Source organism: Paenibacillus sp. FSL F4-0236, from assembly GCF_038000135.1.
Classification (GTDB): Bacteria; Bacillota; Bacilli; order Paenibacillales; family Paenibacillaceae; genus Paenibacillus_AQ.
Genome location: NZ_JBBOBK010000002.1, coordinates 57,672 through 115,342, shown reverse-complemented (window position 1 = coordinate 115,342; position 57,671 = coordinate 57,672). Strand labels below are relative to the sequence as shown.

General features: G+C 45.2%; 48 protein-coding genes and 1 other annotated feature (2 of these 49 cut by a window edge). Of the genes, 41 read left to right on the top strand and 7 right to left on the bottom strand.

All coding sequences use genetic code 11. The annotated features are described in order from the left end of the window. From NSQ29_RS30935 to NSQ29_RS30900, 8 genes are all read left to right on the top strand, one after another. Positions 1-1,473: the 3' portion of a tetratricopeptide repeat protein gene (locus tag NSQ29_RS30935; protein WP_341126869.1), read on the top strand. It extends 84 nt beyond the left edge of the window; the window shows 1,473 of its 1,557 coding nt (coding positions 85-1,557); its start codon lies off the left edge, out of view; it ends in the stop codon at positions 1,471-1,473. Positions 1,474-1,541: 68 nt separating this feature from the next. Beyond that, positions 1,542-1,802: a binding site (T-box leader), on the top strand. A 180-nt stretch (positions 1,803-1,982) separates the two neighbouring features. Continuing rightward, positions 1,983-3,662, top strand: a complete 1,680-nt coding sequence (locus tag NSQ29_RS30930) for a glutamine--tRNA ligase/YqeY domain fusion protein (RefSeq protein ID WP_042191961.1) — start codon at positions 1,983-1,985, stop codon at positions 3,660-3,662. 74 nt (positions 3,663-3,736) lie between these two features. Continuing rightward, entirely contained in the window at positions 3,737-3,943 is a 207-nt protein-coding gene (locus tag NSQ29_RS30925) for a DUF2933 domain-containing protein (protein ID WP_042191958.1), read from the top strand. A 267-nt stretch (positions 3,944-4,210) separates the two neighbouring features. Beyond that, positions 4,211-5,470 carry an Nramp family divalent metal transporter gene (locus NSQ29_RS30920; protein ID WP_042194556.1) on the top strand — a complete coding sequence of 420 codons (1,260 nt, stop codon included), beginning with the start codon at positions 4,211-4,213 and terminating at the stop codon, positions 5,468-5,470. Between the two features lie 81 nt (positions 5,471-5,551). Beyond that, on the top strand, positions 5,552-6,187 hold the full coding sequence (locus NSQ29_RS30915; RefSeq protein WP_341126868.1) for a TrkA C-terminal domain-containing protein: 636 nt from the start codon (positions 5,552-5,554) through the stop codon (positions 6,185-6,187). A 194-nt stretch (positions 6,188-6,381) separates the two neighbouring features. After that, positions 6,382-7,521 (top strand): ABC transporter ATP-binding protein, encoded by a 1,140-nt coding sequence (locus NSQ29_RS30910; protein WP_042191955.1) that lies wholly within the window; start codon positions 6,382-6,384, stop codon positions 7,519-7,521. After that, complete coding sequence (locus NSQ29_RS30905) at positions 7,518-8,174, top strand: ABC transporter permease (RefSeq protein ID WP_042191953.1); 657 nt, start codon at positions 7,518-7,520, stop codon at positions 8,172-8,174. The genes NSQ29_RS30910 and NSQ29_RS30905 overlap by 4 nt, the downstream gene beginning before the upstream one ends. A gap of 43 nt (positions 8,175-8,217) precedes the next feature. Then, positions 8,218-9,132 carry a glycine betaine ABC transporter substrate-binding protein gene (locus tag NSQ29_RS30900; protein WP_339267273.1) on the top strand — a complete coding sequence of 305 codons (915 nt, stop codon included), beginning with the start codon at positions 8,218-8,220 and terminating at the stop codon, positions 9,130-9,132. 72 nt (positions 9,133-9,204) lie between these two features. On the opposite strand, the gene NSQ29_RS30895 is transcribed toward NSQ29_RS30900, so the two are convergent. Further along, positions 9,205-10,356: an N-acetylmuramoyl-L-alanine amidase gene (locus NSQ29_RS30895; protein ID WP_341126867.1), complete on the bottom strand. Its 1,152-nt coding sequence runs from the start codon at positions 10,354-10,356 to the stop codon at positions 9,205-9,207. A 157-nt stretch (positions 10,357-10,513) separates the two neighbouring features. On the opposite strand from NSQ29_RS30895, the gene NSQ29_RS30890 reads away from it, so the two are divergent. Together NSQ29_RS30890 and NSQ29_RS30885 are read left to right on the top strand one after the other, a co-directional pair. After that, positions 10,514-11,521: a TIR domain-containing protein gene (locus NSQ29_RS30890; RefSeq protein WP_042191948.1), complete on the top strand. Its 1,008-nt coding sequence runs from the start codon at positions 10,514-10,516 to the stop codon at positions 11,519-11,521. Beyond that, positions 11,518-11,754 carry a hypothetical protein gene (locus NSQ29_RS30885; RefSeq protein WP_076285512.1) on the top strand — a complete coding sequence of 79 codons (237 nt, stop codon included), beginning with the start codon at positions 11,518-11,520 and terminating at the stop codon, positions 11,752-11,754. Before NSQ29_RS30890 ends, NSQ29_RS30885 begins: the two co-directional genes overlap by 4 nt. A 370-nt stretch (positions 11,755-12,124) precedes the next feature. Here NSQ29_RS30885 and NSQ29_RS30880 read toward each other — a convergent pair whose 3' ends face one another. Then, the gene (locus NSQ29_RS30880) at positions 12,125-13,210 is read right to left on the bottom strand and encodes an LLM class flavin-dependent oxidoreductase (RefSeq protein ID WP_042191944.1); all 1,086 of its coding nucleotides are present in this window, start codon (positions 13,208-13,210) and stop codon (positions 12,125-12,127) included. A 242-nt stretch (positions 13,211-13,452) separates the two neighbouring features. On the opposite strand from NSQ29_RS30880, the gene NSQ29_RS30875 reads away from it, so the two are divergent. From NSQ29_RS30875 to NSQ29_RS30830, 10 genes are all read left to right on the top strand, one after another. Then, entirely contained in the window at positions 13,453-14,790 is a 1,338-nt protein-coding gene (locus tag NSQ29_RS30875) for a PQQ-binding-like beta-propeller repeat protein (RefSeq protein ID WP_339243522.1), read from the top strand. Positions 14,791-14,958: 168 nt separating this feature from the next. After that, the gene (locus NSQ29_RS30870; RefSeq protein WP_341126866.1) at positions 14,959-16,242 is read left to right on the top strand and encodes an ArsB/NhaD family transporter; all 1,284 of its coding nucleotides are present in this window, start codon (positions 14,959-14,961) and stop codon (positions 16,240-16,242) included. Positions 16,243-16,423: 181 nt separating this feature from the next. Then, positions 16,424-17,200: an ABC transporter ATP-binding protein gene (locus NSQ29_RS30865; RefSeq protein ID WP_042191938.1), complete on the top strand. Its 777-nt coding sequence runs from the start codon at positions 16,424-16,426 to the stop codon at positions 17,198-17,200. Between the two features lie 104 nt (positions 17,201-17,304). After that, the gene (locus NSQ29_RS30860) at positions 17,305-18,108 is read left to right on the top strand and encodes an ABC transporter permease (protein WP_339267262.1); all 804 of its coding nucleotides are present in this window, start codon (positions 17,305-17,307) and stop codon (positions 18,106-18,108) included. 36 nt (positions 18,109-18,144) lie between these two features. Further along, positions 18,145-19,032, top strand: coding sequence for an ABC transporter permease (locus NSQ29_RS30855; RefSeq protein ID WP_052404425.1), 888 nt, complete (start codon positions 18,145-18,147; stop codon positions 19,030-19,032). A gap of 23 nt (positions 19,033-19,055) precedes the next feature. Further along, positions 19,056-20,663: an FAD-binding protein gene (locus NSQ29_RS30850; RefSeq protein ID WP_341126865.1), complete on the top strand. Its 1,608-nt coding sequence runs from the start codon at positions 19,056-19,058 to the stop codon at positions 20,661-20,663. Next, positions 20,660-20,992: a 4Fe-4S dicluster domain-containing protein gene (locus NSQ29_RS30845; RefSeq protein ID WP_076120303.1), complete on the top strand. Its 333-nt coding sequence runs from the start codon at positions 20,660-20,662 to the stop codon at positions 20,990-20,992. The genes NSQ29_RS30850 and NSQ29_RS30845 overlap by 4 nt, the downstream gene beginning before the upstream one ends. Before the next feature lie 48 nt (positions 20,993-21,040). Next, complete coding sequence (locus NSQ29_RS30840) at positions 21,041-22,099, top strand: ABC transporter substrate-binding protein (RefSeq protein ID WP_339243516.1); 1,059 nt, start codon at positions 21,041-21,043, stop codon at positions 22,097-22,099. A 39-nt stretch (positions 22,100-22,138) separates the two neighbouring features. Further along, a complete protein-coding gene (locus NSQ29_RS30835) occupies positions 22,139-23,749 on the top strand; it encodes an FAD-binding protein (RefSeq protein ID WP_340972890.1) in 1,611 nt (536 codons plus the stop codon). Beyond that, positions 23,746-24,087 carry a 4Fe-4S binding protein gene (locus NSQ29_RS30830; protein WP_076285502.1) on the top strand — a complete coding sequence of 114 codons (342 nt, stop codon included), beginning with the start codon at positions 23,746-23,748 and terminating at the stop codon, positions 24,085-24,087. The genes NSQ29_RS30835 and NSQ29_RS30830 overlap by 4 nt, the downstream gene beginning before the upstream one ends. A gap of 205 nt (positions 24,088-24,292) precedes the next feature. On the opposite strand, the gene NSQ29_RS30825 is transcribed toward NSQ29_RS30830, so the two are convergent. Beyond that, positions 24,293-24,838 carry a glutathione peroxidase gene (locus tag NSQ29_RS30825; RefSeq protein ID WP_042191922.1) on the bottom strand — a complete coding sequence of 182 codons (546 nt, stop codon included), beginning with the start codon at positions 24,836-24,838 and terminating at the stop codon, positions 24,293-24,295. Between the two features lie 680 nt (positions 24,839-25,518). Between NSQ29_RS30825 and NSQ29_RS30820 the strand changes: the two genes are divergently transcribed. The 6 genes from NSQ29_RS30820 to NSQ29_RS30795 all read left to right on the top strand — a co-directional run bounded on the left by NSQ29_RS30820 (position 25,519) and on the right by NSQ29_RS30795 (position 31,822). After that, positions 25,519-26,595, top strand: a complete 1,077-nt coding sequence (locus NSQ29_RS30820; protein ID WP_076285501.1) for a bifunctional 3-deoxy-7-phosphoheptulonate synthase/chorismate mutase — start codon at positions 25,519-25,521, stop codon at positions 26,593-26,595. A gap of 192 nt (positions 26,596-26,787) precedes the next feature. Beyond that, on the top strand, positions 26,788-28,230 hold the full coding sequence (locus NSQ29_RS30815) for a SulP family inorganic anion transporter (protein ID WP_445739203.1): 1,443 nt from the start codon (positions 26,788-26,790) through the stop codon (positions 28,228-28,230). Between the two features lie 188 nt (positions 28,231-28,418). Continuing rightward, positions 28,419-28,901 (top strand): Rrf2 family transcriptional regulator, encoded by a 483-nt coding sequence (locus NSQ29_RS30810; RefSeq protein WP_341126864.1) that lies wholly within the window; start codon positions 28,419-28,421, stop codon positions 28,899-28,901. 21 nt (positions 28,902-28,922) lie between these two features. Then, positions 28,923-29,921, top strand: a complete 999-nt coding sequence (locus NSQ29_RS30805; protein WP_341126863.1) for an LLM class flavin-dependent oxidoreductase — start codon at positions 28,923-28,925, stop codon at positions 29,919-29,921. Between the two features lie 188 nt (positions 29,922-30,109). Further along, on the top strand, positions 30,110-30,883 hold the full coding sequence (locus NSQ29_RS30800; RefSeq protein WP_341126862.1) for a hypothetical protein: 774 nt from the start codon (positions 30,110-30,112) through the stop codon (positions 30,881-30,883). 105 nt (positions 30,884-30,988) lie between these two features. Continuing rightward, on the top strand, positions 30,989-31,822 hold the full coding sequence (locus NSQ29_RS30795; protein ID WP_042191910.1) for a prohibitin family protein: 834 nt from the start codon (positions 30,989-30,991) through the stop codon (positions 31,820-31,822). A 96-nt stretch (positions 31,823-31,918) separates the two neighbouring features. On the opposite strand, the gene NSQ29_RS30790 is transcribed toward NSQ29_RS30795, so the two are convergent. Both NSQ29_RS30790 and NSQ29_RS30785 read right to left on the bottom strand, forming a co-directional pair. Next, the gene (locus NSQ29_RS30790; RefSeq protein WP_341126861.1) at positions 31,919-32,911 is read right to left on the bottom strand and encodes a ketoacyl-ACP synthase III; all 993 of its coding nucleotides are present in this window, start codon (positions 32,909-32,911) and stop codon (positions 31,919-31,921) included. A gap of 10 nt (positions 32,912-32,921) precedes the next feature. Continuing rightward, on the bottom strand, positions 32,922-33,263 hold the full coding sequence (locus NSQ29_RS30785; RefSeq protein WP_042191906.1) for a hypothetical protein: 342 nt from the start codon (positions 33,261-33,263) through the stop codon (positions 32,922-32,924). A gap of 322 nt (positions 33,264-33,585) precedes the next feature. Here NSQ29_RS30785 and deoC point away from each other — a divergent pair, with 322 nt between their 5' ends. The 7 genes from deoC (at position 33,586) to NSQ29_RS30750 (ending at position 42,764) form a co-directional block, all read left to right on the top strand. Further along, positions 33,586-34,263, top strand: a complete 678-nt coding sequence (gene deoC / locus NSQ29_RS30780) for a deoxyribose-phosphate aldolase (RefSeq protein WP_143759565.1) — start codon at positions 33,586-33,588, stop codon at positions 34,261-34,263. A gap of 312 nt (positions 34,264-34,575) precedes the next feature. After that, positions 34,576-35,868 carry a homocysteine synthase gene (locus tag NSQ29_RS30775; protein WP_042131076.1) on the top strand — a complete coding sequence of 431 codons (1,293 nt, stop codon included), beginning with the start codon at positions 34,576-34,578 and terminating at the stop codon, positions 35,866-35,868. 209 nt (positions 35,869-36,077) lie between these two features. After that, the gene (locus NSQ29_RS30770) at positions 36,078-37,154 is read left to right on the top strand and encodes a hypothetical protein (protein ID WP_341126860.1); all 1,077 of its coding nucleotides are present in this window, start codon (positions 36,078-36,080) and stop codon (positions 37,152-37,154) included. Positions 37,155-37,848: 694 nt separating this feature from the next. Then, positions 37,849-38,988 (top strand): 3-dehydroquinate synthase, encoded by a 1,140-nt coding sequence (gene aroB / locus NSQ29_RS30765; protein ID WP_341126859.1) that lies wholly within the window; start codon positions 37,849-37,851, stop codon positions 38,986-38,988. 410 nt (positions 38,989-39,398) lie between these two features. Then, the gene (locus NSQ29_RS30760; protein ID WP_341126858.1) at positions 39,399-41,363 is read left to right on the top strand and encodes a heavy metal translocating P-type ATPase; all 1,965 of its coding nucleotides are present in this window, start codon (positions 39,399-39,401) and stop codon (positions 41,361-41,363) included. Between the two features lie 156 nt (positions 41,364-41,519). Next, positions 41,520-42,461, top strand: a complete 942-nt coding sequence (gene trxB, locus NSQ29_RS30755; RefSeq protein ID WP_042191901.1) for a thioredoxin-disulfide reductase — start codon at positions 41,520-41,522, stop codon at positions 42,459-42,461. A gap of 69 nt (positions 42,462-42,530) precedes the next feature. After that, entirely contained in the window at positions 42,531-42,764 is a 234-nt protein-coding gene (locus NSQ29_RS30750; protein ID WP_042191899.1) for a glutaredoxin family protein, read from the top strand. Positions 42,765-43,029: 265 nt separating this feature from the next. On the opposite strand, the gene NSQ29_RS30745 is transcribed toward NSQ29_RS30750, so the two are convergent. Then, complete coding sequence (locus tag NSQ29_RS30745; protein ID WP_042191897.1) at positions 43,030-43,230, bottom strand: hypothetical protein; 201 nt, start codon at positions 43,228-43,230, stop codon at positions 43,030-43,032. A gap of 215 nt (positions 43,231-43,445) precedes the next feature. Further along, complete coding sequence (locus NSQ29_RS30740) at positions 43,446-44,606, bottom strand: ROK family transcriptional regulator (protein ID WP_341126857.1); 1,161 nt, start codon at positions 44,604-44,606, stop codon at positions 43,446-43,448. Positions 44,607-44,982: 376 nt separating this feature from the next. Between NSQ29_RS30740 and xylA the strand changes: the two genes are divergently transcribed. From xylA to NSQ29_RS30700, 8 genes are all read left to right on the top strand, one after another. Further along, complete coding sequence (xylA, locus tag NSQ29_RS30735) at positions 44,983-46,299, top strand: xylose isomerase (protein ID WP_042131068.1); 1,317 nt, start codon at positions 44,983-44,985, stop codon at positions 46,297-46,299. 251 nt (positions 46,300-46,550) lie between these two features. Continuing rightward, entirely contained in the window at positions 46,551-48,047 is a 1,497-nt protein-coding gene (gene xylB / locus NSQ29_RS30730; protein WP_076285492.1) for a xylulokinase, read from the top strand. A 217-nt stretch (positions 48,048-48,264) separates the two neighbouring features. Further along, entirely contained in the window at positions 48,265-50,052 is a 1,788-nt protein-coding gene (locus NSQ29_RS30725; RefSeq protein ID WP_076285491.1) for a sensor histidine kinase, read from the top strand. After that, positions 50,049-51,593: a response regulator transcription factor gene (locus NSQ29_RS30720; protein WP_341126856.1), complete on the top strand. Its 1,545-nt coding sequence runs from the start codon at positions 50,049-50,051 to the stop codon at positions 51,591-51,593. The genes NSQ29_RS30725 and NSQ29_RS30720 overlap by 4 nt, the downstream gene beginning before the upstream one ends. A 739-nt stretch (positions 51,594-52,332) precedes the next feature. Next, on the top strand, positions 52,333-53,268 hold the full coding sequence (locus NSQ29_RS30715; RefSeq protein ID WP_256716397.1) for an ABC transporter permease: 936 nt from the start codon (positions 52,333-52,335) through the stop codon (positions 53,266-53,268). A 65-nt stretch (positions 53,269-53,333) separates the two neighbouring features. Next, a complete protein-coding gene (locus NSQ29_RS30710; protein WP_042131063.1) occupies positions 53,334-54,239 on the top strand; it encodes a carbohydrate ABC transporter permease in 906 nt (301 codons plus the stop codon). A 146-nt stretch (positions 54,240-54,385) separates the two neighbouring features. Then, complete coding sequence (locus tag NSQ29_RS30705) at positions 54,386-56,143, top strand: ABC transporter substrate-binding protein (protein WP_076285489.1); 1,758 nt, start codon at positions 54,386-54,388, stop codon at positions 56,141-56,143. 118 nt (positions 56,144-56,261) lie between these two features. Then, positions 56,262-57,671 carry the 5' portion of a glycoside hydrolase family 95 protein gene (locus tag NSQ29_RS30700; protein WP_341126855.1) on the top strand. It continues 963 nt past the right edge of the window, so only the first 1,410 of its 2,373 coding nucleotides appear in the window; the start codon lies at positions 56,262-56,264; its stop codon lies off the right edge, out of view.

Here is a 57,671-nt window from a genome sequence, read left to right as displayed (position 1 = left end):
TTAAAGGCTTGGAATAATGATCAGGTTCCGCAGTATATTACGAGTAATCCTATGATTGCGACAGCATATGCGGAAATGATCTTCGGATTCCTGCAAGATCGGGCTGGACAAGGACATCTCTCTGAAACAGTCACTATACTGGAATTGGGAGCTGGGGCGGGTCGGTTAGCGTTCCATATCCTTAAGAAGCTATGCGAAATCATAGATTATGCGGGGACTCCACTTCCTCCTTTTCGTTATGTGATGAGTGATTTACCCGTTAAAAATATAACCAGCTGGCAGCAGCACCCAAGCTTACTTCCATTCGTAGAGCAAGGTATACTGGATTTCGCACGATTTGATGCTGTACAGGATACTGAACTGTATTTAATACGCGCTAAGCTCAGCATCAAACCTGGTGATTTACAGCAGCCGCTGCTGCTTGTGGCGAATTATTTTTTTGACAGTATCCCGCAGGAATTAATTTATGTGGATGAAGGTAAAATATTTGAATGTGAGGTGTCGATTCAGTATTCAGAGGCTGCAGGATCGGACAACCCCTCTGATGTACTCGGTACAATCATCCCACAATATCATTATGTTCGAGCGGCTAATTACGAAGTGGAAACCTACCCCTATCACGATGTTATAAAGCTCTACCAGCAGAAGCTGGAGGATTCCCATATTCTGTTTCCTGTTGTGGGGCTTACTTGTTTGGAGCGGCTAGCTAAGTTGTCTACGGAAGGGTTCGTACTCCTTACAGCGGATAAGGGAGATCACCGAATAGAGAATTGGGAATTTGCGGAACCCCCTTTGCTGATTCATCACGGTAGCTTCTCCTTAACGGCGAATTATCATGCAATTCAGTATATGTTGGAGCAAAAAGGAGCACACTCCTTATTTACCACTCATCATTACAAAAACTTGAATATCGGATGCATTCTTATGCTGGACGCGCCGATGAGCTATACGAACACTCGGTTAGGTTACAAGCGGTTTATAGAGCGTTTTGGCCCGGATGATTTCTTCAGTATGAAGGAATGGATGGATCAGCAATTAGATACAATGGGTCTCCAGCAGATTTTGGCTTTTTGGCGCTTAGGTGGGTATGATGCAGAATGGTTTATCCATAGTGCAGAACAGATTTCGGAGCTGCTGCCGGATGCCAGTGATGAAGAAATGCTGGATCTTCAGCAGGGAATACGATTAATGTGGACAGGTTACTATCCGATGGAACAGAGCTATGACCTATCACTGGATGCTGGGTTACTGCTGTATGAAATGGATAAGTTCGAGGAGGCGTTAGCCTACTTAGCACGGTCTATGCATGCCAATTCGGAAGAACCATTAGCCTCGGTGCTTTATAGTATGGCGATTTGTAATTATGAGCTTGGAGCTGAAGGGGCTGCACTGGATTACGCGCGTAGAGCTTTGGCTGTAGAGCCTGATAATGAAGTAGTGTTGGAACTGATAACGGCTCTGAGCGAGGATTAAATTGTAAGAAGACAGAAGTACAGCACCATTTACACAGGACCCTCAATTTGGTATCCTATACAAAATAATTAAACGCGATGACGAGAAGAGTAAATAAAATCATTCCTTCACAGAGAGCCCTGAATGATGAGAACAGGGTAAGGGAGATTTTATCGAAACAAGCCTCTGAGCGGCATATCGGAACCGATCGACGGGGATGGTATGACGGGAGCTCCTGTTATAGAGCTAGAGTATAACCAATGCGTAAGATGCATTGCCGTACTTGATGAGATTAATATGGCGACATATTAATGAACCTGGGGTGGTACCGCGAGAATTTCGTCCCCAAGACCATAAGTCTTGGAGGTGAGGTTCTTTTTTATTTAAATATAAGAAAGTATAAGTTTCACACTATACTTTATCCTTATATTTCTCGCTTAAACACTTACCGTCCTTATAGGACGCCGAAGGCGTTTATGCTTGTGCAGAATAATCAGGCGGATATCACTTATAAACAGGAGGTAATACCAATGAACAAGGAACCGGAAGTATTAGCAGAGAGTTACATCGACAGATTGATTCAAGAAGAGCTGGAAGCTGGGACTTACAGTAGAGATATTTGCACGAGATTCCCACCGGAGCCTAATGGGTATTTGCATATTGGCAGTGCGTATGCGATTCACACGAACTATACGACTGCGAAAAAGTATGGCGGGAAGTTCCATTTGCGGTTCGATGACACCAATCCTTTAAAAGAGGATCTGGAGTATGTAAATGCTATTTGCGAAGATATGTTATGGATGGGCTACCCGCCAGACCATACTTTCTACGGATCAGACTATTCGGAAAAAATATATAATAGCGCGGTAAAGTTAATCCAAAAAGGAAAAGCCTACGTCTGCGATTTATCACCTGAAGAGGTGTCAGCTTATAGAGGAACGCTTACGGAGCCGGGAAAGAACAGCCCTTATCGGGAGCGTTCTGTGGAAGAGAATTTGAAGTTATTCACGGAGATGAGGAATGGAGCCTATCCGACGGGAGCCAGAGTATTACGGGCCAAAATAGATATGAGCTCACCTAATATCAACTTGCGTGATCCAGTGATTTACAGAATCATTCATGCGGAGCATTATAGAACCGGCAACGATTGGTGCATCTATCCGATGTATGATTTTGCCCATCCTATACAAGATGCAATCGAAGGGATTACGCATTCCCTATGTTCCATTGAGTTTAAGGATCATCGACCACTGTATGAGTGGGTGCTGAATGAACTGGATACCCCTGAGGCTCCAAAGCAAAGGGAATTCGGACGCGTAAATATCACCGGCGTCGTTACTAGCAAACGGTATATTAGACAACTGGTTACAGGACATTATGTGGATGGCTGGGATGATCCAAGACTTCCAACGCTTCGCGGACTGCGGAGAAGAGGTTTTACGCCGGAGAGTATTCGGAATTTTGTGAAGGAAATTGGATTTGTTAGGAATAGCACCATTGTAGATATTGCCATGTTAGAGCATTCGCTTAGACAAGATTTGAAGGCGAAGGCAACTAGCGTGATGGCTGTTCTAAAGCCTCTAAAGGTGGTTATTACTAACTACCCTGAGAATCAAAGCGAATGGCTGAAGATTGAGAATAACAGTGAGGATAAGACGCTTGGGGAAAGGGAAGTTCCTTTTTCACGGACGCTTTATATTGAACAAGAGGATTTCATGGAGGAGCCACCCAAAGGTTATCACAGGCTGACTATAGGGAATGAGGTTAGGTTAAAGGGCGCCTACTTCATTAAGTGCAATGAGGTGCTCAAGGACGAAGCAACTGGAGAAGTTATAGAGCTTCGCTGCACCTATGATCCGAGAACGAAGAGTGGAAGTGGATTTAATGAACGGAAGGTTAAAGCGACCATCCACTGGGTATCGGCAGAGCACGCGATCAAGGCGGAAGTTCATCTATATGAGCGGTTGCTAAAAGATAACGACGGTCCTAAAGAAGAGGATGAGCGCTGGGACGCGTATCTTAATCCAGATTCCCTAACCATTCTGAAGGATTGTTTGTTGGAGCCTTCCATGGCGAGTGCACTTCCAGAAGATAAATTTCAATTCATCCGGCATGGATTCTTCTGTGTAGATAAGAAATATACCACAGCAGATAAGCTGGTACTGAACCGAATTGTGCCGCTTAAGGATACATGGAAGAAAAATTCGTAATTCACAGCACATCCTTTCTCCACAACTTTTCTTTATGATATAGAGGTCATAATGAAATTGTAGGAGGTAATGCTATGAATTGGTCTTGGTTAATCACATTGATCTGTCCTTTGATGATGTTATTTATGATGTTCGGACTGGGTGGGAAACATGGACACGGGCACGGGCATGGGTCGAGAAAGCAAGCGTCGCCTGATTATCAGGAGCTTCAGAAAGAATTGAATGAGCTGAAAATGCAGAATGAACAAATGAGAAGAGATATTCAAAGTCTCACACCATAAGCATTTCGGATTAATTGGCTTAAGCTGGGCGAAGATCGGGTAATTTCTGATCATCGTCCAGCTTTTTTTGTTCTTGGTCGTAGGTGGACAAGCATATGAAAATTTCTAATGAAACATATTTACATTTTTCAGAAATGAGCATATACTTTAAATATAAGTTGCACAAAGGAAACTTTCGTGTATATAGACAACTTTTTTTGGGCAAGAGGAGGAATGGACATGTTGGAACAAACTTTAATAGAAAAACCACATATAGAACAACCGCATATGAGACAACATAAAAACTCCATTTCGGCGCAAGCCGTACTTAATGGGGAGACCAAAGGAATTAAAAGATTACTTCCTTTCTTAGGTCCAGCGTTTATCGCTGCGGTTGCTTATCTGGATCCGGGTAATTTTGCCACCAACATTACGGCAGGTTCAAAATACGGCTATCTTTTATTATGGGTGATTGTAGCCTCGAATTTAATGGCCGTTCTTATTCAGGCGTTATCTGCCAAGCTTGGTATTGCTACAGGAAAGAATCTGCCGGAGATCGCTCATGATCGTTTTCCGAAGAGTGTATCGATCTTCTTATGGATTCAAAGTGAACTGGTGATTATAGCTACGGATCTGGCGGAGTTTATCGGGGCGGCATTGGGGCTTTATCTATTATTTGATATTCCCATGCTGCCGGCAGCACTCATTACTGCGGTCGGTTCATTTGCTATCCTAGAGCTTCAGCGCCGGGGTTACCGTTCCCTTGAGGCCGGAATTGCTGCAATGATTCTTATAGTTGTATTAGCTTTTGCTTTTCAAGTAATTGTAGCTAAACCGGATATGGGTGCTGTTGCTGTAGGCATGTTCACACCTAAGTTTGAAGGGGTGGATAGCATTCTTTTGGCTGCAGGAATTCTAGGCGCAACCGTGATGCCACATGCCATTTATCTACATTCATCACTTACACAGAACCGTATTGTCGGAGTAAACGAAGCGGAGAAGAAACAAATCTTTAAACTGGAATTCATAGATATTATTATTGCGATGATTATTGCAGGGGCAGTGAATCTGGCGATGGTTATTGTCTCAGCCGCATTATTTTTTAAAAATGGTATCGTGGTTGAGGATTTGGATGTTGCGTTTCAGCAATTTAGTCACTTAGCTGGACCCGTAACGGCCATCTCCTTTGGCTTAGGACTACTCATCGCAGGACTATCGAGCTCTTCTGTAGGAACTATGGCTGGCGATGTGGTAATGCAAGGCTTCATCAACAAAAGAATTAACCTGTACTTACGCCGTGCGATTACGATTATTCCACCTTTGGCTATCATTGGTTTTGGTGTAAATCCAACGAAAGCACTCGTTATCAGCCAGGTGATCTTGTCCTTTGGGATTGCCTTTGCTCTGGTACCACTGGTTATGTTTACAAGCAATCGTCAGATTATGGGCGGGTTAGTGAATCGTAAGATGACAGCGGCTCTCGGCTGGCTTATCTCTGGTCTTGTTGTATCGTTAAATTTATTTTTGGTATATCAAATATTTGGATAAGGCAGGACATCTTTATTTGGTGAGTGAAAAAAGGTATACTTGAGCATGTTTATAATTCACGCCAGAGTAAGGAGATCGACAATGTCCATGCAAGAAATATCCGGTTATAAGTCTATAGCCCTTGATATTGCACAAAGAATTGTAAGCGGGGAATTTCCCGTACAGAGTAAGCTATCCGGGCGTTCTCTATTGGCAGGGCAATATCATGTTTCTCCAGAAACGATTCGTAAGGCTATGGGATTATTGAAGGATGAGAATATAGTGTTTGTTTCGCAAGGAAAAGAGATTATTGTCATCTCTGATCAAAAGGCGTATGAGTATATTACCAGGAATAACTATCTGAAATCAGCTTATTCGTTGAAACAGGATCTAGAGCAATTGTTGCTTGAAAAGAAGAAGCTCGACGGCAAGTTCGAGAGGGTACTAACTGGAATTATCGAGGCATCAGACCGGATGAAGAATTTAAAGCCGTACCACCCGGAAGAAATTACAATCCATGAACAATCACATGTGGTTGGCAAAACCATTGGAGCATTACAATTTTGGCAGAATACAGGTGCTACGATTATAGCGCTTCGCCGGGGTGCGAACGTAACAATCTCCCCAGGTCCACATGTCATACTCAGAGAAAATGATGTACTTGTAGCAGTTGGTGATGAGAAAATGTACCAAAGAACAGAGCAATTTATTAATAAAAATGCAGAGAATCATTTATAATAATAGATCAAAAAAAGGCTATCCAGCGGGGTTTATCACTGGATAGCTTTTTTTATAATTACAATATTACATTTATTTACAAACAACTTATTATAATAATGTAGGTTGTCAGTTGGGGAGTTGTTTGTTATAGTTTAACTTACAGAGTCGCCCGGTGAGATGATCTGACGATAGAAATAAGAAGGAGAGACCCTATGCTGAAATTTGAAAAAGTAGGTAAGAAATACCCGAATGGTTATGAAGCAGTTAAGAATATTAGCTTTGAAATTGAAGCTGGAGAAATACTAGTATTGATCGGTCCGAGCGGTTGCGGAAAGACAACAACGATGAAAATGATAAATCGTCTTGTTCCGCATACTTCAGGCCATATTTATATCCACGGCAAAGATATCACCAAGGAGAACCCCGTAACCCTCCGCAAGAACATCGGTTATGTTATTCAACAAGCTGGTTTGTTCCCGCACTACACCATAGAAGATAATGTAGGCTTGATTCCCGACCTAAAGGGCTGGGATGTGAAGAAGAAAAAAGAACGGGTGCTCGAAATGCTCCGCCTAGTCGGACTTGATCCGGCCATATTTGCCAAGCGTTATCCGAAACAATTATCAGGTGGGCAGCAGCAGCGTGTAGGTGTAGCCCGTGCATTGGCTGCTGATCCCGAGATTATATTGATGGATGAACCGTTTGGTGCTTTGGACCCTATTACCCGTGAGCAACTGCAGGATGAACTGCTGCGCATGCAACAAGAAGTGAAGAAGACAATAGTATTTGTAACACATGATATGGATGAAGCACTGAAGCTTGGAGATAAAATCGCTATTCTAAAAGATGGTGAAATCGTTCAACTAGATACACCTTATGAGCTGCTCAGCCGGCCTGCTAATGATTTCGTAGAATCATTTATCGGCAAAAACCGTATTTACCAAAACCCTGAGTATATCCCCGTAACAGAAGTTATGCGTGACAATCCATCTACATCTCTTCCCGGGCGCACGCTGGGTAAAGCTCTTACCTTTATGCGTCAACGCAAAATGGATACATTACTGGTTGGAAACGAGAAAGGTAAGCTGCTTGGCATAGTCTCCGCTTATGATGTTACCGCCAAAATGGAACAAAGCCTTACTATCGAGGAAATTATGACACCACCTGGGGTGGTGCTGCAGGATACAGCAACAGCAAGAGACGCATTATCATTGATTACGGAAGCTCCATACGGCATTATTCCGATTGTAACCGCTGAGGGGAACATTGCCGGGATTGTTACAAGAGGTAGTCTTCTGACGGCGTTTGCAGCACAATGGGGAGGCACGAAAGAGGAGGAAGTGTCTGTATGAGAGATCAATCGTTATGGCAACAACTCATATATCAATTAGATTTACGTAGGGATGATTTGATTCATTCTATGGGAGTGCATATGCAACTTGTGCTCTTGTCCATGTTATTTGCAATTATTGTTGGCATTGCGCTTGGAATCATGATTACACGGGTTAAACCACTGAAAGGGATTACGCTTGGTGCTGCGGGGATTCTTCAGACAATACCTAGTCTGGCGATGCTCGGATTTATGATTCCTCTATTTGGCATAGGGATGAAGACGGCAGTTGTAGCTTTGTTTCTGTATTCACTGCTGCCAATCATCCGCAACACCTACACGGGAATTACTGATGTGGATCCGTCTATAGTGGAAGCGGCCCGGGGAATGGGAATGAAGAGCTGGCAAATTCTATTCAGGGTTCAACTCCCTTTAGCTTTAAGTGTAATTATGGCGGGGATCCGTACTGCTGCAGTTATTAATGTCGGGACAGCAACACTGGCAGCCTTTATCGGTGCTGGCGGATTGGGTGAATTTATTTTCTTAGGTATTCAACGGAACATCGAAGCTCTAACCTTACTTGGCGCTATTCCGGCCGCGATTCTTGCACTCGTGCTGGATTATCTACTCGGATTGCTTGAAAGATTAACGACTCCAAAGGGATTGAAAGTATAACTAAAACTCTAGTCTTGAAAGAATATAAAAGGGGAGATTATATATGAAAATTCCAAAATTGATGACAGGCGTTCTAACTACAGTATTAATGGGGACGTTACTTGCTGGGTGTGGTGGCGGGGATAATAACGCTGCTGCGGGTAACAGTGGAGAAATCACGATTGGCTCCAAAAACTTCACGGAGAATGTTCTACTCGCTCATATGATGGCAGATTTGATAGAAGATAAAACAGATATTAAAGTGAAGCGTCAGATGAACTTGGGAGGCTCTAATGTAGCTTGGAGTGCGCTTGAGAATAATAATATCCAGCTATATCCGGATTACACCGGAACCATTGTAGCCAATTACTATCAAGAGGAGACGGGAAACTCTGAGGAATCGTTGGCAAAAACCAGAGAACTGCTTGAAAAAGATGGACTGGCCTTTCTGGATCCATTCGGCATAAATAATACCTATACTTTAGCTGTTAGTCGTGAAACGGCTGAGAAGTACAATCTAAAGACTTTCAGCGATTTGGCCAAAGTATCTGGAAATATGGTTCTTGGCGTAGAGTTCGAGTTCTTGGATCGTGAGGACGGATACCCCGGTATCCAAAAACTCTACGGAATGGATTTCAAGCAGAGCAAAGGAATGGACCATGGTATCATGTACCGTTCGATTGACGATGGGGAAACAGATGTAACCAATGCATACGCGACGGATGCACAAATTAAAGTACATGATCTGGTGATTCTGCAGGATGATAAGGAATTCTTCCCACCTTATGATGCAGGACCGATTATTCGTCAGGAAACGTTAGATAAATACCCTGAATTGAAAGGCGTCTTAAATCAATTGAACGGACAAATCAGTGACGAAGAAATGCAGCAATTGAACGCAGAAGTTGATGTGGATGCGCTCAAGGAAGAGGATGTAGCTCGTAATTTCCTGATCAAAAAGGGATTAATAGAAGGCTAAATATGAAATATAAACTAAAGCAGGCTAGGGAATTTCCTAGCCTGCTTCTTTGCTGATTATTTATAGGTCTGTCTAGTTTCTGAAGTAGTCTGCCAATCCTTCGGCGATAGCCTTGGCTGCTTTTTTCTGATAGGAGGATTTACGGACAATTGACTCATCTGTAGGGTTGGTAAGAAATCCGAGTTCAACTAAGGTAGCTGGAATTCGATTCTCCCTTAGGATGTGATAATCACCAAAGGATAACCCATTGCTCTTTAGACCGATGCCTTGTCCCAGCCGGGTTTCAATCGCCCGTGCCAGCTTTAGATCATCGGACTCGGAGTAAAAGAAGGTTAGTGTCCCAGATACTTTTTTCGGAGAGGAATTATAATGAATGCTTACAAATGCATTTGCACGCAGGTCCTCACTCATCTGAACACGCCGTGCGAGCGTAGGCTTCTGATCCTCCCGGGTACGTGTCATCTCAACCCGTGCACCTTTAGCTAAAAGGGCATCGCGGAGATAAAGTGCGGTTTGCAGGTTCAAATCCTTCTCCATGGTGTTATATGTAGTGCCGAGCATTCCCGGATCACTGCCGCCATGACCGGGATCTACGACGATTAATTTTCCTCGTAAATTTCCTGTGTGCGAAATGCTGCTTGTAGTGCTTGTGCTTCTTGGCGTGGTTCCAGATCGGATGTATTGTGCTGCGACCCAACCGATGTCACCGCTAGCTGTTCGAATTCGTGCCCAATCGTTCTGACGAAGGAGGAGGATAGCTGTATCCTTAGCTTTTAAAGAACCGAGTACCTTATATTGTGTGCCTGGACCGCTTCGAACGCGTAGTGAATCTGCCGTAACTGTAACCTTTGTGGTACTACTCAAGGCGCTGGTTGAGGTGGAAGAAGTAGTGCTGGGTTTGGAAGCTACCGATGATCCAGAAGCGCCAGATTGCTTGGAGCTATTGTTCACCTTTTTAAGGTAATAGCCGGCTACCCAGCCAGAGGTGTTCCCCGTCTTAACCTTCAACCACCCGTGTTGTTCATCGGTCACAGTTACTTTTGCTCCGTTCTTAATAGATCCTACAACAGTTGCATTCTTTGCCGGCTCACTGCGTACATTTAAAGAGTTCGCGTATACCTGAGCGGTATAACTAACTGCTGCCGTTTTAGCTTCAGCAGGCTGTGACGCTGTTATACCCATAAGGCTTGCTGCAAGCAATGTGACACCTATCATTTTTTTCATAGTATCCTCGCTTTTTCAAAGTAGTCGTAATTTTTTACCCACTTTACGAGGTTTAGAATAATATTTTTTGAGAAATTTATGAGAACTTGGCCTCTTTTCCGGTGGTCTAAAGACTTGTATAATTATTACATATTGGGAAGGATGAAGGAGCACTGCCGTGACTAAACCAAAGCTATTCATTGGATCTTCCAGAGAATCCATACGTTATGCAAGAGCGATTCATGAGCAGCTGAAGAGGGATGCTGAAGTACATCCTTGGTATGCCAATGCCTTTCGAGCGAATGAATACACGATGGAGGCACTGGAGAGAAATTTGGATGAGAGCGATTTTGCCGTATTTGTGTTCTCGCCAGATGATGTCGCCAAAATACGCGGTAAATTTTATTATGTGACTCGTGATAATACGGGGTTTGAAATGGGATTGTTTTGGGCCAGATTACGGCGTAATCGCGTCTTTTGCTTAGTGCCGGATCAGGTGACTGCCCGCGACGATTTAATCCCTGGACAGAATGTTGAAGAATATCATCTGTTGTCCGATTTATCGGGAATTACAGCTTTAGAGTATGAGATGCACCATGATAATCCTACGGCTGCTGTGGATGTGAGCTGTGGTAAGATTATTGATAGTGTCCAGGGGTTTGGAAAATTCCGTGACCCGGTGAAAGATTTAGAGCAGCTAAAGATGGAATTAAGGCGCAAAGAAAGTATCCTTCATTTTTTTTGGCAATATAATAGTAATGTGACCATCTCTGAGGATGGAGAGAAGTATCACGCACTCAGTGAGGCGATCCGCAATTCTTTCTTACCTCCGAAGCATTGTCGTGTGATCGGTGCTGCGATTTGGCAGGCTCAAGAGAAAGAACAGCTTGTTCAGGTGGGAGGAAATGTCGGACGTGGGCACTCCTATTCCTTGACTGTTACGAAAGGGAATGAGAAGCAGCCTAGTGTGGTAGATGCATTTTTATCGAGCAAATGGACTTTTTTTCAACGCACGGAAGTTGCGGAGGTATATATCCTATGCTATCCTCTAGGTAAGAAGTATGTTCTTTCCGTACACTTTTCAGGGAGTGATGGATTATCTGCGGATGATCTTAAGGCGGTAGTTGCGAATAATCAGGATTTATTCCGTACCATCAATCATTTAGTAGGGGAGGATTCAGCATGAAGCGAATAAAGGGTATTAACAACTTATCGGGTGCTGTTCTCCGCTCTGCAAGTGGTGGAAGCAGGAGTGCAGAAGATAATAAGAATACCACAAGCAAAACAGGGTCGAGCCATTCCGCTCAGCAACCAGCTTCAGCTCAAATTTATACTGCGCCTTCTTTAGATGGTGGAGACGATGAATATAAGAAGCTTATTAGCGGGAAGGTAGACAACAATAAACCATCCTTTGCGTGATGAGCATAAGTGCTGTCTCAAAAGTAGTGAATCTACTTAGGGGGCAGCTTCTTTTTTTTGAGAGTAATTAGGGAAAAACTCCCTGAAAATAGCTGATAATTACTCTAAATGAGTGAAATCAGGGAATTCCTCCCTAAAAATCGGGGGAATATCTATATTTACCGCCGAATCAGGTTAATTATAGGGAGGTATTCCCTAATTGTTAGTCTATTGAGTAGAAATCTCCGATTTTCAGGGAGATATTCCCTAATTCTTGAGCAGAGCATCCGGTTCACTTCTTACAGCAAGACACAATGTTGCAACAGCACAAAAAGCACTTCTCCACGAGCGGGAGAAGTGCTTTTTTATTAACTGGTACAGCCCCTCAGTTCTATCGGCTATTCTTCTTGGCAATCTCACGTCGTACGACAGGGGCGACCTCAGTTGCCAATAGTTCAATAGCTTTGGCTACCTTGGCGTAAGGAAGGCCGCCGATGTCGAGCTGAGTCATAAAGCGGCTATGGCCGAACAGCTCATGCTGATAGAGGATTTTTTCAATAATTTGCTGCGGGCTACCTACAGCCATCGTGTTATCAGCAGATACATATTGCCCAAAGTCGTCACGAGATACATTGTATTCTTGACCAGGTTTTGGGCTGATGGAATTACGATAACTATAGTAGTATGGGTAATATTCATCGAGCGCTTGCTGTGAAGTTTCGGCAATGTAGCCGTGGCTAGTAATCGCAATCTTTAAAGATTCAGGGGCATGACCCGCCTGAATTCCAGCGCGTCGATAAGTTGCAGCAAGCTCTTGGAAAGGTTCTGGACTACCGCTAAGAATGGCGATGGCCATTCCAGTCCCGAGTACCCCAGCTTTTTCCGCGCTTTCAGGAGAACCACCTACACCTATCCATACAGGAAGGCTTTGCTGAAGAGGGCGTGGTGCAATCTCAGAATCCTTCAAGGATGAGCGGAAGGAACCCTCCCAGTTCATAATTTCATGCTTATTAAGCTCGAGAAGCAGATTAATATTCTCGGCGAATAGTCGATGATAGTCTTCAAGTTCGTACCCAAAGAGCGGAAAAGATTCCACAAAAGCACCACGTCCAGCAATAATCTCTGCACGGCCATCTGATAGTAAATCAAGTGTGGCGAAATCCTCGAATACGCGCACGGGATCAATGGTGCTTAATACAGTAGTGGCGCTCGTCAACTTGATTCTGCGGGTAACCTGGGAGATGGCTGCCAGCACGACTGGAACCGAAGAAATCGCAAAATCAAGACGATGATGCTCACCTACACCGAATACATCAAGCCCCGCCTCATCCGCCAGCTTGGCCGCAGCTACAACTTCGTCGAGTCGTTGTTTCGGGCTGATCTTATTCCCGGTATGACAATCAGCTACAATGTCTCCTAAGGTGTAGATACCGAATTCAAAATCGGATGCTGGTGCTGTGGTTACCTCGTTACTCATGATTACAAACCCCTTGTTATTCATATATTTGATAAAGCTTGTTCGTTTATAGAAGAATGTGATTATTATAACACAATAACTTACAAATTGTAAGTTTATGAGTAAATGTTTTGATTTCTGCTCTTTAGGATGTCAAAATGAGGAATAATAATCCATGTTCTTACATCCTGCTCGTCATTAGTATTATATTTTATTTTGAGAATCTATCCAATTGAAGCATTTATATGAGGAGGCGTGTGGTGGTGAGAGGAACATTATTGAAGTCATATCTTCGTACTGTGATTATTGGTTTAGGGGTATTGCTTATGGTAAACCCGGTACAAGCTGCTGCGGTTGATTCGCACACTTCCTTTATAGGCTCGAATTTAGATGATTATTATGTAAATTTGTCTGCTGCGAAGGTTGAGTGGTCCACTACGATGGATTTGCCAACGCTAGGAGATATAGCGACGGACTACATTATGGGCAAGGGCGTAGTTGCAGTCGGTGCGGGCAAAGCTTTTATCCTACAAAAGGGTCAGCTTTTAGCCATTAACGCTCAGACGGGAAAAGTAATGTGGAAATATGGCTCCAAATTAAAGACACCGTTACTTTACCAAGATGGAGTGGCCTATGTGACTTCAGAAGCAGGCACAATCTATGCAGTTAACGCGGCTACCGGAAAAAATAAATGGAGTTCATCGGCAAACAGCAAAGGCATCAGCCAATTAGTTATTGATAAAGATCAGCTTTTTGCTGCCAATGGTGATATTCAAGCCTACAATCTGAAGGATGGGAAACTGCAGTGGCGTGATAATTTCGGTGAAAAGCTGTATGAACCGTTCATGGTTGAGGGAAACCTGATATTAGCTCAAAACTCAGAATCCGGAGCGTATACGTATGACATTCTACATGCCTTTGATCGAACAACGGGTAAGGAGCTTTGGAATAACAAGGATCATTATTTTCCGATTACTGAGATTAATGGAACGCTTATAACACAACGTAAGGCTACCTTATTCGACGCTCTTCCTCTTACTACACTCGACAGTTTGGATGTTAAGACAGGTAAAGTAGTGAAGACGGTAGTTTATAACCCTGCTAATATTGACCCAAATGATCCCGAAGCACCAAAGGGGGGCATTGCTTGGAGTGACGGTGACAGAATTTTTATAACAGGACAAAAAGGTGTCTACAGCTATCCAGTCAATGCTGATCCTGCTACCGTAACACGCGATAATTATTCTTACGAATCCATCGGAGCTAAGTTATCCTACGCCGCTGGTCCTTATGATGGAAGAATTCTTTTTAGTAACGAACAGAGCATTTATGGTGTTAAAATGGCGAATAAATCAGCGGTTCAGTACAGTGGAATCAGCAATCCGATTGCCCGCTTCGATCTGCTCGGACATGGCATGTATGTAGCCCAGACTGACGGCAAATTAATCGCGATAGATTTGATTTCCGCAAAACCGGTTGTGCAGCTCAAAACATCAGGTAGAGTGTTCGGCCCAACCTTGCTGGAAAGCGGTATGATTATTGTGCAGAGCAAAGGTATTTTGACCGCTTTTAAGGAGCCTCAGGTTTTGAAAATGAAATAATCGACTCCATAAAAAAACGGCTCTCCGATAAATACTCGGCAGAGTCGTTTTTTATGGAGTAATCCACAATTCCAGTGCGAAAAATACAAATCTATTTTATGATAAATAGGTTATATAATGAGTAGGTTGTACCATTAATGAAATTAGATAGAAGGACCGGGGGATATCATGGAACAGCAAGCGATTTGGGCAATAGGTATTTTTCTACTGATTTATGGACTGATTATTTCTGAGAAAATTCACCGTACGATCTTAGCGATGTTAGGCGCTATTGTTATGGTAGCGATGGGCATTGTGGATCAGGAGACGGCACTACATCACATTGATTTTAATACCATCGGATTACTTGTAGGCATGATGATGATTGTAGGGATTACTGCTGAGACAGGACTCTTTAAATATGCGGCTGTGAAATCTGCTAAGTTAGCGAAAGGAAAGCCTAGACGGATACTGATTGCCTTGTTTGTTATTACTGCACTCGCTTCAGCTTTCTTGGACAATGTTACAACAGTGCTGCTAATGGTACCCGTTACCTTCAGTATTACAAGGCAACTGCGCATAAATCCGCTGCCTTTTTTGATGTCACAAATTATTGCATCAAATGTCGGCGGAACGGCAACATTGATCGGAGATCCGCCTAATATTATGATTGGCAGTGCAGTGAAAGAGCTAACGTTTATGTCTTTTATCAACAATCTGGCACCCGTGATTATCATCATTATGTTAGCGTATATCCCGCTTTTACTACTGATGTTTAGTAAGCAAATTAAATCTACACCGGAATTGCAGCAGAGCATCATGGACATGGATGAGAAAGCAATGATTACAGATCATAAGCTGCTGCGAAAATGTTTGATTGTACTTGGAATTACAATTACGGGTTTCTTTTTACATCAGGCGTTGCATTTGGAGTCAGCGACGGTTGCCTTAGCAGGGGCTTTTTTACTGCTCTTATTAACAGGAGGAGAGCACATGCTGGAAAAAGCTTTTCACAGCGTGGAATGGATTACGATCTTCTTTTTTATCGGACTGTTTGTTTTGGTATCAGGACTCGTCGAGACAGGTGTCATCGCGGAGCTGGCTGCCAAAGCGATTGATTTAACGGGTGGGGATGTTCTCATGAGCTCGATGATGATCTTATGGGTCAGTGCAATTGCTTCTGCGTTTCTTGATAATATTCCTTTTGTAGCAACGATGATTCCTTTGATACAGGAGATGGGGCAGATGGGGATTACCAATCTGGAGCCCCTCTGGTGGAGTCTAGCCTTGGGTGCCTGCTTGGGTGGCAATGGTACATTGATCGGTGCCAGTGCTAATCTGATTGTTGCTGGTCTAGCTGGAAAAGAGGGTTATCCGATTACATTCATGAAGTATTTGAAGGTGGGTTTCCCTTTAATGCTGCTGTCCATTGTGATCTCAAGCATATATTTATATTTAAGGTATCTGATGTAAACAAGTGTGTCTGAAAAAAGTTTTATTGTTGACAGCTTTTCAAATGGATGATATTTTAAATATTATAATTCCAATTGATTTACTTTGAATAAAAATTACCGACTGTTCCTACAGAGGTATTGCGAATGTAAAAGCGCAATACCTCTGTTTTTTTGTATACAGAATTTAAGGAGGGGTCACGATGGGAGAAGCGTTGCTGTCGATTTCAAATCTAAATAAACGTTTTGAGACTACCGGAGGGCATGTTCAGGCACTGTATAATGTTGATCTCCATGTGCAAGAGGGTGAATTCATTACGGTCATCGGGCCCAGTGGCTGTGGCAAAAGCACGCTGCTGCGCATCGTGGCCGGTTTGGACAGTGGATATACGGGGAGTGTTACCTTAGGAGGGACGGAGATTGGGGGTCCCGGAATCGATAAGGGATTTATTTTTCAAGAGCATCGTCTCTTTCCTTGGCTCACCGTAGAGAAGAATATTGCTTCTGATTTGCCGCTAGGCAACAAAGAAATTAGACGCAAGGTCGATGAGTTAATTGATCTCGTCAAGTTAAATGGGTTTGAGAAATCCTATCCCCGGGAGTTATCGGGAGGGATGGCCCAGAGGGTGGCGATAGCCCGTGCGCTACTGCGAAATCCCAAAATCCTGCTGCTGGATGAACCGTTTGGTGCACTGGATGCGTTCACTAGAGCGCATATGCAGACGGTGTTACTGGACATTTGGCGGGCCAACAAAACAACCATGATTTTTGTAACGCATGATATTGATGAGGCTGTATTTCTAGGTAATCGGGTAGTGATTTTAGAACCTCGTCCCGGGAAAATACGTAAGATTGTCCCGGTTGATTTGCCGTATCCACGTAAAAAAACAACGTCTTCCTTTCAAGAGCTACGCCTGAAGGTGCTGAATTATTTTGAAAAAGTCGATGAGCTTGAGCTTATTGACGGGGCAGGAATATAAATATGTCGACCATACCAATGGAGACCTCCGAAAGTGTTCAATATTCGAGGGTCTCTTTTTGTTATTTAAAGAGATTGTAAAGCTAAAAAAGGTGGGTGCAGAGCATGACAAACCGGGCTATAGCCGTAAGAACTTCCGGACGCCCCGGAAAGGTAACAACATTTGGACTGGGCCTTCTGCTGCCGGGCACTGTGCTGATTCTGTGGCAGACCCTTGGACACTATGGAATGATCTCAGAGATGCTGTTCCCGACGCCGTATACCATTGCAGAATCATTTGTAACTTTGGCTGCTTCAGGGGATTTATGGCCGAACTTTAGGATCAGCTTGGTCAGAGCTCTTTCCGGATTCCTGCTCGGTGGTGGACTTGGTCTGCTATTAGGCATTCTCGTAGGTCTGTTCCGCAGATCAGAGAAATTGCTAGATCCATCCCTGCAAATGATTCGCATGATACCAAGCTTGGCGGTAGTGCCGCTATTCATTTTATGGTTCGGGATCGGTGAGGAGTCTAAAGTGCTGTTGATTGCTAAAGGAGCATTTTTTCCGCTTTATATTAATACGTTCATGGGTATTCGCGGCGTGGATAACAAGCTGTTCGAAGTATCTCGAGTGCTTGGATTCAGCCGGTTAAAGCAGGTTGTAAGACTAGTACTTCCAGCCGCATTGCCGAATATTATTCTCGGAGTGCGCCTTTCCTTGGGGCTCTCTTGGTTAGGTCTGGTAGTCGCAGAGCTGATTGCTTCCACTTCAGGCATTGGGTATATGATGTCGGACGCGCGTCAATTCGCGGATACACCTGTGGTGTTCGTGGGAATTATTATTTTTGCCATTGCAGGACTGGTGAGTGATTCTATTGTTCGCTACATTGAACGTCGGCTGCTGAGATGGCAGGACAGCTATCGCGGATAAACAGAAAACGCGCAAGAAACGAAAGGGGGATGCGCCATGAGCGATGGAGCAGAAGCTATTTTGAATAACACTACAAGAGCAAGAGAATCGCTAGATAGCAGTGATATTGCCCCTTTATCGACTAAGACATTGGAGAAATCGGCGGTACCTATAGCATGGAAATCTCTACTGTCAGATTGGGGAACGGGCGCTATCATTCCGGTGGTGACAATAGTACTTTGGCAGCTGGCAGGAAGCACCGGACTGATCTCCGCGCAGTTTCTGCCGACTCCATTGTCGATCGCCAGAGCTTTTACAGGCCTATTGGTGACTGGAGAGTTAACTCATCATCTAGGTGTCAGTATGGGGAGGGCGGGAGTTGGATTTCTTATCGGAGGTGTTCTAGGCCTTTTATTCGGAGTACTGACTGGCTTGTTTCGCAGTGTGGAATATGTGCTCGATCCTAGTGTACAGGTCCTTAGGCTTGTTCCTCATCTAGCTATAGCACCGCTAATTATTTTGTGGTTCGGCTTTGGGGAGATGTCCAAAGTAGTGATCATTCTGACAGGGTCATTCTTTCCGCTCTATATTAATACGTTTATGGGCATCCGCAATGTGGACAATAAGCTGTTTGAGGTGTCCCGGGTGTTAGGATTTAGCCCTTATCAGAGGCTGCGCAGGCTGATATTACCGGCAGCATTACCCGGGATTTTGTTAGGATTGCGGCTGTCATTGGCTGTAGCATGGATCGGTCTTGTTGTAGCTGAACTCATTGGATCACAATCCGGCATTGGATTCCTGATCAATGAGGCGAAGCAGAACTCTAATACAGAGGTTGTGTTTGTAGGCATTATTATCTTTGCTATTGTCGGCAAGCTAATCGATTCTTTGTTCCGAATCATTGAACGCAAGTGCCTGTTCTGGCGCGATAGTTACGAAGGGTAAATCATTTGAGGAGGTCTTGAGCTATGAGTGGATCGATACAAAAAGGGTTGTTGAATTTGGTGGCGGATGTGCTTGTTATAGGCGGAGGCCCTGCAGGAACATGGGCAGCCCTTACGGCCTCAGCGAAGGGGGCGAAAGTTGTCCTTGCAGATAAAGGCTACTGCGGTTCGAGCGGTGCAACGGCCCCCTCAGGAACAGGAGTCTGGTATGTGAAGCCGGATGAGAAGCTCCGGGAGGAGGCCAAAGCAAGTCGTTATACATTGGGTGGTCAGTTGGCTGAATCCCGCTGGATGGACCGAGTGCTAGACCGTACCTATGCCAATATGAACAAACTTGGCGTTTCAGGATATCCATTCCCTGTAGATGAGCAGGGTAACCAGTATCGTAAGAGTCTTCAGGGACCGGAATATATGAAATTAATGCGTAAGCTTGTGAAAAAAGCGGGCGTTAAAATTCTAGATCATAGTCCAGCCATGGAGCTCCTAGCGGATGAGCATGGCGTAGCTGGAGCGGCTGGAGTCCATACGCAGAGTGGTGACACCTGGACTGTTCAGGCAGGAGCGGTTGTCATTGCAACTGGTGGGTGTGCTTTTCTAAGTAAGGCTCTCGGCTGTAACGTGTTGACCGGAGATGGCTATCTATTTGCAGCTGAAGCTGGGGCGAACTTGTCCGGCATGGAATTCTCCAATGCCTATGCTATCTGCCCTACGTTCTCCTCTGTAACCAAGACAGCATATTACAACTATGCCAGCTTTTATTATGAGGATGGAAGCATTGTGGAAGGGGCGGGTTCCAAGAAAGGGCGTTCAGTTATCGCTCGGAATCTGCTAGCAGGCAATCAGGTGTATGCCAAGCTGGATGGAGCGCCCGAGGATTTAAGACCGCTGCTGCGGGTGGCGCAGACCAATTTTTTCTTGCCCTTTGATCGACAAGGGATCGATCCTTTCAAGGATGCTTTTCCGGTTACGCTTCGTCTCGAAGGAACGGTTCGTGGGACGGGTGGTATTCATATCACGGACGAAAGCTGTGGCACAGGTGTTCCCGGACTTTATGCGGCAGGAGATGCAGCTACCCGTGAGCTAATTTGCGGGGGATTTACTGGTGGTGGCAGCCATAATGCGGCTTGGGCTATGTCATCCGGCAGTTTTGCAGGAGAAGGGGCAGCTGTCTATGCGCAGAGACTTGGCTCGAATGCAGCGTACCGTAATCCAGTCGGCTTATCATCTTCTCCACTAGTTCATCAAGAAGTGAAGCCTGGAGTATCAGCTCATACGTCAGAGGTTGTGTCTGCTGTGCAGGCTGAAGTGAAGCCGTATGACATTAATTTATTCCGTACGGATAAAGGGCTGACCTCTTCATTAGGTCGTCTGGATGAATTGTGGAAAGATCAGCGTAGCCGTGAGATTCAGCGAACACCTGAAGGGGTTAAAGCGCGTGAAGCTGAAGCCATGACTGCAACCGCCCGCTGGATGTACAATTCCGCGCTTGCCCGTACGGAGACGAGGGGCATGCATAAGCGTGAAGATTTTAAGGGAACGGATCAAGAACAGCATCATCGCTTAATTAGCGGTGGATTGGATCAGGTATGGGTGAAGACAGAAGCCGTGGCCAAGGAGGGTGTTCTATCATGATTGAGGTGATCAGCGCTGCCAGATGTGTAGAGTGCAACCAATGTGTATCGGTCTGCCCGACCAATGTCTTCGAACGGGTAGAGGATGGCATTCCTGTTATTGCCCGGCAGAGCGATTGCCAGACTTGCTTTATGTGTGAGCTGTATTGTCCTGTGGATGCTCTCTACGTTGCGCCAGATTCAGAGAAAGTGATTGGGGTGACAGAGGCAGGGCTTCAAGAGCAGGGATTACTTGGTGGTTATCGTGAAAAGGTAGGCTGGGGCAAAGGCAGACAACCGGTAGCAAGTCATGACTTTATGTACAAATTGGCGTCGAGGGCAGGGTTCTGACCTTGATTAAGATTAAGATAAATAACATAAATCTAGGGGGAGAAAGAAATGAAACCAGCGTACAGAGAGATTCAAGGGAAACGTTCTAAAAGGATACGATTTGCACTTTTAACTACGATTATGATGGTTATGCTGGTTCTTCAGGCTTGCGGAAATAACGCTGGAGGAAATGGAGCATCTGCATCCGGCGGCTCTAGTACAGAGAAATCTGGAGGCAAAGCCGAAAGTAACGTTCCAGCGGTACTGAACTTTGGTTTTATAGGCTCTAATAAGCTGAATGTGCCAGGTGGCGCGGAGGGCTGGGGCTTTTATAAAGGGATCATTCAAGAAGAGTTGAAGAAATATGGCATTACTGAAGTGAAGCTTACGGGCTTTCCAAACGGCCCTGATCAGACAGAATCCTTAATTAGTGGTCGATTAGATATCGGCAGCCTTGGGGATACACCTGCTATTATTGCTTATGCTTCTGGCGCCAAGACACGTCTGATTTCACAATCCTCAGCCAACACTATCGGTTATCTAATCGGTAAGAAGGATGGACCAAAGACGGTGAAGGATCTGCAAGGGAAGACTATTGCCATTCAAAAAGGCTCTTTCATGCACCGCTATGTGGTTGGGTTACTTCAGGAGGAAGGCGTAACTGACTATAAACTCGTGCATATGCTCATTCCGGATGCTACCGCAGCTTTGGCCCGTGGAGATGTAGATGCTACGACTAATTTGGGTGTACCTGCGCTGAAGTTAATTGACCAAGGTTACACTCACTTAGACGATGCTTCGAAGCATCCGAACTTGCTCGGCACTAGTGCAACTGTCGTGTCCGAGGACTATCTGGCGAAATTCCCTGACTTTCCGAAGGCGTGGAACGAAGCCCGTGAGAAAGCCTTGGCGGATTTGAAACAACACGAGGATGAATATTATCAATTTTTGGCTGAAATCGGAGATACAACGCCAGAGCTGGCGAAGCAAGTAAATCCAATTAGTGATATCAAAGATACCGCGTTCACTGACGAAGGAACCAAGCTACTGGAGGGTACCAAGAACTTCCTTGTCGAAGAAAAATTAGCGAAAAAAGACTTCAATATTAGCGATTGGCAGCTGAAGTAACAATTGCTTGGAAAGCGCAAATGCTTGGGAGGAAAAGATATGTCGCAGCTTAAGAAGGAAATGACAGTGGATGTGCTCGTGCTTGGCGGAGGACCCGCAGGAGCTTGGGCGGCATGGAGTGCAGCATCGCAAGGTGCAAAGGTAGTCTTGGCCGATAAGGGCTACTTGGGCACAAGCGGCGCCACTGCTCCGGGCGGTACAACGCTGCTCGTTATCCCTCCAATTGCCGAGCTGCGTGAGCAGGCGGTTCAATCCAGACTAAAATCTGGTGGATATCTGTCGGAGAATGCTTGGATTCACCGCGTGCTGGATCAGGTAGAGCAGAATCTGGCTCTAGTCGAGCAGTGGGGTTATCCTTTTCCGAAGGATGATGAAGGTAACTCACTGCGTACACATCTGCATGGACCAGAGTACATGCGGATTATGCGAAGAGTTGTCCGCAAAGCGGGGGTCACGATCCTCGATCAGTCGCCAGCGCTAGAGCTTCTTCATGATGAACATGGGGTTGGCGGGGCACGTGGGATTAACCGTCTGACAGGGGAGTCTTGGGAAGTGAAGGCCAATGCCGTTGTGATGGCAACCGGAGGCTGTGCTTTTCTCAGCAAAGGTCTTGGCTGCAACGTACTGACAGGAGAAGGGCTGTTGATGTCCGCTGAGGTGGGAGCCGATTTGTCAGGCATGGAATTCAGCCGCCAATACGCTCCGAGCTTTGCAGATGGAACTGTAACACGTGGCCGTATGCTAGCTTGGGCAACGCTTTATGATGCGGACGGTCATCCGCTGCATAAAGGGGATCGGACCTTTGGCAGCATCCCTGAAATGATGCTCAAGGGGCCGGTTTATGCTTCGCTCGATCTGGCAGATACAGCGGAGAAACAGGATTTTCTGCGAAAAGCGCATCCGATTTTCTTTATGCCGCTGGAGCGGGCGGGAATTGATGCGTTTAAGCAGAAATTCCCGCTCACCCTGCGTTATGAGGGCACGATGCGCGGCACTGGGGGTCTGCGCCTTACGGGCACGGACTGCCGGACGACCGTGCCCGGACTCTATGCGGCCGGAGATGCCGCATCTCGCGAGAAAGTGACCGGCGCCATCTCCGGCGGCGGGGCTTATAACGCTTCCTGGGCCATATGCAGCGGAAGCTGGGCAGGTCAGGGAGCCGCGCAACATGCGCGGTCCAGCCGAGGGCAGGCGAACAGCCGCAATCTGACCGCAGCGGGACGCTACGGTTTGGCGGCTGGCGCCGACACCTCGGAAACGCTGGAGGTGAAGCCGCTAGTCGCGGCGATCCAGCGTGAAATCTTACCGCTGCAGATTAATTATTTCCGCAGCGAACCGGGCATTTCTTCAGCCTTGAAGCGGCTGAATGCCTTGATGGCCTTGTTGAACGGGCGCGTTCCCGCCACCGTACAGGGCATCGTGCAAGCACGCGAAGCCGCGGCTATGCTCGCGGTCGGCAGATGGATGTACACTGCCGCGCTGGCCCGGAAGGAGACGCGCGGCCTGCAAAAGCTCGCGGAATATCCGGAGCTTGATCCGCGTCAAACCCACCGGCTGATTGTATCCGGTATAGAGCAAATAAGCATCGGTACCGAGGCTGTGCCCCATGCTCATGAACTGAATCTACTAAAGGAGGGGCAGGCGATATGATTGAACTAATCAGCGTGGAACGCTGCGTGGGTTGTAAACTGTGTACGAAAGTATGTCCGACAAACGTATTCGAAATGCAGGGGAAGATTCCGGTTATTGCGCGTCAGGAAGATTGCCAGACTTGTTTTATGTGTGAAGCTTATTGCCCTGTAGATGCACTTTATGTAGCACCACAGGCAGATCAGCTTATCGGTGTAAATGAGGAGGCGCTAATCCAGACAGGGTTGCTAGGGAGCTGGCGGGCTGAGATCGGCTGGGGACCGGGCGCTAATGGCTCAATGGCTGAAAGGGATACCACCCCTTATTTTGAAGTGTTTACCGAGCAGTACCGCACGTGAAAAAGCCGCCCAGAGTTGGAGTCTGGGCGGCTTATTGTTGTATAGAAATTCAATCTATGTAGGCCTTTGTCCCGGGATTTCCACCGCGAAGAGCGGTTTCAATCAAGAAATCTGGGGACAACAGCGGCCGGAAGTCCAATTATTCACCGCAGTGACTACTGTGCTTTAAGTTGATATCATTAGTTCGGTATATATCTAAAAAAAACTATAGCAGTGCTTCGATCGCTGGCTCAATATCCAGCGGATCCACAGTAGATTCGAATCTTGTAATTACATTGCCTTCGCGATCAATTAGAAATTTAGTAAAGTTCCATTTGATTTCGTCATTGTTCAGTGCTTCCGGATCTTTGCTCTCAAGCATGCTTTGAAGCAGCTTTCCTGAAGAATGGTTCATGTCGAAGCCTTCAAATCCAGCCTGCTCAGTAAGGTGAGTGAAGAGGGGATGTTTATTTTCGCCCTTTACTTCAACCTTCTCAAAGAGAGGGAACGTAACGCCGTAATTGATTTGGCAAAATACATTCACTTCTTCATTGCTGCCAGGTTCCTGTTCCCCAAACTGATTGGAAGGGAAACCGAGAATTTGGAAGCCGCGATCTTCGTATCGCTCATAGAGCTTTTGCAGGTCGGAGTATTGGTGGGTAAACCCACACTTACTTGCTGTATTCACAATCAAAAGTACTTTACCTTTGTATTCCTCTAGTTCGATCTCTTTTCCTCGAATACTGCGTGCTGTATATGGATAAATGCTCATGCTGCTACATCCCTTCAGTTATGTATTGTCAACGCTAAAGCTGCCAGTGAATAAGAATAGGAAATATTTTCAATGATTTAATTGTAAACAATCAAAATATCGCTGTCAACTTCATACATAGAAAGGGATTGGAACCTTTTAATCAGTGGCAGAATAGTATGGGTATGGGTTATTTCATACTTCAAAGCCTATTCTATCGAGTTGTTATAAGAATAATTGTATCTCATATGATTTTATTGCGTTAAAGCTACTCAGCGTTCCATTATTATCTTGCATCGGAAACATTTTTTGATTAAGATAGCAGAAACCAGCGCAAAAGACGCGCTGACATAAATAAGACTATGACGAAGAGAGTAAGCATTATAGCGGATCTTAACAGGGAAGGTGTGCCGGAGACTGAGAGCACCCTCATGAGACGATTAATGCCGAAGTTCACTTCCGAGTCGGCCCCTGAAGTAGTTTGTCACAGGTCGTGACAGGTATGAGTAGGGAGGCCCGCGCCCCGCGTTACCGGGTTTAAGATAGAGTTAATCTTTAGTCGAGGGAATCCGATTTTCTATTCCTTTGTGCTAGTTTAAGGGTTAATTCTAAATAAGGGTGGTACCACGGCTCCTCGTCCCTTGCGACGGGGGGCCTTTTTGCGTTTCAAATTATAAATAAGAAGAGGGAGTGGAAGGGTAATGAGTAACGTAGAATTGGATGTTCTTAGAGGTCGTCTGGATGAAATTAATGGGCAATTGCTGGAGCTGATCTCCGAGCGGGCTAAAATTGTGCAGGAGATTGGAGTAGTTAAAGAAAAGCAAGGTGTGCCTAAATTCGATCCAGAACGTGAAAAGAAAATGCTTGATCAGCTCGTAGCGAGCAACAAAGGACCTTTCACTAACGGAACCATCCGCAGCCTCTTCAAACAAATTTTTTCAGCATCTCTGGACTTACAATCCGATGAACATAAAAAAACTTTACTAGTAGCGCGTAAGAGTCACAAAGAAGACACTGTGATTGTTCTGCCGGGAGATGTTACTGTTGGCGGTCCTTCTTCACTGATGGTAGCTGGTCCTTGCTCTGTGGAAAGTGAACTACAGACCCGCACCGTAGCTGCAGCACTGCAAAAAGCTGGTGTACGTGTTATGCGTGGAGGTGCCTTCAAGCCGCGGACTTCTCCTTATGATTTCCAAGGTCTAGGTATGGACGGCCTAAGAATATTACGTGAAGCAGCAAATGATTATGGTCTGCTGACCATCAGTGAAATTGTAGATCCAAGACATATTGAAGAGTCCTTAGATTATGTAGATATTATCCAGATCGGTGCACGGAACATGCATAATTTTGAGCTGCTTAAAGCGGTCGGAGAAGTCAATAAGCCTGTGCTGCTGAAACGCGGATTGGCTGCTACGCTCGATGAATTCATACATGCAGCGGAATACATCATGTCTCGTGGTAATACACAAATCATGTTGATTGAACGCGGAATTCGTACGTATGAAAAAGCGACCCGCAACACGCTCGATATCTCAGCAGTGCCTATTCTTAAGCAGGAATGCCATCTGCCAGTATTGGTCGATGTTACTCACTCCACAGGACGCAAAGATATTCTTATCCCTTGTGCAAAAGCCGCACTCGCAGCCGGAGCCGATGGTATTATGGTCGAGGTTCATCCTGATCCTGCAACTGCGTTGTCCGATGCTGCGCAGCAGCTGAATATTGATGAGTTCAACAACTTCTTTAATGAAGTGAAAGCTTCCGGATTATATCGGTAATCTAGAAATATAGAATTTGAATGATATTTCAAGGATTGGCTAGAAAATGAGGTGAATAAGCGCTTACAAGTCTATCTAATCTTTTTGTGAAGGTGAAGGCGGGTCGAGTACAATAAGGAACATTAGCGTTGCACCGGCCCCGGGTCTTTTTGAAAAGGCCTATATACCTTATTAGTCACAGGAGGAAATTAGATTTTGAAGCAGCTTACCTTAAATAATGGGTGGTTTTCTAACACTCGAACCGATATTTTATCGGGGATGACCGTAGCCGTTGCACTGATTCCTGAAGCGATCGCTTTTTCGATCTTGGCGGGAGTAAGTCCGATGGTTGGTTTATATGCCTCTTTCTGTATTGCAATTGTAACCGCACTTGCCGGAGGCAGACCCGGAATGATCTCGGCGGCTACAGGGGCTATGGCCCTATTAGTCGGAAGTCTCGTACTAGAGCATGGAATAGAGTATCTGTTCGCGGCAACTGTACTGGCTGGTGTGTTTCAGATATTGATGGGCATGTTGAAACTGGGCCGATTCATCACTTTTTTGCCACAGCCGGTCATGACGGGGTTTGTCAACGCGCTGGCGATACTGATTTTCATGGCGCAGCTTACCCATTTTAATGGACAAGGCTGGGTGATGTATGGACTGGTAGCTCTGACATTGCTTATTATCTATACGGTTCCTCGGTTTACCAAAGCCGTACCCTCAGCGCTTGTAGCGATTGTTATCGTTTCTATTCTTAGCATCGCTCTTCATCTGGACGTAAGAACCGTAGGGGATATGGGGAATATTACAGCAACTTTGCCACTATTCCATTTACCGCAGATCCCGTTCACGCTGGATACGCTGCTTATTATTTTGCCATATTCACTCTCGCTGGCCGTAGTTGGGTTATTGGAATCCCTGATGACTGCCACCTTAATAGACGATATTACGGGCACAGGTAGTGATAAGAACAGAGAGGCGAAGGGACAGGGGCTGGCGAATGTAGTCACTGGTTTTTTCGGAGGGATGGCAGGCTGTGCGATGATTGGCCAGTCAATGGTTAACATGAAGTCAGGAGGACGCACGCGTCTGTCCACGTTTGTATCAGGGATCTTTTTATTGTTCCTAATTATCGTACTTGGCGATGTGGTTAAGCAGATTCCGATGGGCGCGCTCGTTGGCGTAATGATAATGGTCTGTATCAGCACCTTTGAATGGGGCTCGCTTAAATCTCTAACCCGTGTTCCGCTTAGCGATGCGTTGGTTATGATTGTGACGGTGGTCACCGTGGTGGCTACAGACAATCTTTCTATTGGCGTTTTATTTGGGGTTCTGCTAAGTGCTTTAACGTTTGCTTGGAAAATAGCTTCGATCCGCCTAACAGTTCAGGAAGCTGCCTCTTCCAAAACATATGCGGTTACCGGCCAGCTGTTCTTCGGCACGACAAGCCACTTCATTCATGAATTCGCCTACGATAGCGATCCGGATCATATTATTATCGATTTTTCACACTCCCATGTGTGGGACCAATCCGCAGTTCATGCCATAGCGAAGACGATGAGCAAATACGCCGAACGTGGCAAAAAAGTCACCATTACCGGACTTAATGATCAGAGCTCACAGCTGGTTCAGCGGGTGGGACTATCCATATAAAAAAGATTGCGCTATATGCGCGATCTTTTTTTTATAGCAGATATTAACTGTAAGAGAAGACGAGCAGGGTTTTACTTTTGGTGCAAACTGATATAAAGTATAAAGTGGATAATGTTTATCCGCTTTATACGCGGGTGGTATAGTCTACAGTTTATATTAAGCAATTTATGTAGATCGAGGTGCTGTACATGCATATGAAAACAGGGGTAGAACAGTCAGTGTATGCACTGGTTCTGCTTAACATGCTGCCGGACAAAGCGGTGTTGTCTGGAGAAGCGATTAGCCAGCAGCTCGGAGCATCGGCGACCTATTTTCAGAAACTGTTAAGAAAGCTGGTAACCGCAGACATCATCACGTCTGTTCCCGGCATTAAAGGTGGCTTTAAATTAAAGAAGAGACCTGAAGATATTCGTGTATATGACGTTTACCTTGCGGTGGAAGGCCAGCAGTCGCTGTATTCATCCAATGGTATTCTGGTAGACATGTTGGATTTAGAGAAAGAAGATAGCTGCTGCCTGTTAACCAATCTGATGGAAGAAGCTGAATCCTCTTGGAAAGCTGTATTAAAGCGGGAGACTATTGCTTCGTTGTCGGAGGAAATGCTTGGTGAACGCTTTAAAGATAAGATTGCAGCCTTAGAGGAATGGATCTGCAATAAAATGGTCATCTAACCAAAGAAGGGATGTATTCGCATGAGATTAAGCGTATTGGATCAGGCACCCGTGACAAGTGGTAACACAGCGGAAGGTGCTCTGAATAAAGCAGAAGAACTAGCTATTTTAGCAGATGAGTTGGGATATAGCAGAATGTGGATGGCAGAGCACCATGGCGGAAATACATTTGCTAGCTCAGCTCCGGAAGTAACGGCAGCCCGTTTAGCCGCTAAGACCAACCGTATTCGAATCGGCACCGGTGGTGTTATGATGATGCATTATTCTCCGCTTAAGCTGGCGGAAGTATTTAAAACGTTAAGTGCTTTTACCCCGGGGAGAATAGATTTCGGTGTGGGACGAGCTCCTGGTGGCGATACAAGTGCTATGTACGCTCTGTCTGAAGGCCGCGAGTTAATGCTGCATAACATGTATGATAAGCTTGGCATTACTATGCAGCTGCTTAGTGATCAGATTCCGGAAAGTGAGTTGTATACCAAAAATCTTGCCGCTCCAACGAAGGTGGCGCTCCCCGAGGTATGGTTGTTAGGCTCGAGCGGCAACAGTGCGCGAAAAGCAGCACAGATGGGAGTCGGATACTCCTTTGCGCAATTTTTTAATGGTGCCATGAGTAATGAGATTTTGGATCAATATCGGAATAACTACCAGCCTTCTATCTTCATGGACAAACCTGAGATTAGTGTATCCTATATGGTGACCACCGCAGAAACGAAGGAAGAAGCTGAGTATGAGGCATTACCGCAGGATATTTTTCGGTTGATGATGAGCAAGGGCAGAATTACTCAGGTGCTGACACCAGAAGAAGCTCAGAACATATCGTTATCGGAAATTGACCGGATGTCAATCAAGGAAAGCCGTAAGATTCATTTGGTTGGTGCGGTTAAAGACATCGCCGTACGCTTGCAAGAAGAACAAGCTCAATATGGTTTCCAGGAAGCGATGATATGCAGCATTCCGCATTCGCAAGAGAAACGTCTAGAGGTTTACCGACTACTGGCGCGTGAACTGCTAGGCTCTTGATTCTTTCCTCTCAAACCCGCATTTGATGCGGGTTTTTTGTATGCCAATTTAGCTTTTTGATCGACGCATGCCCTCAAAAGACAATAAATTAACCCTCTCGCCCCCTAAAAGTAACATTTGAATATCTAACTTCATCTATGATTAATGAAAGATTTGATTTTAAAAAGAGGATAGGAAGTGAATAAGAGATGTTTCCTCTACATAAATCCGTTACGCTGACAGCTTTGCTTCTAATGAATCTGCTGGCAGGTTGCCAACATCAGGTTGACCCATCCCCCCTTCAATCGGCTAATGACTACCACACATCAAGACCGAAGCCAACGGACACCGCTGCAAATCTCATTAAGCTAGAGTGGAAGCTGGTGGATACAATCCCCATAGTCTCTCAACTAAGTGATCCACCTACAGGCGCTACTTTAATTACAGAGAAGAAGCTGGATAATTTCGGAGGAGTCAAAGTAAAGGTGTATACGATGGCTAGTGACGAAGACTACGTGTATGCCAACATTTCTACTTCCAAAGGACAATACAGTCTAGGGGCGATAGGAACTTATAATTATCGTCAGCCGGAGGATATCAAGGTAGAAGTGGTGCGGATTTTTAGCGAAAAGGTGCTGAAAATCACCGGTGGACTAGGAGCAAATAATTCGCTTACTAACTATTATTTAATCGACGAGAGTGGTAACCCCTCGGGCTTGCTGCAAATAGATACCGGACATTCCAAAGAGCTGGATGTTGATGGGGATGGATCTATTGAGGGTGTAGCCGCGCATGGAAATCCGATGAGTGCCTACATTTACCGCTGGAATGTTGATCACGCTGAGGTAACTTACGTTAATGATGCTTTGGAGGCGGACTCCGTAGTGCTAACGGATGAAGGAATATATGAAGCTTTTAATATCGGGGACAAGCAGAGCAAAAGATTCCGATTGACCCTAGAAGGACTGATCCAAGAGCGGTAACACCATGACCACTGCTGCTGAAATATTTCCTGCGACCAATTCCCTCAAACCTCCGTATAGACGATTAAGCTTTAATGATTATCCATAATCTAGGAGGGGTATTGGATGAATATGCAAATGAATCCGAAATTGAAACAGCTGCGACCGGGGAAAATAGTTAGCGGTGTTGCAGCGGTGCTCATTGTATTGTTGATTGGCGCGAACTCTTTTGTATCTGTGGAATATGGGCATGTAGGTTTGTACAAAACCTTTGGTAAATTAAATGACAATACGTTGTCACCTGGTATTCATTTTAAAGTTCCGTTTATTCAGACGGTGATTCAAGTCAATACGCAGGTAACGAAAGCGGAGACCGATACTTCAGCCTCTTCAAAAGATCTTCAGCCCGTATCCACACATGTAGCGGTGAACTATTCCGTAAATAAGGCTTCTGCCTTTAATCTGATGAACAATATCGGAGGTAATTTTGATAATGTAATTATCAATCCGGCCATTCAAGAAATCGTTAAAGAAGTGACAGCCAAATATCCAGCAGAGGATTTGATTACACGCCGTGATGTAGTGTCGAGTGAGATCAGTGAGCATTTAACCGCTAGGCTGGCAAAATATGATCTGATCGTCAACGATATTAACATTGTTAACTTTAAATTCTCTGAGGCGTTTAACCAGTCGATTGAAGCGAAGCAGGTCGCCCAGCAGCAGGCGCTGAAGGCCGAAAATGATCTCCGGCGGATTGAGATTGAAGCGAAGCAAAAGATCGCCCAGGCGCAAGCCGAAGCCGAATCTTTAAGACTTAAGAAGCAGGAGGTTACACCTGAGCTGGTGCAGCTGAAGCAAATAGAGGTCCAAGAAAAAGCGCTGGAAAAATGGAACGGCGTACTGCCATCTGTAACAGGGGGAGCCACTCCATTTGTGGATGTTCAATCCCTGACTAAATAATTCATTATTAGATTTCTGATTTATTTCACAAATTGCTAACATCTGCTCCTCTGATGGGAAAGCCCTACTTCTATAGAAGTAGGGCTTTTTATGCTATTAATATTGATAAAGCATTGTAGGAATTTGCCAACCAGCACCAACCGACCAGAAGAAGACATAATCGCCACGTTTGATTCGTCCGTCTTCGACTCCGCGTTGAAAGGCGATAAAAGGACTGCTTGTAGCCGTATACCCGAACTCGTCGCCTACATAGATGAATTTCTCATCAGTAAGTCCAAGACCCTCTTGGATGAGTTCGATATTTTTGAGAGAGAATTGTGAAAGGCAGAAGGCAGAGATATCATCTGTAGTCAGGCCGTTTCTTGAGAGAAGCTTTTTCATGTCTGCAACCGCCGCATTTACACAAACAGTACCGTCAAAGGGTGTCCAGCGTATCCGAATTTGCTCCGGTGTAATGTCCTCGTGATAAATATTCGATAAACCGCAAGCAGGGAACATAATATTCTCAGATCCCTCAGAATCAGTGTAATAAAGGGAGTCAATGAAGCCTGATTGCTCGCTACTTCGTTCCAGAATGACAGCTGCTGCGGCATCCCCGAAGTTAGGGTAAGTAATTTCATCATCCGTATTGCAGTGCACTGAGCTATAGTCGCTTCCCACGACGAGTGCGTACCGGATACTAGGATTAGCTTGCATATAACGACTTGTCTGCTCTACAGCAGACACCATTCCTGCACAGTTGGCATTGGAATCTTGCGTAATGGTCCGATGTTTACCTTGTAGCATGCGGTGCAGCAGGAGTGCGTTGGTAGGATAGGTATATTCCGGTGTCTGTGAAGCGAACATGATCATATCCATATCTTCACCTTGTAAATTGGCTTCTTGTAGCGCTTTTTGGGCGGCCTTGAGTCCCATCGTTAGGGCATTTTCATCCTTATCGTTTACGATGTATCTCCGGTCACGACCCATGACTTCTAGGAATCGCTTAATGTCCTTGCCCATACTCTGGAAATGCTCCAGATAATAATCATTAGATACGACATGTTCCGGATGGTAATAAGCGGCTTGGCGGATGGTTATATGTCCCAAATGAAACCTCCTATGCTTCAATAATTTCGTAATTTTCTAATTTCGTTGCCCGGGCTACTCGGCTTAGCTGCATTTTTAGGACAGGGCTTTTGGCAATAATGAAGGTTACTTTTTTAAATCCTGATTCTTTATACAGTATGTAGCATTGCTCAAGCATAGGAAGAGTGTCGGGCGAGGATACGTTTAATGTCTTGCAATCTAAAATGATCTCATATTGTGCTGGGTCAAATGTACTTACGATTTGGTTGTACTCCTGAATGAAGCGCCCGGCGTCCTCCGGTGACATAGAACCTTCTACTTGTACATTCAGTTTTTGGGCTGCAGCGTTTGAGGTGAAATTAAAGTTTCCCATTTTAAATCGATCTCCTCCTAAATATGATAAAAGAAAAATTTAAATAAATAGGCTAAAAAACCCATTTATATAGATATTATCGTATTTTTTAATGGGAAAGTTTAGGGGGATCATCCTTTATATTTTAAAAAATACAAGAAGGTATAAAATTAACTTGAAAAGATAATTAAGTAAATAATGACCTGCTTCAAATATATTTATATGAGTTAACCGAGGTTAGGGCGGGTATGATCGCCCAGTCGACTTTGCAAAGCAGAGTTCTATTGGTATGATTACAGAGATGAAAAAAATTCACTATCCAAATCATGGAGGAATGACAAAAATGAGCGAAATTACACTATCGCGGATCATTGATCATACACTGCTTAAAGCAGATGCACGGAAAGAAGATATCGTTAAATTGGCAGAGGAAGCAAAAGCCTATAAGTTTGCTTCAGTCTGCGTAAACCCTGCTTGGGTAGCTACTGCCCATGAAGTGTTGAAGGATACGCCTGAGGTTAAAGTCTGCACAGTTATCGGCTTCCCGCTCGGATCCTCGACAACAGAGACCAAAGCATTTGAGACTACCAATGCTATCGCTAATGGTGCAGGTGAAGTGGATATGGTCATCAACATCGGAGCGCTGAAAGATGGTAACAATGAGTTGGTTAAACGTGATATTGCAGCAGTTGTAGACGCAGCTCGCGGCAAAGCACTGACTAAGGTCATTATCGAGACCTGTTTATTAACGGAAGAAGAAAAGGTTCGTGCCTGCAAGCTTTCTGTTGAAGCCGGAGCAGACTTCGTAAAAACATCCACAGGATTCTCTACAGGTGGGGCAACGAAGGAAGATATCGCGCTGATGCGTGCAACGGTTGGACCTAATGTGGGTGTGAAGGCTTCCGGTGGTGTTCGTAGTGCAGAAGATGCCCATGTAATGGTACAAGCAGGTGCAAGCCGTATTGGTACCAGCGGCGGTGTAGCGATTGCTAAGGGTGAAACAAGCCAAAGCAATTACTAAAAGAAGATAAGTAAAACGGTAGCGGTGAGATGAGGTGGACAAGCTTTATCTGCCGCTATTCTGTTTTTTATTGCGTAGATGTTCTGTACCAGGTACATATGGTTATACATGTTTCTTCAGCTTAAAAATTTTTATTGAAAGCGTTATCTGATATTCATCGGACATGCTTTCCTTTGAATAAATCAAAATATAATAATTCGCACCGGAATAATAAGATTTTTTTCTTTTCAAATGATGTCGTTTATGAGAGAATAGGTACAATTATTATTTGTTAAAGATTTCTATTCTTATTTATAAAGGGAGGAAATACCTATGTCAGAAGACCGTAAGCTGTCATTTGAAACTTTGACTGTTCATGCAGGCCAGGAAATTGATCCAACTACTTTCGCACGTGCTGTACCGCTTTATCAGACCACGTCTTATGGATTCCGTGATGCTGATCATGCAGCGGATCTGTTTGCGCTCAAAGAATTCGGTAATATTTACACTCGGCTGATGAATCCGACTACAGATGTATTTGAACAGCGTTTGGCAGCACTAGAAGGTGGAGCAGGTGCACTTGCTACAGCTTCCGGGGCAGCGGCTATTTCTTTCTCCATTCTAAATATTGCGGGCGCTGGGGATGAAATTGTATCTGCGGCAAGCCTATACGGTGGAACTTATAATCTTTTTTCTACAACGCTGCCTAAGCTTGGTATTAAGGTGCATTTTGTGGATTCGGATAATCCAGAGAACTTCCGTGCTGCGATTAATGATAAAACCAAAGCTTTGTATGCAGAAACTATTGGTAACCCACAGGGGAATGTACTAGATATTGAAGCCGTTGCAGCAATCGCACACGAACATGGAATTCCTCTTATTGTGGATAATACGTTCCCAAGCCCATATTTACTGCGTCCGATTGAGCATGGAGCTGACATCGTTGTTCATTCGGCAACTAAATTCATCGGCGGGCATGGTACATCTATCGGTGGAATTATTGTAGACGGTGGTAAGTTCGATTGGAAGGCAAGCGGTAAGTTCCCAGGACTTACAGAGCCTGATCCAAGTTATCATGGCGTTGTTTATACGGAAGCTGTTGGACCGATTGCTTATATTATCAAAGCCCGCGTTCAATTACTTCGCGATTTAGGTGCTTCTATTTCACCATTTAACTCTTGGATGCTGTTGCAAGGGCTCGAGACACTCCATTTGCGGATGGAACGTCACAGCCAGAATGCACTAAAGGTTGCGCAATATTTGGAGGCACACGCAGATGTAGAATGGGTAAGTTATTCTGGACTTCCTACTCATCCATCTCATGAATTAGCGCAAAAGTATTTACCTAAAGGTCAAGGCGCGATCCTTACCTTCGGTATTAAAGGTGGAAGTGCTGCGGGACGCAAGCTGATTGAAAATGTGAAGCTGTTCTCGCATTTGGCGAATGTCGGTGACTCCAAGTCATTGATTATCCACCCTGCAAGCACAACACATGCACAGCTGTCGGATGAAGAGCAAACCACAGCGGGAGTAACTCCGGAATTGCTCCGCTTATCGATTGGTACGGAATCTATTGATGATATTATTTATGATCTGGAACAGGCCATTGCCGCCAGTCAACAATAGAACAATGAAGTTCAAGGAAGGCATCTGCTGCTATGTGGCGATGCCTTTTTTGTGATTTAATAAGGCAAATTATTCATATGATTTGGCAACGCTTGCATATTTCATGGGAGGTTCCCGTATTTATAAGTGTGGTAATAAGATGTCGGTGGCATGATGTTTATTTACTAGGCGTACCGGCAGCAATCCAAAGATAAAGGGTGGGTGCGAAGATGAAGGGTGAACGTCAGCAGGATGGTTTTCGGAGTAGTGAAGAGCGCCCGTTCAAGTTCATGTATAAGGCCGGTGATCGGGCTGTTGGGATGGAAATGAGCCAAGCCGGATCCGTTGCCTCCGCTGCCGCAGAATTTATCACCGGAGTAGAGCAGAAGGATGTCGTAGAACCTTTGAACCGTTCTTATTTTAAGCGCCCTGGAGAACAGTCGGCTTTCTTAGTGCTGCGTGAAGGACGAGAAGAACGTGAAGAGCGCCCTACTACAAGAGAAGGAACAAGATCCGTTCAAGCTGGACCTTGTCTGATACGAAGTGAGGAATGGCTGCTTGAACCTGAATTGTTCTGTCTTTATGAGAACTGGTTATCCAGTGAAGATGAGCTGCAGGCTAATCGAATGCTGCAGCGGATTTATTATCGATTGCAGGCAGCGACCACAGCGCTGCTGGAATCGCCGGATGGTGAATGGGCAGCGCTCACCCTGCTGCATCCAGGTGAGCTTGCGGCGCAGCCCGCAAAGCTCACCGCGCTTCAGGACGCGCAGCTCGAAGCGCTTTTTACTGCGGTGGCGGAGAGCCAGCGTCAAGGCGGCGATTGCCGCCTTGACCTGCTGGTCGCCTACACCGCAAGCGGAGCCGAATTCGCCGCAAAGCGCGAATTCATCGAGGTCGTGGCCGATCAGACACTCGGCCACGCTTATGCGGCGGCGTGCCGCATCGGGGCGCTGATCGCGCCCGATGTGGAGCCCTCCGCCGCCGCGGAAATCGCGCGCATCGCCGATTTCCTAGTGCTCGACGGCGCGGCGAGCGAGCTCGCGCCGGAAGGGGCCGCCGCAGAGGGCTTCACCCTGGCGGCGGGCGAGATCCTTGCCGCCGTGCGGAGCGTGAAGCCGGCGGCGGTAGTTCTCGCCGCGGGGACTCCGGCGGCGTCGGCTTTGGCCGATCTGTATCAGATCGGCCTCAGCGGGATCTTTTGCAGCGCAGGTCAGCGGACCGAAGCGCTGCTTAGAGCAGCCTGTCTGATCTGGATCGCCAGGCAGCAGGAGACACTGGATACTGCCGCCGGTGGAAGGCAGTAGGACAACAATGAAGCGGCTGTCACTTAAGCCGCTTTCTCTTCTAAATAAGACGATACGTTTCATTTAGAATCGATAAAAAGACAAAAGAGCAGTGATTCTGCCGTTAATGGAGAATCACTGCTCTTTATTATTAGAGGATCATTGCTCTTGGTTATTGAATGATCACTGTAATTTATGGTTGGGAGCTCTTCTTCATTTTGAGTGTTTTGACTACTTGCTTCAAAAGTAAAATCATCATCCGTTGAGGCTTACGGACTCAGATGACCTTATTTGCATAATTTATGCTCTTGGAGCATGTTTTGAACTCCAGAGACATTATTCAATCGAAGGAGACTCATATTTGGTGTTTTTCAGGCCAATAGCTGCAATGGGGTCCGTTAGCAATCCAAATCTGGGAAAAAACTGCGGTTAAGGTCCACTCAGTCCGTAACGGCACGTTCGCAAACTTTCCGTTTCAACAGTGTATAATCCGAAGGCGGCTTCGCGTAGATCTTACTACTCAAATTAAGTCGCAGTGCATTACAAGTACGGCTGCACTGCGACTTCTACTTCATTCATAATGCTGCCTGTCGTCAGGGTCATATCGTCTTGCCCCAGTCGATTTGCTTTCAGGTCCTCATTGATATTACATAAAAAGGATAATTAAAGAGGCGGCTCGAATCTATTAGCATCCTACTGAAAAGAGGCGCTGCACATGTCCACAAATTTTAGAGTTGCCCTGAAGAAGGTTGTTGATCATTCTTACGACATTGAGATCGGTGAAACTTTATTTAACTCATTAATAGAAGACTTAAAACGAGGAATCGTAGAGAATGTGAGCAAATTTGCGATTATTACGGATTCCAAAGTTGAAGCGCTGTATGGACAAGCCTTGCTGGAACAGCTGATTCAGAATGGTTTCCATGCGGAGCTTTTTTCTTTTCCAGCTGGAGAAAAGTCCAAAACCCGTGAAACGAAGGCACAGCTTGAGGATCAGCTATTAAGTCGTTCGTATGGACGAGATTGCTGTATTATTGCGATTGGAGGTGGGGCGGTAACGGATTTAGCAGGTTTTCTGGCAGGGACATTTGGCCGGGGAGTGCCGAGTTTGAACTATGCAACTACTTTATTAGCGGCAGCAGATGCATCCATTGGCGGTAAAACAGGCGTAAATACACTAGTCGCTACCAATCTAATCGGTGTATTTCATCAACCCAAAAAGGTGTACATCGACTTAACGACTTGGAGAACTCTTCCGGTTCGTGAGTTTCGTAGCGGATTGGCTGAAACGATCAAACATGCCTGCATCGCCGATGCGGGATTTTTCGAGTTTTTGGAGCGAAATATGGATAAAGTAGTCTCCGCCGAAGATGGACTTGTATTAGATCGAGAAGTTTGCGAACGGATTGCACTTTACAATTGTGAGATCAAATATGGCGTGGTAGAGAAGGACGAATTGGAGAGTAATCTGCGTCAAATTCTAAATCTGGGGCATACCGCAGGTCGAGCACTGGAGGCATTAAGTGGTTATGAATTGTTACATGGCGAGGCCATAGCGATTGGACTTTCGATTCAGGTGCAGTTAGCAGAGCACTTGGGGTATGTAACGCCGGACCAAGCTCAGCGGGTGATTGCTTTGCTACAGAAGGCAGGTCTGCCAACTGAAATCCCAGCAACCATTACAGACCGAATGTTAATCGATAAAATGTACACTGATAAAAAAGTACGCAAAGGGCGCATACGTTTTGTATTCCAAGAAGGAATCGGCTCGATGAAACGTTTTGAGGATGGATCTTATTCAACTCCAGTTGAGGAACATCTCCTAACAGAGCTTTTAGATAAAATTCGCCACTAAACGGGCAGCTAACACATATTCTGAAATAAATGGCGTTTAGCTGAATAGATAGGCTTTACTTTTTAATTCCTGGTGGTATGATTAAAATATAAGTTGCACTAAGGAAATATAGTTGTGCTATTGCAACAATGATTATCATTCTCACTACCTATAGTTATCAATCATGCTGTCCCGGCTAAGCCGGGGCAGCATGTGTCATTTTAGGGGTCTTAATAATGGCTCTCATTCTCACTTGGCAGAAGCAAAACTCCACAAAACAGAGCGTATGCTCACGAACTAAGTTTTGTTTCGAAGAAAAACCAATGAAGTTAGGCTCCACAAAACAAAGCGTATGCTCACAAAGCAAGTTTTGTTGCGAAGTAGAGTCAATGAAGTAAAACTCCACAAAACTTTAAAGGACGGCGATTATTATGCAAGCAACATCAAAACATTTACCCAAGCAGTCATCTATCTCTGGCAGCATGAAGAAGCCAGGCGCTCCAAAGCGCCGGTTCGATCCGCGTGCCATGCTCAGCAATTCTGAAATGCAGGCTGCTCTGGGCAGCGGACTGCTTATGCTTTTTGCTTGGTCAGTTGGTGGATGGTCAGAAATTCTTTCCATAGCACTCTATGTCATTTCTTATACGATTGGTGGCTGGAACAAGGCAAAGGAAGGCGTAGAAACGCTCGTCAAAGAACGAGATCTCGATGTGAATCTATTAATGATTGCAGCCGCACTAGGCGCAGCTTCCATTGGATACTGGAATGAAGGTGCTATGCTTATTTTCATATTTGCACTCAGTGGAGCATTAGAGAGTTATACGATGGAACGTAGTAAAAAGGATATTTCCTCGCTGATGGCACTCAAACCGGCTACGGCTATGCGCATTGAAAAAGGAAGTATGAATGAGGTTAATATTGACCAGCTGGTGATCGGAGATCTGCTACTTGTGCGTCCGGGAGATTTAATTCCGGCAGACGGCAAGGTATATCGGGGGGAATCGGCAGTAGATCAGGCTTCCATTACGGGAGAATCGGTTCCTGTAGAGAAATGTGCCGGTAGCGAGGTTTTTGCAGGCACTGTGAATGGAGAAGGACCCCTTTATATTGAGGTAACGAAAGCAGCTGAGAACACCCTTTTTGCTAAAATCATCAAAATGGTAGAAGAGGCAGAGACGGAAGTTCCTAACTCCCAGCGTTTTATTAAAAGACTAGAAGCCATCTATGCACGGGTTGTCGTAGCCTCCACAGTGGCACTGATTATCCTTCCACCGTTTTTGCTGGACTGGAGCTGGAGCGCAACCTTCTATAAAGCGATGGTCTTTCTAGTAGTAGCATCACCTTGCGCTCTGGTCTCTTCCATTATGCCAGCGATGCTGTCAGCCATCTCCAAAAGTGCGCGAAAAGGGGTTCTGTTTAAAGGCGGGGTCCATCTGGAAAATATGGCACGCACAACGGTTGTGGCATTCGATAAGACAGGGACGCTTACAGAGGGAACTCCTCAGGTAACTGATTTTATTGCAGGTGAAGGCTACAGTCGGCAAGAGTTGCTAACGGTTAGTGCATCCATTGAGCATATGTCCCGTCATCCACTGGCGGAAGCGATTGTGCGTAAAGCGGAAGAGGAAGGTTTAGAGCTACAGGGAGTAGAAGACAGTAAGACCATCACAGGCTGGGGGATTGAAGGTCAAATCGACGGACATCTCTGGAGAATCGGAAAGTCTAATTTGCTCGATGAGCTGACTCCATCTGCTATGAATCCTGAACTAGAGCATTGGAAACTTAAGCGGCAGCAGTTGGCTGAAGAAGGGAAGACCGTCTCTATCATTCTGGACGGTGAGCAAATTGCCGGAATGATTGCTTTACAGGATACGGTTCGCCCACAAGCAGAAGCCGCAGTGCGTAAGCTGCAGGAGCTCGGGATTAAAGTGGCAATGCTTACCGGTGACCGTGACGCTACAGCTCAGGTTATTGCAGGTACTACTGGAGTAGATATGGTATTTGCCGATCTATTACCGGAGGATAAAGTAAAGCATATCAAAGCACTACGTGAAAAGTATGGTCACGTTGTTATGGTAGGTGATGGTGTGAATGATGCACCTGCTTTGGCGACAGCAACCGTAGGCATGGGGATGGGTATGAAAGGAAGCGGCGCAGCACTTGAAATAGCCGATGTAGTGCTTATGAATGATAATATAGAAGAGATCGCTTCAACCATATCATTGGCGCGTCGTTCGCAGCGTATTGTGAAGCAAAATATGATTTTTGCTGTGACTGTGATTGCAGTGCTTATGATCAGCAACTTTGTGCAAGGGATCGCACTTCCTTTTGGCGTGATAGGGCATGAAGGCAGTACGATATTAGTGATTCTAAATGGACTAAGATTATTGCGATAATATTTTTTAAAATTAAATTGTTCGCAAAATAGTTTCGGAACTTGGGAGTCTGGCATATTGACATATTTGCTTTCAGTTATCATAATTAACACTACATTATAATTATTTTAAATAAGAAGCGACGTCATTGCCGTTTAGCTCAAGGAGGACATAGATATGTATAAATCAATAATTGTTGGTACTGGACCGGCAGGATTAACCGCTGCTATCTATTTGGCTCGTGCCAATTTGAACCCACTAGTCATCGAAGGACCTCAACCCGGTGGACAATTAACCACAACTACAGAAGTGGAGAATTTCCCTGGATTTCCTGAAGGAATCATGGGCCCTGACTTGATGGATAATATGCGTAAACAAGCTGAACGTTTTGGTGCAGAATTCCGTACGGGCTGGGTGAACAGTGTAGAACTTGGAGAGCGCCCTTTTAAGCTGAATGTTGAAGGAATGGGTGTTCTTACTACAGATACATTGATCATTTCCACAGGCGCTACAGCAAAATACCTCGGTATCCCAGGGGAGCAAGATAACGTAGGACGCGGTGTGAGCACCTGCGCTACCTGTGACGGATTTTTCTTCCGTAATAAAGAGATCGTGGTTGTTGGTGGCGGAGATTCCGCACTTGAGGAAGCGGGTTTCTTGACTCGTTTTGCTTCCAAAGTGACTTTGGTGCACCGTCGTGGAGAATTGCGTGCTTCGAAGATCATGCAGGATCGTGTACGCGCTAATGTTAAAGTAGACTGGAACTTGAACCGTACTCCTCTGGAAGTGACTTCGAGCGAAAGAGGCGTCAATGGACTAAAAGTGCTTAACAATGAGACTGGTGAAGAAGAAATCATCGAAGCAAGCGGCGTGTTTGTTGCGATTGGCCACCACCCTAATACCTCTTTCTTAGGTGGACAGATCACAACCAATGCGGATGGCTATATCATGACGAACCCAGGCACTTCCGAAACTAATATCCCAGGTGTGTTCGCATGTGGTGATGTACAGGATACTCGTTACAGACAAGCGATTACTGCAGCAGGTAGTGGATGTATGGCAGCTATGGATGCTGAGAAATATATCGAAAGCTTGGAGCACAGTGCAGTTATTCTATAATTTGGTTTGAAAAATCCTCAATGCTACAATTGATATCATCACTGTATATCTTTTATAGGAGGTCATACCATGGAGAATGTAATTGTATATACCTCAACAAATTGCCCGCATTGCCGTCAGGTGAAGAGCTTTTTAAGCGAAAAAGGCGTATCCTACGAAGAACGCAATGTCGAGCAGAACGATGATTTTGCGCAGCAAGTATGGGACATGGGAGTGAGGGCTATTCCTGTAACTGTAATCGGTGAGCATAAAATTGTTGGCATGAACAAAACTCAGTTCGACAAAGCACTCGCGACTGTTTAAAAATATAAGAATTTATATGCTGCACAACTATAATATCCTTATATTTCTACGAAGAACCGCTGTCGTCTTAATAGGACGATAAAGTCGTTTCTTCTTGTTAAATAAGATTTGCGTAAGGAAATTGTAATGGGCCGCTTCCGATCAGGAGGCGGTCTTTTTTGAAATATATGAAAGTATAAAATGCTTGCGAGCTTTAGCATACAAAAAATAGTCTGGCGCATCTGTGCGCAGACTATTTTTATGAAAGTAGATCTAGAAGTAGAGTTTAGGTTTGAGTGAAAGATGTAATGAGCTGAAATAGTACGTATACAGCAGCGCCGCTGCCAATAAGAATAAATCCTGATTTCTTTTTAGCTTGAAAAAAACGGAGCACGCCGAGGCTGATCAAAGGGGCAATAATGAGCAGAAAAAGCAACACAGTGATGAACATCTGTGCCGAGATATCAGACGTATCAACATAGGTCATGGACTCGCTCTCCATTTCAAAAAAGGGGTTGTAGTGATAAATGTCACACTAGCTTGACCTTTATTATATAGGATTTCTGTTCTTTTTACTGCACTTTTGATTCACTCAAATGCGTCAATTTTACGTCAATTATTTCAAAATATAAGAATGTATATGTTCCACGCTATAAATTATTCTTATATTTCTCACATAAACGCTTCGCTTACCGTTATGGATTATAGGGTCACCCGAATATCGCCCAGGAAATGCATAACAGCAGAGAAACCTGCGCCGATCATCGTTCCACGGCTGCCGAGCTTAGAGAATGTAATTTCGAGTTGCTGCTTATGGTAAGGAAGAGTACGCTCAGCTACAACCCGACGCAGCGGTTCGCCTAGCCATTCTTCAGCCTCAGACAATGCCCCACCGATCACAATAAGCTCTGGATTGAAGCTATTGATTAGATTGGTCACCCCGATACCGAGATATTCACCCATCGTTGAGAAGTGATGCAGGGCGTCTTCTTGCCCGCCGGCTGCAAAGCGAACCAGCTCTGGCGTAGTATGGGCAGGGAGGGAGAGTTCGGGATTATCATAAGTTTTCTCAGAGGCATATAACTCCCAACAGCCACGACTCCCGCAACTGCAAGGCTTGCCTTGGGCTTCAATCGTCATATGTCCGGTTTCGCCGGCATATCCTCTTGCACCCTTGTACAGCTCCCCACCAATAATAATTCCAGATCCAATCCCTGATCCCGCACTGATGTAAAGGAGATGCCTTACCTCTCGTGCCGCTCCAAAGTTGAGTTCACCCTGTGCACCCGCGTTCGCTTCGTTATCAATGGTGACAGGAACGGAAAATTCAGCTTCGAGTATCGCTCGCAGCTCGACCATTTCCCAGCCAAGGTTGGGAGCGAAGAGTACAACACCATTTTCATCCACCATCCCGGGGACACCTACTCCGATGCCGACGATGCCGTAAGGGGATTCTGGAGCGTTGATAATCAAGCCTGAGATAAGTTTTTTCATTTGTTCCAGAACGTAAGGAAAATCATGGTTTTCTAAAGAGAAATCGCTTTCGTAAAGAATGCCCCCGCTCAGATCACATAAGACCGCTGTTAGCTGCTTAACCCGTAATTCTATGCCGATTACACTACCAGCCATCGTGTTAAAATGCAGCATTAACGGTTTGCGGCCACCGCTTGATTCCCCAGGTCCGACTTCAGTTACCAATTCTTGCGTGCACAGCTCGGCTACCAAATTGGACACAGTAGCTTTATTCAGTCCGGTCATCTCTGAGACCTTCGCGCGCGAGAGTGGAGAGTGTCTTCGAATGGTATGTAGTACAATCGATTTATTTATTTTTTTGACCAGCGCTTGGTCTCCAGTAACCTTCACAAATCACACATCCTTCTTAAATTATAAGAAAGTATAAGCTTCACGGTATACTTTCTCCTTATAATTCTCGCATAAACGCTTACCGTCCTTAAAAGGACGCTAAAGGCGTTTTAGCTTGGCATAGTTCCCATTTGTTGTATGCCACTTAGTCTAGAGTGATGTGCTGCAAATTGCAATACGTAGCGTCCAGAGGAAATTTTCCAACAGGGATCTCCTATATTTGGGAAGAGGAGAGAGGAGGCTAGACAGGGTCCCAAAAAATGGTCATAAAAAACTTATCAAAACTTTGTTTAACCAATATACAAAGTCTAAAAGATGTGTTAAGATGATCCTGTAAACGCTTGCGGGCGAAGCACAAATTGAGGAGGATTACACAATGGCTTATTTTGAGACAGTGAACAAAATCTCTTACGAGGGAAGCCGTTCCACCAACCCTTTCGCATTTAAATTTTACAATCCTAAAGAAGTCGTAGCCGGCAAAACTATGGAAGAACATCTGAAATTTGCAATGGCTTATTGGCATACATTAACTGCTGGCGGTTCTGATCCGTTTGGCGCTGAAACAGCAATTCGCAGCTGGAACAAATTGAACGGTCTGGACAAAGCTAAGGCTCGCGCTGAAGCAGCATTTGAATTTATGGACAAGATGGATCTGCCTTACTTCTGCTTCCATGATGTAGATATCGCACCTGAAGGCGCATCTTTGCGTGAATTCTACAGCAACATCGACACTATCGTTGATATCCTTGAACAAGGCATGAAGACTTCCGGCAAGAAATTGTTGTGGAATACAGCTAATATGTTCACTAACCCACGTTACATGCACGGTGCAGGTTCTACACCTAACGCTGATGTTTTCGCACATGCAGCAGCACAAGTGAAGAAAGGTTTGGAAGTTGGTAAACGTCTGGGTGCTAGCAACTATGTATTCTGGGGCGGTCGTGAGGGTTACGAAGAATTGCTGAATACAGATATGGGTCTTGAACAAGACAACATCGCTCGCCTGTTCAGCATGGCTGTAGATTACGCTAAGGAAATCGGCTTTGACGGTCAATTCCTGATCGAGCCTAAACCAAAAGAGCCTACGAAACATCAATATGATTTCGATGCAGCAACAACGATCTCTTTCTTACAAAAATACAACCTCGACAAGCACTTCAAGCTGAACCTTGAAGCTAACCATGCTACGCTTGCAGGTCATACTTTTGAACATGAGCTTCGTGTAGCTCGTATCAACGGCATGCTCGGATCGCTTGATGCTAACCAAGGTGATACATTGCTCGGATGGGATACAGATGAATTCCCAGTTAACATCTACGATGCAACACTTACACTGTATGAAGTACTCAAGAATGATGGTCTTGGCAAAGGAGGAATCAACTTTGACTCTAAAGTACGTCGTCCTTCCTTTGAGCCTGAGGATCTGTTCCTAGCACATATCGCTGGTATGGATACTTATGCAAAAGGCTTGAAAGTAGCTGCTAAATTGATCGAAGATCGCGTATTCGAAGATTTCGTTGAAAAACGTTACAGCAGCTTCAATGAAGGCGTTGGTGCGGACATAGTATCCGGCAAAGCAACTCTGGCTTCCTTGGCTGAATATGCTTTGAACAATGAGAACCCACGCCCTAACCAATCCGGACGCCAAGAATACCTGAGAGCTACCCTTAACCAATACATCTTGGCTGAGTAGTCTTTACAGGGAGCTTGAAGCTTAGGCTTTGAATCCAGTTTGAACAAATGCAACGGGGGTTGCTGAAGAGAGCATTCTTCGGCAGCCCCCTTTTTGTAGTAAAAACTAAGTGGATGCTTACGAAGTAAGTTTTACTCGAAGTAATTCAATGAAGCCTATGCTCATAAAACTAAGCAGGATGCTTTCGAAGCGAGTTTTATTCGGAGTATTTCAACGAAGTAAGCGCTCATAAAACTTTTAGGAGGTCAAAAATGAAATACGTTATAGGTGTAGATTTGGGCACTAGCGCAGTGAAGACTGTTCTAGTGGACCCACAGGGCAAGGTGGCTTTTGAGCATTCCGAGTCCTACCCGCTAAGCAGACCGCAGCCGAACTGGAGCGAACAAAATCCTGAGGACTGGGTAAAAGGCACGCTGGTCAGTCTTCGTCGTCTGATTGAAGTATCAGGCATAGACCCATCACAAGTTGATGGTCTTAGCTTCTCCGGGCAAATGCACGGATTGGTACTAGTGGATAAGGAAGGGCAAGTGCTTCGTCCGGCCATTCTTTGGAATGATACTCGTACTACTGCACAGTGCAGAAGAATAGAGAAGACGCTCGGAGCAAAGCTTATTGAGGTTGCTAGAAACCGTGCACTGGAAGGCTTCACACTTCCTAAAATTCTATGGGTACAAGAGAATGAACCTGAGGTATTATCACAAGCGTATCAGTTCCTGTTGCCAAAAGACTATGTGCGTCTCCGGTTGACCGGTGATTATGCGATGGATTATTCCGATGCTGCAGGAACGCTTCTATTAGATGTAGGTTCTAAAACGTGGAGTGCTGAAATTGCTGAAGCTTTTGAACTGCCGCTTTCCCTTTGTCCTAGACTGGTAGAGTCCTTTGAGCAGACAGGAACGTTATTGCCGGATATTGCGGAAGCGTCAGGTCTTTTATCTTCAACAAAGGTATTTGCTGGTGGTGCGGATAATGCATGCGGGGCTCTTGGAGCAGGTGTCCTTGGTGAAGGCCGGACGATGTGCAGTATTGGTACATCTGGTGTAGTTCTTTCCTATGAGAGCAACAAAGATTTAAATCTCGAAGGCAAAGTCCATTTCTTCAACCATGGTGAAAAAGATGCCTACTATATCATGGGCGTTACTCTAGCGGCTGGTCATAGCCTTACATGGTTCAAAGAAACCTTTGCGGCAGACAAAAGCTTTGATGAATTGCTAAGTGGAGTAGCTTCCATTCCAGCGGGTAGCGGCGGACTGCTCTTTACACCTTATATCGTAGGGGAACGTACACCTCATCCAGATGCGAATATTCGCGGAAGCTTTATTGGTATGGATTCAGGGCATACGTTGACTCATTTTACACGTTCTGTATTAGAAGGCATTACCTTTTCGCTACGTGAATCTATCGAGATTGTACGTGATTCAGGCAAAGAGATTACAGAAATCATTGCGATCGGTGGCGGGGCTAAAAATGAGGCATGGCTCCAGATGCAAGCAGATATTTTTAATGCATCCATCGTGAAGCTTGAAAGTGAGCAAGGTCCGGCTATGGGAGCGGCGATGTTGGCAGCTTACGGTAGTGGCTGGTTCACATCACTTAGTGCATGTGCAGAAGCTTTCATCCGTCCTGCGGATGTATATAAACCAGATCCGAAGCAAGCGGCGATCTATGACGGTTTATTTAACCTCTATCAGGAAGTCTACGGTCAGACCCGTGAACTGAATAACAAGCTGGCAGCGTACCGCCAATAATTAAGGACGCCGAAAGGTTTATGCTTGATATGTCTGATAAAAAAGGTCTTTCGCATATGGCGAAGGACCTTTTTATGACCATCTCGTTTATTGATCTAAGGATAGGCTGTATTCGAAGTTGTTGCCGTTCCTATTTTTCTTCTGTAAAGTATGGGGTATCTCCAGGGCAGCGTTAAACTCTGCATGAGATAGTGAAGGTTTCGGGGGGCGGAAGGCCATGTTCCAATGGATTGTTAAGCTGTTGAATGACATCAAAATCCGCAATAAGCTGTTGCTTGCTTTTTTACTCACCACGTTACTTCCGGTATTACTGGTAGGCGGTTATCTTACGTTTGAGATGAGAACCATGGCGTTTCAGAGCGCACTGGAACAAGCTTCAATTAACGTAGATCGGGTAAAGAAAAGAACAGAAGAAGTCATCGGTGTATCTCAAGATATCGCATATCGCTTGAGCAATGATGCACGGTTGAAGAGACTTGCCATACGTCAGTATGTTAGCACTTATGATGTGGTGGAAGCTTACCGCGATTATTCGGATATGCGTGAGTATCTAAGGTTGTATAAAGATATATCCAACATTCGCTTATACACTGACAACGCTACGCTGCTTAACAACTGGGAGCTGATCAATCCTTCACCTGAGATTAAGGAGAGCCAGTGGTATCAGAGAGCACAGCGGTACGATAGTCTTGTCGGTTGGGAATATATCGAAGATGAGCGTGATAAGCGGAATTATTTAAGTCTTGTCCGCAAAATCGAGCTGGAGGGCTCCAGTAAGATCGGTGTACTCGTTATTAATGTGAACAGTCAGCAGCTTGCATCCATTCTAAGCCAGGAATCTTTTGATACCATGATCGTCGATGATCAAGACAATATCATTGCAGCGAACCGGAAAGATCGGACAGGTAAAAAGCTGGTGGATGTTTCTTTTGACACGAAGCTCTTGGGTCAGGGAAGTGGAAGCTATGAAGCAGTAGTAGATGGCGAAGCTTCCAAAATTGTGATCGAGGAGCTTAAACCACAAGCCAGCCGAAATGCACTACGAATTATATCTGTTTTTTCGATTGAAAGTATAGTTAAAGAACCCAATCAAGTGATTAAGCTTTCGATTACTGTGGTTGCGATAAGTGTTCTATTGGCCTTTTTAATTATATATAGCTTCTCCTCGTTGTTTTCACGACGATTGCTGCATTTAAGCAGACATATTAACCGAGTCAGTACTGGGGATTTTGATACGACATTAAAGATTGATGGCAAGGATGAAATCGCCCTGTTAGCTCGTCAATTCAATTCCATGGTACGCAGCATTAATGATTTGATGTATGAGGTACAGGAATCCAATGCTCAGAATAGTCTGCTGGAACAGAAACAAAATGATATACGATTCAAAATGCTGGCCAGCCAGATTAACCCGCATTTCTTATTCAATGCACTAGAAGCGATTCGGATGGAAGCTCACATGAAGGGGCAAGTGGAAATTGCCCGTGTGGTACGTCTTCTAGGTAAAATGATGCGCAGTAACCTGGAGGTAGGCCGAAGTAAAATTTTGCTTAGCCAGGAATTAGAAGTGGTACGTTGTTACTTGGATATTCAGCAATTCCGTTATGAGGAGAGGTTGAAATATCAATTTACTGTAGACCCTGCCGTTGAATCTCTTTATATGCCCCCGCTTCTTATTCAGCCACTTGTTGAGAACGCAGTAATCCACGGACTGGATAATAAGATGGAAGGTGCATTTGTGACGGTGGAAGTTGTACAAGTTGGGGATCATGCTAAATTTACGATTACAGATAACGGAGTAGGAATATCTCCAATTCAGCTGGAGGAATTACTGAACACGCTTGAGCGTAAGGAAGAGCGTGAAGGTGAGCGAATTGGACTTCGTAATGTACATGACCGGCTAAAACTATCCTACGGCGCAGAATATGGGCTAACGATTGAAAGTAGACCTAATGTAGGAACGGTTATTTTCTTCTGCATACCAATGGAGGACAACAATCTATGATAAAAGTGATGATTGTCGATGATGAGCCGAAGCTACGGGAAGGACTTCGAAGTCTGATCCCATGGGAGAAGCTCGGTTATACGGTGGTAGCTACAGCAGCTAATGGCTTGCAAGCACTTGAAAAGTATCATACCTTCTACCCGGAGCTGATCGTTGCTGATATTCGTATGCCTGGAATGGATGGTCTGGAAATGATTAGTGAGCTTCGTAAAGAAGGCTCAGAAAGTCATGTACTCATTTTGAGTGGACATGCTGATTTTGAATATGCTAAGCGGGCAATTGGTTATCGGATCGACGGCTATTTGCTGAAGCCAGTGGATGAGGATGAGATGATCGTATGTCTGGAACAGCTACATGAAACAATCGAGCAGGAGCAGCGGTTCAGTGACTGGAATGAGGAGGAGCCCGCTCGCAATAGGGAAACTTTACTCCGAGCGCTTCTACAGCCAACCTCAGAGGAAGAACTGGAGGAGGACCTTAGCAGACATGTGGATGCGCTAGGACTCGATCAGGGAAATTATGAAGTCATTCTCATTGAGTTAAGAAAAACAGCTGGTGCAAATGATGAGGATCTCCGGGGAATCAAAACAGTAATGGAACAGCATTTTAGTAATCATCCTAATGCATCATTCTTTACATTGTCACAGTATTTGGGCATTCTCATGAAGGATCCGGACCAGAGCGCGAGCAAGCGGGAAGAATTATATAAGGGATTATCTGCAGTGATAGAACCAAAGGGTTACGACTTCATTGCAGTAGCGGGGGGAGTAGTACCTCGACCTGAAATGGTGGGAGAATCGTTTAATTCAGCACGTGAGCTGTTAAGACGTTCCTTCTTCTTCAAGAAGGGGATCATCATCAGTACAGATCCTTCAGGATTTCTGATGGAGATGAAGGAGAAGACTGAAGAGGATCAGGAGACGGAGAGTCGTCTGCTGCTTGCAGTAGAAACCGGAAGTCTGAGCGCGATTCGACCGATAGTGCTGACTATCTGTGCTGAACTTGTATCTGCGGCGGGCAGCGACGAATTGCGAATTAAAGAGACCTTTGTGAGACTCCTTAGTACTGTCCTGGCCCGTCTGGAGCCTACGTATCCGGAAATTCGCACCTATGCAGCAGAGCATTCCCCTCCAATAGGGGAGCTTTATCAAAGTTATTATTTGTCTGATTTGCAGGACCAGGCTGTCTCATTTCTCGAAGAAATTGCGGGTCAGATGACCAGTGGGCGTGGAAATGAAATTAAGAAGATTACAGAAATAATCAACCGTCGCTACAATGAGAACCTAAAGCTGGAGACCTTATCCGAGTTATTCTGCTACAACAGCGCTTATCTCGGTAAAATGTTCAAGAACACCACAGGAGAATACTTCAATACGTACGTGGATAAAGTCCGGATTGAGAAGGCTAAGGAATTTCTGACGCAAGGGATGAAAGTATACGAGGTGGCTGAGAAGGTAGGATATATGAACCCTGATTATTTCAACGCTAAGTTCCGTAAATATGTAGGAATCTCACCAACTTCTTATCGAAAAAGCATCTAAGGATGGTGTAGTGTTCTTGTTTGATATACCTGCGGCTGTGGATCAGATGTTTTTCTGACAACAGCCCGCAGGTCTTTTTTTTTTTCTACTCCCACCAATTGTACGTGGTGAAGTATTAATGTAGTTAAATAGACACCTGCTTAAGCTTATGCGGGTGGAGGGCTAATGCATTTTCATTAGAATCAGGGTTCTAAACATCTGCTGGTAAAGGAGCGAAGAGGGGTTTTTGAAACTGTAGAAGCGTTGAAAGCTTCTAATTTTAAATTGGTGACTGGTAGAAGAACGAAGAGGAATATTTGGAACTGTAGAAGCGGAGCGTTCGCCTTTATCCTCGGATTTCTACCGCGAGAAGCGGTTCAAATCAGGAAATCTGAGGATAACAGCGATCGGAAGTCCAAATATTCCGCGTAGTGGCTGGTTACCAGAAGCCTAGTTAGAAATTTCGAAGAACCAGCGATCAAAAGTTCGAACATTCCTCGTAGTGACTAATATCCAGCAAGCAAAGTGTTTTTAGGAGTCCAATTCAAAGAATAATGCAGACGCCAGCAGCATTAGCCCCCCTGTGTCGATGAGCCGAAATGAGAATTCACCCCGGACAAAAATCTCTAATTTTCACCTGATTTTAAGTCGAATTTATAGGGTACTGCAATCGCTTACAAAGTTTTAGAATTAAGGCATAGAGAGGAGGGGCTTTATGAAAGCGGACACAGTAACTGCTCAAATCCCGCCGGACACCCGAATGCGCAACAAAAAGCCTGCTTCAGGAGGACGGTTTTGGAGAAGCTTTAAGAATCAAAAGTATTTGTGGATGATGTCGATACCTTTTGTGATCTGGGCATTCGTCTTCAGTTATCTCCCATTATGGGGCTGGACGATGGCTTTTCAAAAGTACAAGCCCGCACGTGGCTTTTTTGAACAAGAATGGGTAGGTTTTGAACACTTTAAGACATTGTTCAGTGACTCGCAATTCCTTCTGGCGCTACGTAATACGCTGGCGATGAGTGGAATGGGCTTGGTCGCAGGCTTTATCTTTCCGATAACGTTTGCAATATTGCTCAATGAATTGCGTCTTGGATTTTTTAAACGTTTTGCTCAGACCGTCTCGTATTTGCCTCACTTTGTATCATGGGTGGTTGCAGCGGGAATTGTAACTAAAATGTTATCTAGCGAAAATGGTCTTGTAAACGATCTCTTGTTAACAATTGGATTTATAGATTCACCTATCCAGTTCATGGCTCAGGGCCATCTCTTCTGGGGAATCGTTACTTTATCAGATGTGTGGAAAGAAACCGGATGGAATGCGATTATCTACCTTGCGGCCATCTCGGGTATTGGACCTGAACTGTACGAAGCGGCCCGAGTAGACGGTGCCAGCAGGCTCCGCCAGGTATGGCATATCACCCTTCCAGGTATCCGGCCGACCATTACAGTGCTACTCATTATGTCGATTGGTAATTTGCTGAATATCGGCTTTGAGAAGCAATTCTTGCTTGGAAACAACCTCGTTACCGACTATTCTCAGGTGCTGGATCTGTACTCTCTGAAATACGGACTAGGCATGGCGAGATATTCCTACGGTACCGCGATCAATATATTCAACTCAGTGATCAGTGTAATCCTGCTGTTTACGATTAATGGAATCTTCAAGCGTACAACTAAAGAGAGCCTTCTGTAACACAGAGGGCCCTTCTAACAATCGTGGCAGCAAAATTGCCCTTTTCTTGAAAGGAGAGCGTTACAGTGGGAAATACAGCTATCACCGGAAAGTCGTGGTCAGACCGGATCTTTGACTTCATTGTATACTTTGTAATACTGTTCGTGGTTGTAATCACGATCTATCCGTTTCTGAACGTGCTTGCGATCTCGCTGAATGATTCAGTGGATAGTGTGCGCGGCGGTATCACCATCTATCCTCGGGAATTTACCTGGGACAATTACTTGAAAATCTTCAGTTTCTCAGGGCTGATCACCGGGTTTAAAATATCCGCTTTGCGGACAGTCGTCGGTACTTTGTTCGGTCTGATCAGTGCCTCGATGCTAGCATTTACGATCAGCCGTCCTGATTTTGCAGGCCGCAAGTTCGTCTCCACATTTTTGGCGATGACCATGTATATCTCTGGAGGAATGATTCCAATATACATGCTGATCAAGGATCTCCATATGATGAACAGCTTTGCAGTCTACGTATTGCCTGGATTGGTTAGTGCCTTTAATGTCTTCGTTATCCGCTCCTTTATTGACGGCTTGCCGTATGCACTGCAGGAATCGGCGAAGCTGGATGGAGCGAATGATTTTACCATTTACTGGCGTGTCATCCTGCCGCTGATGAAGCCGGCTCTAGCAACAATCGCGTTGTTCCTAGCGGTAGGTCAATGGAATGCATGGTTTGATACGTATTTGTATAATGGTTCAAGCCCTCATCTGACGACATTGCAATATGAACTGATGAAGGTTCTGCAGAGTACAACCAGTGGTAATGGTGGCGATTATCGCTCCAACATTGCTTCTCTAGCTTCGAATCAGGTTTCGCCAGAGTCTATCAAGATGGCGATTACGATTGTCGTAACCGTGCCAATTTTGTTGGTGTATCCGTTCATTCAGAAATATTTTGTTCAAGGTATGACACTTGGCGCTGTGAAGAGCTAATCACAGCTAACAGGGGAGCATAGTCTCCCCTAAGCTTTAAGAGTATTTTGTATCCGTTTTCTTTTCTTGTGGGAAGTTTTGGGATAAGTATTAACAGGATTTATCTGTGATACGATAGATAAACAATTTTAAGGAGGGTTTATGTAATGGGGAATAATAGAAAAATAAAAGCTAAAGCAACTGCACTTACACTTACTTCTATTATGATGCTCGGCATGCTCGCAGGTTGTGGTGGAAACAACGGCAATAACGCAGCTGGAGATGCAGCTGGAAATGCAACAAATAAGGGGAATGCGGCTAATTCGGCCAATGCGGTTGAGGATACTTCTCCGCTCACGATGACTTTCTTCAGTGCTGACCCTAACCCGAACTGGACAGGCATGCAAGATGAAGTAGGTAAAGTGATTACGGAAAAAACGGGAGTTACCTTGAATGCTGAATACGCGGTTGGTGACCCTGCTCAGAAAGTAGCGTTGATCGCAGCAAGCGGTGATTATCCGGATCTGATCAGTGCCAAGACCGACGTAAGCAAGCTGGTGGATGCAGGCGCAATGCTTGATCTGACAGATCTGATTGAAAAATATGCTCCGAACATCAAAAAAGTATTAGGCGAAGAAGGCATGAAACGCTCACGCTACAGTGACGATGACCACGCGATCTATGCTATCCCTACGTATGCAGGTGTGGATAACAAATACTTTGATGCAGGCGGCGGATTTGAACTACAGCACCGTGCTGTTAAAGAAGCGGGATATCCTGCAATTAAAACTGTCCAAGATTATGAGAACGTAATCAAGGCTTACCTAGAAAAACATCCAACCGATGAAAATGGTAACAAAAACATCGGTCTGACCTTAAATGCAGATGATTGGTACATGTACATTACAGTAACTAACCCAGCATTCACTACTACAGGCTCTCCTGATGATGGTGAATATGCAATCGATATCGACACACAAGAAGTAACTTATCACTTCCGTCGTCCTGCTGAGAAAGAATATTTCCGCTGGCTCAACCATATGAACGATATCGGATTGCTTGACCCGGAAAGCTTCGTTCAAAAGTATGATCAGTACAAAGCTAAAATCGCTACCGGCCGTGTTATTGGTTTGATCGACCAAGACTGGGGTTATGGCGATGGAGAAAGAGCATTGAAAGCTGAAGGTAAGCTGGATCAAGGATACGGACACTATCCAGTAACCCTGTCTGAAGAGTACAAAGAAACTTCCTTCTGGCCTACAGGCTTTATGGGTGGTAACGGCATTGGGATCAGTGTAGATGCTAAAGATCCGGTACGTGCAATTAAATTCTTGGACTACTTAGCGTCCGATGAAGGTCAAGTATTGGTTAACTGGGGTATCGAAGGCAAGCATTACAACGTAGTTGACGGCAAACGCGTCATTCCTGAAGATGTGAACAACCGTAAATATAATGACACTACCAATTTCCAAAAAGAAACAGGACTTGGCAATGTCGGATCAAACTACGCTCTGCTTAGCGCTCACTATGGTGACGGCGTATTGGATCCAACTGGAAACTACTATACCACTCGTTTCCCTGAGCAAGTAACAGTAGGCTACAATGCGGTTGAAAAAGAAACACTTGCTGCTTATAAAGCAACAACTTGGAAAGACCTCTTCCCAAATGAAGATGAATTCAAAGTTAAACCTTGGGGCGCGGCATGGAACATCACGATTCCTGGGGATAGCGAAATTGTCGTTCTCGACAACAAGCTGAAGGATATCAGTTGGAAACGGATTCCTGAAGCCATCTTGTCCAAACCAGCTGATTTCGACAAAGTTTGGGATGCTTACATGGCTGAACTGGATAAAGCTGGTGTGACGAAAGCTGAAGATTTACGTGAAGAGCTGGTTAAACAACGCGTGAAACTTTGGAATGAGTAATTATTCCTGGAACACGGCTAATAAAATAAAAGCATGAAGATGGCGGGAAGTCCGAACGAAAGTCCGGGCTTCCCGCCAATTTCTTTTCATCTGTAATTATAGGATAGGAGGAATATACGTGGGAGAAAGTAAGAACACTGGGGTTCATGATCTCTGGTATAAGCAGCCGGCGGCTGAATGGGAAGAAGCACTGCCCGTGGGTAACGGCCGTTTAGGCGGTATGATCTTTGGCGGAACGGAAGAAGAACTAATTCAACTAAATGAAGACACCTTATGGTCGGGATTTCCGCGGGATACAGCTAATTATGAGGCGCTGCGCCATTTGACTCCGGCCAAACAATTAGTGGCAGAGGGGAAATACAAGGAAGCGGAAGCACTGGTAGATTCCAAAATGTTAGGCAGACGGACTGAATCCTATCAACCGCTCGGAGACTTGCGAATGAAGTTCAATCTTGGTGGTCCTGTAGAGGATTATCAGAGGGGGCTTGATTTGGATCAAGCGCTTGCTACGGTATCCTATACTGCTGGGGATGTAAGGATTGTGCGCGAAGTTTTGGCCAGCAGACCAGATGAACTTATAGTCATTCATATCCGTGCAGAGGGGAAAGAGGGGCTGGGTATTTTGCCGGATTTCTCAGTGGCTCTGACTTCGCCGCATCCTTTCCGACTAGAGATCACTTCGGATGGCGCGCTGATGATGACCGGTCGTGCTCCATCGCATGTGGCTGATAATTATGTAGGAGATCATCCGCGTGCCGTATTATACGAAGAGGGGCTTGGCATAAGTTTTGCCGCTGCAATGGAGATCCGTACAGATGGCGGCAAATGTAATGCTGAGAACGGCATGTTGTCGGTTTCAGGTGCGCGCTCCATTACGATCCGCCTAGCTGCCGCAACCGATTATGCCGGGTATGACCGGATGCCAGGAAGCGGCGGTAAGCTACCTTCGGAGTTGTGCCTAGAGCAATTGGCTTTGTCCTCTAATGGATATGCAGAGCTGAAGCAGCGCCATCTAGAGGATCATCAGTCCTTGTTCCGCCGCGTGGAGTTGACGCTTGCACCTTCGTCCTCCCGGATAGAGCTTCCCACGGATGAGCGACTAGCACGGTACCAGGAGGGGCAGGCAGATTCTGCGCTAGAAGCGCTGCTGTTCCAGTATGGCCGCTACCTGATGATTGCTGGCTCACGGCCGGGGACGCAAGCTCTGAATTTGCAAGGGATCTGGAATCCCTATCTCCAACCGCCATGGAACAGCAATTATACGACTAATATAAACACTGAAATGAATTATTGGCCAGCCGAGTTATGCGGGTTGGGTGAATGCCATGAACCTCTAATCGATTTTATTACGGAGCTTAGTGTGGCTGGCAGCCGTACAGCAAATATTCATTATGGCGCACGTGGCTGGACGGTGCATCATAATACAGATTTGTGGCGTATGACGTCTCCGTCAGACGGCAAGGCGATGTGGGCATTTTGGCCAATGGGAGGAGTTTGGCTCTCTCGCCATTTGTGGGAGCGTTACGCT

Bases quoted from the DNA above. Each gene is read 5' to 3' on its own strand.
- NSQ29_RS30930 (WP_042191961.1), top strand. From the start codon at position 1,983: ATGAACAAGGAACCGGAAGTATTAGCAGAGAGTTACATCGACAGATTG.
- NSQ29_RS30925 (WP_042191958.1), top strand. From the start codon at position 3,737: ATGAATTGGTCTTGGTTAATCACATTGATCTGTCCTTTGATGATGTTA.
- NSQ29_RS30920 (WP_042194556.1), top strand. From the start codon at position 4,211: ATGAGACAACATAAAAACTCCATTTCGGCGCAAGCCGTACTTAATGGG.
- NSQ29_RS30915 (WP_341126868.1), top strand. From the start codon at position 5,552: ATGTCCATGCAAGAAATATCCGGTTATAAGTCTATAGCCCTTGATATT.
- NSQ29_RS30910 (WP_042191955.1), top strand. From the start codon at position 6,382: ATGCTGAAATTTGAAAAAGTAGGTAAGAAATACCCGAATGGTTATGAA.
- NSQ29_RS30905 (WP_042191953.1), top strand. From the start codon at position 7,518: ATGAGAGATCAATCGTTATGGCAACAACTCATATATCAATTAGATTTA.
- NSQ29_RS30900 (WP_339267273.1), top strand. From the start codon at position 8,218: ATGAAAATTCCAAAATTGATGACAGGCGTTCTAACTACAGTATTAATG.
- NSQ29_RS30895 (WP_341126867.1), bottom strand. From the start codon at position 10,356: ATGAAAAAAATGATAGGTGTCACATTGCTTGCAGCAAGCCTTATGGGT.
- NSQ29_RS30885 (WP_076285512.1), top strand. From the start codon at position 11,518: ATGAAGCGAATAAAGGGTATTAACAACTTATCGGGTGCTGTTCTCCGC.
- NSQ29_RS30880 (WP_042191944.1), bottom strand. From the start codon at position 13,210: ATGAGTAACGAGGTAACCACAGCACCAGCATCCGATTTTGAATTCGGT.
- NSQ29_RS30870 (WP_341126866.1), top strand. From the start codon at position 14,959: ATGGAACAGCAAGCGATTTGGGCAATAGGTATTTTTCTACTGATTTAT.
- NSQ29_RS30865 (WP_042191938.1), top strand. From the start codon at position 16,424: ATGGGAGAAGCGTTGCTGTCGATTTCAAATCTAAATAAACGTTTTGAG.
- NSQ29_RS30860 (WP_339267262.1), top strand. From the start codon at position 17,305: ATGACAAACCGGGCTATAGCCGTAAGAACTTCCGGACGCCCCGGAAAG.
- NSQ29_RS30855 (WP_052404425.1), top strand. From the start codon at position 18,145: ATGAGCGATGGAGCAGAAGCTATTTTGAATAACACTACAAGAGCAAGA.
- NSQ29_RS30850 (WP_341126865.1), top strand. From the start codon at position 19,056: ATGAGTGGATCGATACAAAAAGGGTTGTTGAATTTGGTGGCGGATGTG.
- NSQ29_RS30845 (WP_076120303.1), top strand. From the start codon at position 20,660: ATGATTGAGGTGATCAGCGCTGCCAGATGTGTAGAGTGCAACCAATGT.
- NSQ29_RS30840 (WP_339243516.1), top strand. From the start codon at position 21,041: ATGAAACCAGCGTACAGAGAGATTCAAGGGAAACGTTCTAAAAGGATA.
- NSQ29_RS30835 (WP_340972890.1), top strand. From the start codon at position 22,139: ATGTCGCAGCTTAAGAAGGAAATGACAGTGGATGTGCTCGTGCTTGGC.
- NSQ29_RS30830 (WP_076285502.1), top strand. From the start codon at position 23,746: ATGATTGAACTAATCAGCGTGGAACGCTGCGTGGGTTGTAAACTGTGT.
- NSQ29_RS30825 (WP_042191922.1), bottom strand. From the start codon at position 24,838: ATGAGCATTTATCCATATACAGCACGCAGTATTCGAGGAAAAGAGATC.
- NSQ29_RS30820 (WP_076285501.1), top strand. From the start codon at position 25,519: ATGAGTAACGTAGAATTGGATGTTCTTAGAGGTCGTCTGGATGAAATT.
- NSQ29_RS30810 (WP_341126864.1), top strand. From the start codon at position 28,419: ATGCATATGAAAACAGGGGTAGAACAGTCAGTGTATGCACTGGTTCTG.
- NSQ29_RS30805 (WP_341126863.1), top strand. From the start codon at position 28,923: ATGAGATTAAGCGTATTGGATCAGGCACCCGTGACAAGTGGTAACACA.
- NSQ29_RS30800 (WP_341126862.1), top strand. From the start codon at position 30,110: ATGTTTCCTCTACATAAATCCGTTACGCTGACAGCTTTGCTTCTAATG.
- NSQ29_RS30795 (WP_042191910.1), top strand. From the start codon at position 30,989: ATGAATATGCAAATGAATCCGAAATTGAAACAGCTGCGACCGGGGAAA.
- NSQ29_RS30785 (WP_042191906.1), bottom strand. From the start codon at position 33,263: ATGGGAAACTTTAATTTCACCTCAAACGCTGCAGCCCAAAAACTGAAT.
- deoC (WP_143759565.1), top strand. From the start codon at position 33,586: ATGAGCGAAATTACACTATCGCGGATCATTGATCATACACTGCTTAAA.
- NSQ29_RS30775 (WP_042131076.1), top strand. From the start codon at position 34,576: ATGTCAGAAGACCGTAAGCTGTCATTTGAAACTTTGACTGTTCATGCA.
- NSQ29_RS30770 (WP_341126860.1), top strand. From the start codon at position 36,078: ATGAAGGGTGAACGTCAGCAGGATGGTTTTCGGAGTAGTGAAGAGCGC.
- aroB (WP_341126859.1), top strand. From the start codon at position 37,849: ATGTCCACAAATTTTAGAGTTGCCCTGAAGAAGGTTGTTGATCATTCT.
- NSQ29_RS30760 (WP_341126858.1), top strand. From the start codon at position 39,399: ATGCAAGCAACATCAAAACATTTACCCAAGCAGTCATCTATCTCTGGC.
- trxB (WP_042191901.1), top strand. From the start codon at position 41,520: ATGTATAAATCAATAATTGTTGGTACTGGACCGGCAGGATTAACCGCT.
- NSQ29_RS30750 (WP_042191899.1), top strand. From the start codon at position 42,531: ATGGAGAATGTAATTGTATATACCTCAACAAATTGCCCGCATTGCCGT.
- NSQ29_RS30745 (WP_042191897.1), bottom strand. From the start codon at position 43,230: ATGACCTATGTTGATACGTCTGATATCTCGGCACAGATGTTCATCACT.
- xylA (WP_042131068.1), top strand. From the start codon at position 44,983: ATGGCTTATTTTGAGACAGTGAACAAAATCTCTTACGAGGGAAGCCGT.
- xylB (WP_076285492.1), top strand. From the start codon at position 46,551: ATGAAATACGTTATAGGTGTAGATTTGGGCACTAGCGCAGTGAAGACT.
- NSQ29_RS30725 (WP_076285491.1), top strand. From the start codon at position 48,265: ATGTTCCAATGGATTGTTAAGCTGTTGAATGACATCAAAATCCGCAAT.
- NSQ29_RS30720 (WP_341126856.1), top strand. From the start codon at position 50,049: ATGATAAAAGTGATGATTGTCGATGATGAGCCGAAGCTACGGGAAGGA.
- NSQ29_RS30715 (WP_256716397.1), top strand. From the start codon at position 52,333: ATGCGCAACAAAAAGCCTGCTTCAGGAGGACGGTTTTGGAGAAGCTTT.
- NSQ29_RS30705 (WP_076285489.1), top strand. From the start codon at position 54,386: ATGGGGAATAATAGAAAAATAAAAGCTAAAGCAACTGCACTTACACTT.